This is a genomic window from Bradyrhizobium sp. in8p8, assembly GCF_000426845.1.
Classification (GTDB): Bacteria; Pseudomonadota; Alphaproteobacteria; order Rhizobiales; family Xanthobacteraceae; genus Bradyrhizobium; species Bradyrhizobium japonicum_C.
Window position 1 is genome coordinate 1 of the sequence record NZ_AUGD01000017.1, and the last position, 57,671, is coordinate 57,671.

Sequence of the window (57,671 nt, forward strand, 5' to 3'; positions counted from 1 at the left end):
ACTGGCACTTCATCGCGCCGGGCAAGCCGATCCAGAATGCCTTCGTCGAGAGCTTCAACGGGCGTATGCGTGATGAACTACTCAACGAGACCCTGTTCTTCGACCTCGACGACGCCAGGGCAAAGATCGCGGCGTGGGTTGCCGACTACAACGGCGACCGCCCGCACTCATCGCTGAAATACCTCACCCCGGCGGCCTATGCTGCCACATTCACCGCAACGGGCGATCGGCTGCGCAACCCCGACCAGCTCCGCCGATCGCCCGTTGCTCCACCTGCGCCAATCGGCGTACAAACCCCCGAGACTCTAATTGCCTCTGGATGAAAACTCAGGGGCAGGTCAACGGTTGCCGACCCGGACGGCTATTATACGCACATTGGCAGCAATCCCTGCCGAAAGGCGAGGGCCACGGCGTGGGGAAGGGTCAGTGCAGCAAGATTTCGCCTGGCATTATCAAGATGATACTTCACCCCACGAGGAGAAACTCCGAGAAGCTCCGCGATGTCCTGCATCGTCTTGCCATCAGAAATCCACTCGAGACACTGCCGCTCGCGCTGAGTGAGGGGACTTTCCTGCTTAGAGTCCGGGGGCGCGCGTCCGATTCGGGCGGCGTTAACATGCGCATGAAAGGTGAGACCCATCCTTTCAAGCATATCTTGCGAGGTCTCGATAAAACGATCGAGTCCAATGCTGCGGTCGTCTACCGCTAACGTGAACGCTGCGAACTGATTCTGTCTTGCCGGAACGCGAATCGTAAGACCGGTCCTGATCTTGAAGCTGAGCGCATCGTCAAACAGACGGCGTTCTTTCGCCGACTTTGCGCTTCGCGCTTCACGTCCATCCCACAGAAACATCCGGCTTGTGTTTCGCGGATCCTGAAGAACGGGATCGATGTTGTGATATCTTTCCCGAAAATAGTGGTTGGTCCAACTCTTCGGATAGGAAGAGATCAGCTTGGGGCCATTCGCGCGGTGGCCAAAATAGGCGAACCAGCGAAAGCCCAATGCATGCGCGGTTCGCTCCGCGACGCGTCTAAAATCATCTTCCGTATGGGCAGAGTGAAGGCAATCGACAAACTCATCGCATGCTCTTTTGACATTCTTCATTGCACCCCTTTTAGAACTTTCTCTGGTTCCCAAACGCGACAGCCGCGCAACATTCGCGCGCTGCGTGTGGGTGTGTATTGCGGCCTTGCGGCAGCTTTGCGGCAAGAACGATTCCAAACAGCCCTGTCAGAACTGACAGCGCAACGCCGTGACCGCGCCTGCTCTCTTGATCTCGAAGCTGTGATTCGTAAGCGAGAGGTTAAGAATGAAGGTCATTGCGCGCACGCGTATGGCGCTCCTGCACGACTCTGAACTAACAATGGGAATGCACCGTCTGCGGGCGCGCGTGTTCAAGGAGCGGCTCGACTGGGACGTCTCTGTCACAGGTGGCATGGAGATTGATCAGTACGACGCCTTCAGGCCGACTTATCTATTGGTGGTCGAACGGCGCGAGGTTGTCGGTTGTGTTCGCTTGCTGCCCACCACCGGGCGCAACATGCTTGCCGACACGTTCCCAGTGTTGCTGGATGGCCACGCGGCGCCCAGAGCAGCCAGTATCTGGGAGAGTTCGCGTTTTTGCGTGGATACCAAAAACGTCGCGGCTACAGCCGCCAACGGCTTGCGGGAAGCGACGTTCCTGCTCTTTGCGGCAATGATTGAATGGGGCCAGCAGTGCGGCCTGCAAGCCATCGCAACGGTTACTGATCTGCGCCTGGAGCGCATCCTGCGCCGAGCGGGATGGCATCTCGATCGCCTCGGCACGCCGCGTCAAATCGGAACCACCACGGCCGTCGCAGGACTGTTGCCAGTCACCGATGACGCCCTCCGGGCGATCCGGGCAGCCGGCAAGATTTCGAAGCCGGCGATTGAGGCTCCGTCGAGCACGGCGCTCGCGGCATAGCGTCGAGCGCTCTGCAGCTCCTGGCAATAACAAGAGGCTATCAAAATGGATCCAGCTGCATTCGCGGCTCTAGCCGAACGGTGCGCCCCGACGCCAGAACTGGTTCGGCCGCTTACGGCCATTGTGCGGAAGGCGAGCTCGTTCGAGCCGCTGCTGATCACAGTTCAGGCGCGCAAACCGGTTCCGATTCAGGCAAGTGACCGTGACGAAGCGATCCAATTCGCGACCGAAGCCATCGCCACCGGCCAGCCGGTCCGGACCGGTCTCGCTCAGCTTGATGCCGCGGACATGAAAGAGGCCGGACTGACAGCTACCACGACCTTCGACGCCTGCAAGCACATCGCGGGGCTCGGCAGATTATTCCAGGCCCGATTGCAAGCAGCGAACGTGAACGCCTCCGGCCATGATCAGGCCATTGCCAGGGTCGTCGCGAGCTTCGCGACTAACACTTCCCGAACAACGCCCGAGCCCCGAACCCCGCCCGGCGATGCCGACATTTCCACCGGCGAGACCCCGAATCTCAACGCGCCAGCTCCCGCCATCAGGGAGCGTCCGAACTGGGACGTCTATCGCTCGGGCCTTGGCACGTCAGCCTTCGTCTATGGGCGATTATGAACTCTTTTGTTTTGCCTCAATTCAAAACCGCGGTCCGGGCTGGTCCGGCTGCACTGCAATCGGAGCTCAGTCGTCATGACTTCTCGTGTTAAACAAGCCGCTACACTCGTGTGCATGGGGGCCGTTCTCAGCATCGCCTTGGTCGAGCCTGCGCTCGCGCAGACCGCGAACATCGAGGGTGTGCTGCAGAACATCGTCAACATGCTCACCGGCAACGTCGCGCGCCTGCTGGCGACGCTGGCGGTCATCATCGTCGGCATCGCCTGGATGTTCGGCTATCTCGATCTGCGCAAGGCCGCCTATGTCGTACTCGGCGTCGCCATTACGTTCGGCGCCTCCGAAGTGGTCTCGACCCTGACCGGGGGTCGTTGATGATTGAGGCCACGCGTCTCACGGAGGATACCTTATTCCTCGCCTGCACGCGGCCGGCCATGATTGCCGGAGTCACCATGGAAGCCATGGCGCTTAACGTGATGTTTTCCTGCATCCTGTTCCTGGAGGCCGGAAGCATCATCTACGGCCTGGTTGCGATCCCGATCCATGGTCTTTGCCGCGTCATCTGTCGGTATGACCCCAACATGTTCCGGATTCTGCTCGCCTGGATCGAAACCCGCGGACGCACGCGCAATGGATCATTCTGGGGCGGATCGTCCTGCACGCCGCTCAAGCTCGTTCGGCGATATCGAGCACGAGACCTTGGCTATGCGTAACGCAGCGCTCAAAACCCGGGAGATCGGGCCCGATGTCTACCTGCCGTTCGGCCGACACGTCACCGATACGGTCATCAGTCTTACAACGCGCGCTCTGCTGACGGTGATCCGGCTCGACGGCGCCTCGTTTGAGACCGCTGAGACGGCGGATCTGAACGACCTGCATGCCAAGCTCAATCTCACCATGCGCAATGTTGCAGATCCGCGGCTGGCGCTCTGGACCCATCTGGCCCGACGCCGGACGTCGGACTATCCGGACGGTGCATTCCGATCGCCATTTTCAGCTTCGCTAGACGCGCAATATCGCGACCAGCTCCGCAAGGCGGCGCTATTTCGCAACGATCTCTATCTGACGCTGGTGTGGCATCCCGGGCGCGCCCCCACCGACGCCGCGGCTGCGTTCTTCAAACGGCTTGGCTGGAGCGCTGCGGCTTCCCTCGAAGTCGACAGCGCCGGCATCAAGCGGCTCAACGATGCCACGCGCGATATGGTCGCGGCATTGGAGCGCTACGGCGCCCGTGCCCTCGGACTGATTGAGCGCGACGGCATCGTATTCTCAGAGCCAATGGAACTGCTCCATACCGTCGTCTCCGGCGAGTGGATGCCGATGCCATTGCCACAAGGACCGATTGGCCCGGCACTTTACTCAAACCGCGTCATCTTCGGCCGTGAGGCCATCGAAATCCGCAGCGCGGGCGGATCGCGCTTCGGCGGCATGTTTGGGCTTAAGGAATATCCGGCGTCGACAAGGCCTGGCCTGTTGAACGCGCTGCTTTCCGCGCCTTTCGAGGTTATCCTCACCCAATCCTTGGCGTTTTTGTCGAAAGCAGACGCCAAGACTGTCCTGACGCGCAAACAGAACCAGCTGGTCTCAGCCCAGGATCCGGCGGCCTCGCAGGTCGATGAGCTCTCTGACGCGCTCGACGATCTCGAATCCAACAGGTTCGTGCTTGGAGATCATCATCTCTCGCTGCTGATCTATGCCGAGACGCCTTCGCAGCTCCAGGATCACATGAGCGTGGCCCGGCGCGCTTTGGCCGACGCGGGCGCCGTGGTGGCCCGCGAAGATCTCGGCCTTGAGGCGGCCTATTGGGCGCAGCTCCCGGGGCTGTTCAAGTATCGGGCGCGAACCGGCGCGATCAGCTCGCGCAATTTCGCGGCATTCTCTCCGTTCCACACCTATCCGACCGGAAAGCCTGCCGGCAACCTTTGGGGACCGGCGGTTGCGATGCTCAAGACCGCGTCCGGCTCGCCGTTCTACTTCTCGTTCCATCACGGCGATCTTGGCAATACCTTCATCTGCGGCCCCTCCGGGTCTGGCAAGACCGTCGTGCAGAACTTCCTGCTGTCGCAGGCCGAGCGGCTCGGCGCGACTTACGTCTTCTTCGACAAGGACCGCGGGGCCGAGATCTTCGTCCGCGCCGCCGGCGGGACCTATCTGACGCTCCACAACGGCGTTGGGACCGGCTGTGCGCCGCTCAAGGCGCTGGAGCTGACGCCAGCCAATCTTTCCTTCCTGGGCGCACTCGTCCGAAAGCTTGTCACACCGGAAACCCGTCCGCTGACCGTCACCGAGGAGGAGCGGATCGACTCCGGCTTGCGAGCGCTTGGGCAGCTGCGGCAGGCGGAACGCTCGTTCGGGGCGCTGCGGGCTTTTCTCGGCCAACAGGATCGCGAAGGGATCGGCGCCCGGTTGGAGCGATGGTGCCGGGGCGCACCTTTCGGCTGGGTGCTGGATGGCGAGCAGGATGCGATCGGGCTAGAGGCCCGGTTCATCGGCTTCGACATGACCGATCTCTTGGATCATCCCACCGTTCGCACACCGCTCATGATGTACCTGTTCCATCGCGTTGAGCGCCTGATCGACGGACGGCGCCTGATCATCGACATCGACGAGTTCTGGAAGGCGCTTGGCGACGAGGCGTTTCGGGATCTCGCCAACAACAAGCTGAAAACCATCCGCAAGCAGAACGGCGTCATGGTGTTCGGCACGCAGTCACCACGCGATGCGCTGGCTTCCCCGATCGCACACACCATTGTCGAACAGTGTCCCACGCAAATCTTCCTGCCAAACGCGCGGGGAACACGCTCGGACTATGTCGATGGATTCCATCTGACCGACACGGAATTCCGCCTGATCAAGGAGGAGCTCGCGCCCGAAAGCCGACGGTTTCTCGTCAAGCAGGGCCACAACTCGGTGGTGGCGGAACTTGATCTCAGCGGTTTCGACGATGCGCTCGCTGTGCTGTCCGGACGCACGGAGACGGTCGAACTGCTGGACCGCATTCGGGCGGAGGTCGGCGACGATCCGGTCCGCTGGCTGCCGGTCTTTCACGCCGAACGGAGGACAGTCCGATGACGGCTCTGCGTATCCCGATGGTTCTCACATCCGTCTCAGTCCTGACCCTCGTGATGACATCACCTGCGGGAGCCGAGATTGTGTTCGATCCTAGCGTCTATGCGCGGCAATTCGAGCAGCTGACGGAACTGAAGAAGCAGGTCGATACCCTGACGTCCCAGCTCAAGGTGGCGCAGGACCAATTGAACCAGGCCAAGCAGCTCTATGACAGTTTCAACAAGCGGACCAACGCGAACGACATTGGCGCGCTCTTGAACACGCCGCAGTTCCGGAAAGTTCTGCCCCAACAGTTCTCCGATATCGAACGCCTTGTCGCGGGGCAGGGTGGCGGCAACTTCGCCGACGCGATGAACCATTATCTTTCGCAGAACCGCGCCTATGCCGGCAACAGCGGCAATTCGTATTATCAGAGCGAGCTCGACCGGATCGCACGGCAGACTGGCGCCAAGCACTCCATGGGCCAGGCTGTCTATGACACAGCATCGCAGCGTATCGAAGCACTCGAAGACTTGAGAACGCGCATCAGCTCGGCCACCGACGTCAAGGAGACGCTCGATCTGTCCGCGCGGCTGCAAGCCGAACAGGCGTTGCTGCAGAACGACGTGCTGCGGATGCAGGGTCTTGCAATGATACAGCAGGCCCGCACCGACATGGATGGCCAGCGGGAGCGCGAGAAACAACAGCAACTGATCGATGAAATGAGCGCGGCGCTGCAATGAAATTGAACACCTCCATTTTGGTACTCACTCTCGTCGCTGTTCTTGCAGGCTGTAACGAGGACAACAAGAGCGAGCGCACAAACACGGTCGGCTGGTACCTCGACCATCGGGACGAGCTTGCGGCGGTTCTCACTACGTGCGGCGACAATCCCGGAGAGTTCGCGAAGACGCCGAACTGCATCAACGCGAACGAGGCTCGCAACAAGATTACCGTCCAAGAGATGGAAGACGCCCTGAAGTAAGGATCGCCGCGATGGCCATAAACGTCTTTGATAGCTTTCTGAAGGAGTTCGAGCAGCCGATCACGGCATTCGTGTCGACCTCGGTATCGAATCTTGCCTCCTACATTGATGGTCCCCTCCGCACGGCCGTGATGCTCTATGTCATCTTCTACGGTTTTGCGGTGATGCGCGGCGCAATCTCCGAACCAATCATGGAATTTGCCTGGCGGGCGATGCGGATCGTGGTTGTGGTTCTGCTAGCGACCAACTCGAGCGCGTTCCAGCAATACGTCACGGGGCTGTTTTTCGATTCCTTGCCGAAGGAGATTGGCAATGCCTTGGCGGGTGCCGGGCTGAATACCAATTCCGGAGTTCCGTTCGATCAGCTTCTGACCAAAGGCATTGATGTCGCTAATAAGATCTACAAACAGGCCGGACTGACCAACATCGCACCAGCGCTGGTCGCCGCCATTCTCCTAGTCTTTGTGGCGGTGGGCTCCTTCTTGCAGTTTGCCATCCTGCTCTATGCCAAGGTTGGTTTGGGCGTTGTGATCGCGCTCGGCCCGATCTTCATTGCGCTTGGACTCTTTGAGGCCACGCGGCCGTTTACGGAAGCCTGGCTTCGGCAAGTCGCGAACTTCGTGATCCTCCTGGTCCTCGTGGTCGCTCTGGTCGGACTGATGCTAACGACTGTTACCGGCTTCATCGACAGGTTTGCGGCAAACGCCGGCACGGCTGGGGAGATGGTGGTGGCCGCTGTCGCCATCAGCGCGGTGCTCGGCCTGTCCGGTTACATCTCGCTTCAACTGCCGGTCATCGCAGGCGGCCTCGCCGGAGGTGGTGCGTCGCTGGCAAGCCGGCTCGTCACGAGCCCCATGATCGCCAACGCCACGACCGCAGCCGGCGGCGCTTATGCCGGTGCCCGCTGGTCGGCCAGCCGCGGTCTCGACGCACTCCGAGCGAGCCGGCAAGGCGGCAGTATGCGGCGCACGCGATCGCAGGGGTCCACGGCGGCGTAGGCAATCATCGTCGGTATCAGACGACAAAGACAAACAGGGGCATCAGAACGATGTGGCGTCGACTATTTATCATCTGCGTGATCGCGTTTCAGCTTGGCGGATGCGCGATCTGGTCAAAGGGACCACCGTCATGTGATGGCCAAGCTCGGCGGCCGCTCAATCGTTCGCTGTGGGATTGGGAGACCAACACGCCGTTGGCGGCACCCGAGCCGCCACCTGCGCCATCCGCGCCAGCACCAGTCATCCGCAAAGGTGAGACCAACCCGGCGGCACTCTCCTCGCAACTGGGTGCATCAGGCCACCAAGTCGACGTTGCAGCCTCTTACCGTTCCTGCGGCAAGGAGGCCTAAGATGGTCGGCCACGATGAGCTGAAAGCTTATTTCGACAATGCGCGGCGATGGGAACAGGATCTCCTGCTATCGGCCCATCGCTCGCGTCGAACAGCATGGGTGATTGCCGCGGTTGCCTGCGCGTTGGCGGTCGCCTCGGTTGGCGCAGTCGCAGCACTTGCGCCGCTGAAGACGGTCGAGCCGTTCGTGATCCGGGTCGATAATGCCACCGGCATTGTGGACACCGTCTCCGCCCTCAATTCAACGCCGGCGCGTTACGATGAAGCCGTTACCAAGTATTTTCTTGGTCGCTACGTCCGCGCGCGCGAAGGTTACAGTTATCCGGAGGCCGAAACCAATTTTCGCACCATTTCGCTACTCTCGGGGCAGGGCGAACAGGCACGGTTCGCGGTCTGGTACCGGGGCTCCAATCCCGAAAGCCCGCAAGTCGTTCAGGGCCGTTTCGGCGTTGCGACCGTGCGGATCAAGGCGATCTCGCTCCTGGCCGACAATGTCGCCTCGGTGCGCTTTATGAGAGAGAGCCGCAAAGGCGAGGAAACCCGCATCACCCATTGGGTCTCGACCCTGACGTTCACCTATGCCAACGCGCCAATGTCCTCCGCCGACCGTCTCATTAATCCTCTCGGCTTTCTGGTCTCGGAATATCGCGCCGATCCGGAGGTCGTGCCATGAAATCCTTCGCTCTCTTGATGATTTTCGCCCTCGGATTCGCGGGGCCGGCAATGGCCTTGCAACAGCCGTCACCAGGTCAACATGATGCCCGCGTGAGAACCGTGACCTACGATCCGGCCAACGTCGTCAAGGTCAACGGCGTGATTCGGGCATCAACACAGGTGTTGTTTGCCGACGATGAGGAGGTTGCGCATGTCGCGATTGGTGACGCGATTGCATGGGAGGTCGCACCGGCGGGCTCAATCCTGTTCCTTAAACCCCGCGAGAAACATCCACCAACCAATTTGCAGGTCGTCACCACGCGCCCTGACGGACGCAAGCGCTCGTATCAATTCGAGTTGTCAATTGCCGAGACGACGCTCGCGGAGAGTTACTTCGTCGTCCGCTTCGCCTATCCCGGCGACGAGATAGAGCGCCGGCGCACTGAGGCGGCCGCGCGCGGCGCCGAGCGGGAAGGCGCGCTGATCGACCAGACCTTCGACTTGCATCATGCCTATGGCGCGCGCAATTGGCGTTTTTCGGCGCAGGGATCGATCGACCTCGAGCCCGAAGCTGTTTTCGACGACGGCAAGGAGACCACGTTCCGCTTCGCAGGCAACCGCGAAGTCCCCGCGATCTATCTGATCAACTCCGACGGCTCGGAAAGCCTCGTGCCAAAAGACGTCCGCGGGGAGCTCGTGGTGGTTCATGCCACGGCGCGGGAGTTCAGGCTGCGCAAAGGCGACAACGTTCTCTGCATTTTCAACGAAGCATTCGACGCGGTGGGGATTAACCCGGGCACCAATACCACCAGCCCATCGATCGAGCGGCGGGCGAAGAAATCACCACTAACCCCAAGGCCGCGATAGGCGAGGGCGATATGACCGAACATCAAGATGAGACGATCGCCGGCGACCGCGGCATTACGCCAGTGGGCGGAGGGGACAATGGCCGAACGGCAATGCTCAAACGCGGCTTCGGTGCGCTGGCGCTCACCGCCTTTGCCGCTCTGATCATCTGGGGGACCTGGAAAGGCGATAAGCCGGTCAGCGATTCCGCCCGGAAGCTGGTGATCCGCCAGGCGGCGGCCTTCGAGCCCCTCCCGGAAGCGCCGGCCGTGCCTGTTACCACGGCCTCAATTGGAGGCGCTCCGGTCCCAGCCACGCCAGCGGCTCCGGCACCCGCCTCCGACCAGCTTCTGGAGAGCGCCCGGCGCGCGCCCGTGCTGGCCTATAACCGGCCAAGTTCTGCTGGGCGGGCGGCCCACGACAGCGTGACAGGAGGTGTCGTCACCGACTCTTACGGGTTTGGCCGGGGCGAGCCGCGCAATGACCTCGCCGACAAGCTGAAGCCCACGCCGATCGAGGGCGTGCGCGCGGCGCGGCTCCCCAACCGCAATCTGCTGGTCACACAAGGCACCTCGATCCCGTGCGTGCTGGAAACCGCGATGTCCTCGGACGTGGCCGGTTTCGTTTCCTGCGTCGTCGTGCGGGACGTGATGTCGGATTCCGGCAACGTGGTGCTGATGGAAAAGGGCACACAAGTGGTCGGCGAATATCGCGGCAATGTGCGGCGCGGATCAAAACGCCTGTTCGTACTGTGGACTCGCGCCAAAACGCCGACCGGCGTCATTGCAGCGCTGGCCTCGCCGGCGACCGATGCGCTGGGGCGCGCCGGCTTCGACGGCGACATTGACACCCATTTCTTTGAGCGGTTTGGCTCAGCACTGCTGCTGTCGGTCGTCAATGATGCCTCCTCGATCGGGCGCCAGCAGCTGCAGGACAGCTCCATCCAGATCAACAACACCACCGGCGCCACCAATACCGCCGCGGCAATCGCCGTTGAGCAGTCGATCAACATTCCGCCGACGCTGAACAAGAACCAGGGCGAACTGGTCAACATCTTTGTCGCTCGCGATGTTGATTTCTCCTCGGTCTATCAATTGCGGCGGGTCGAGACCCGCACGCAGATTTTGGACCGCACTGTTCCCGGAGGCCTCGCGGCCCCGGCCGTGGTGACTAAGTGAGCGCCGTACATTCCATCGAGCGCGATGGCAGCCGCCTCGTGCTGACGCGCTATCTCGAGCCGTTGGCGCCATTTCTGGCGGACAAATCCTTGACCGAAATCATCGTCAACCGTCCCGGCGAGGTTTTCGTGGAAGGACCTGACGGCTGGACCCGGCACGAAGCGCCAGCTTTGACGCATGCCTATCTCTCACACCTGGCGACCGCGGCCGCTGGCCACACCCGTCAAGACATAGGTCCGGAGCACCCCGTGGTGTCGACCACCCTGATCGGCGAGGAGCGCTGCCAGATCGTGGTCCCGCCGGCGGTGCCAGAAGGCACCGTCAGTCTTACCATCCGCAAGCCGTCAGGTTTGACGATGACATTGGAGACCTTTGAGCAGGCAAAACTGTTCGATGAGGTCCGTGTCGCCGATGACGAACTCACAACCGACGAGAATCGGCTCATGGCGCTGAAAGACGCCGGCGCCTGGCGCGAGTTCCTCCAGCTTGCCGTCGAAACTCGCCGCAACATCATCATTTCCGGGGCGACTGGTTCGGGAAAGACGACGCTATCCAAGGCGTTGATCGCGGCGATCCCGGCACAAGAGCGGCTCATCACCATTGAAGACACCGCTGAGCTAGTCATCCCTCATCAGAATTGCGTGCGGCTGCTTTACGCCAAGGACGGGCAGGGCGTTGCCAAAATAGGACCGCGCGAACTGCTCGAATCCTGCCTGCGGATGCGGCCGGATCGCATTCTGCTGCAGGAGCTGCGCGATGGTACGGCGTTCTTTTATCTGCGGAACGTGAACTCCGGCCATCCAGGATCGATTACAACGGTTCATGCCGACAGCGCCCGGCTCGCCTTCGAGCAGCTGACCTTGTTGGTCAAGGAAAGTGCGGAAGGCCGCGACCTGCATCGCGACGACATCCGCTCGCTGCTGCTGCTTCTCGTCGACGTCGTCATCCAGATGCGGAAGCGGGACGGTCGCTATCGCATTTCGGAGATCTACTATGACCCCGTTCGCAAGCGCGACCACCTCCGTTAAGGCGGCGCAGGGCCTCGCGGTCGCGCTCGCGGCCAGCGCACTGTTCCTGCTGGTCGCCTCCAACGTTTTGCTGCTGGGGCTCAGGCTTCACGATGGCGGCCTGCACTGGTCGGAGATCGCCACCGGCTGGCCCCGCTACGGTGCCGACCCTCGTTTCGACCGCTGGCTGACCCTGTCGAGCCTTGCCGGCGCGGTCGTCGTCTTTGGGCTGCTCGGTGCGATCTTCCGGCACCGTCCTCTCCCGCTGCACGGCAGCGCGCGCTTCGCGTCTGAACGCGAAATCAAGGCCGCTGGCCTGCGATCCAAAGATGGCGTGCTTCTCGGCCGCAAGGACGGCGCGCTGCTCTGCTTCGGCGGGTCGGAACACGTCCTGGTCTACGCTCCGACCCGGGCCGGGAAGGGTGTCGGCTACGTCATTCCGAACCTGCTCAATTGGCCAGATTCAGTCGTCGTTCTGGATGTGAAGAAGGAGAACTGGGACCGCTCGGCCGGATTTCGCGCAGCCCACGGGCAGGAGGTCTATCTGTTCGACCCGCTCGAGGAGAACGGTCGCACCGCGCGTTACAATCCTCTTGGCTACGTGCGCAGGGATCCTGCCGACCTCTATGACGATCTGCAACGCATCTCCGTCATGCTGTTTCCGGCCGAAAGCCGCGGTGATCCCTTCTGGTTCGAGGCCGCGCGGTCTGCGTTCGTAGCAATCGGCGGTTATGTCGCGGAGACGCCGGGTCTTCCATTGACGATCGGCGAAATCCTGCACCAGCTCTCCGTGGCCAGTGACCTCAAGGCACATTTTGAGAAACTCATCGCCACTCGCAAGTCCGGCCCTTCGCCACTGTCGCGGCATTGCGTCACGGCCTTGAACGATTTTCTCGCTGCGTCCGAAAACACCATGAACTCGGTGCGCAAAACCGTGACGGCACGGCTCGGTCTCTGGCTCAATCCCCGCATCGATGCCGCAACCTCGGCCAATGATTTCGATCTGCGAGAGCTGCGGCAACGGCTCATGTCGATCTATCTCGGCGTGACCCCTGACAATCTCGACCGCATGGCGCCGCTTCTGAACTTGTTCTTTCAGCAGGTGGTCGATCTCAATACCCGCGAGCTGCCGGAACAAAATCTCAAACTCAATCGCAAGGTGCTGCTGTTGCTCGATGAATTTCCGGCGCTGGGCAATGTCAACGTGCTCGCGAAATCGGTGGCGTTCATCGCCGGTTACGGCATCCGTCTGCTGACCGTGGTCCAGAGTCCGGCCCAGCTGCGGGCGATCTACGGGATCGATGCGGCCCGCAACTTCATGACCAACCATGCCGTCGAAGTGGTATTCGCGCCGAAAGAACAGGATGTCGCAAATGAACTCTCGGAGCGCATCGGCTATGACACGGTCAAAGCGCGCAGCCGCAGCGGACCGAAAGGGCTGGCAACGCGGTCGACCAGCGAGACCGTCTCCGAGCATCGGCGCGCCCTGATGCTGCCCCAGGAGCTGAAGCTTCTTCCAAGGTCCAAGGCCTTCATCCTGGGCACCGGCCTTCCGCCGATCGTCGCCGACAAGATCGTCTATTACGAAGACAAGGCGTTCCTCACACGCCTGCTACCCGCGCCTGTCCAGAATCTGCCGAAAGGTCGCTCGACAGCACTGCTTCACGCCGAGATCAACGAGCTTCGCTCCGAGGTTGCGGAGCTCCAGGCGGTATTGCGGTCGCGGCCGATGACCGACGAGGAGGTCGCCGATCCCTCCACAATTCCCGCCGACGCCTCCTTCGATTTTGGGGACGTGGATGTCGATCTCGAAGGCCTCTCTGAGGACGACCTGAAAGCCTGGACCCTGAACTACATCGACGCTCAGGTCATTCCGCCGACGCGGCGGACGGGCCGCAAGCAAAAGGGCGAGCAGCATGAACGGCGGGCATGACGCGAGCGAGGAATTCAGCCTGCAGCGGCAGCGTCGCGCGGGGCACGCTTCCGCCCGAGAAAAGGGGGAAGACGAGGCCGCAACTACAGCCCCCAACAAGCCTTCTTCCGCGGAGGTCACAGATAGTGCGTTTCCGGACCGCATCCGTCGGAAATATTACGTGGTGGCCAGTGAATTCCACAAGGATGGATCCGACCGCGAAGCGCGGCTCTATGCCGACGAGCGGAAAGAGTACCTCGCGTTCAAGACCACTGACGATCGCCTGGTCACCCGCATAGCTGCCGCAGAAGTGATCCGGGACATGGTCAGCGTGGCACAACATCGCCAGTGGGAGGCACTTCAGGTCCGTGGTTCTGTCGAGTTCCGACGCGAGGCCTGGTTCGAGGCTAGCGCGCGCGGGATGGATGTGAAGGGCTATCAACCAAGCGAGCTCGATCGCCAGGCGCTCGCTGACCGACGAATCCGATGGGATCGAGCCCAGGCCCACAACAACGAAGTCGGAGCCAGCACGCCTTCCGACAGGTCACTACAGGCGGATAGGCTCGATTACGACAAGGGCGTTTCCGGACGTCTGCTGGAGGTCGGTTATGGCCCCTACCGCAACCGCGCCGACGCGGAGCCATCAACCTATGTAGCCATCGAACTGGACAATGGCCGGCGACATCAGGTGTGGGGCGTCGGCATTGTAGCAGACGTCGCAGATAGTGGCGCCAAGCCTGGCGACCGTATCTCTCTGCGAAGAGATAACGTCGTACCCGTCATCAGGGCGATCAAGTCAGTAGACGACGCCACTGGACTCGCTCGTATTGAACAGCGCCAGATGTGGCGCAACATGTGGAGTGTGACGGTAGAGGAACGCCGTGCAGACCGACCGGCGGCCGCGTATGATTCCGACCTGCTCGCGGCCCAATCCCAGATGGCCGTCATCAACAAGCTTGTCGAACGCGCTCTGCCGAACGATGAGAATGCTCGTCACAACATTATGGCTTTCGCCAAGGAGCGCATTGCCCAGCATCTGGAGAACGGACATTCGTTTGCGCGGGCAACAGTCATGGAACCGGTTCGAGATCGTTATCCGTCGCAAGGAGATAAGGAGATCCGAGCTCAGACTGGTCAAAGCGCGAGAATGCGTGAGCGTGAGCGCTGAATTCACGAGGTCAATCAATGAGCCGAACTGGGCTTTTGGGAAAGTACCTCCGCTCGAGCCAACCCAACCGTCGCGACAATGCAGAACAAGAGAAGCAGAATCGTCACCCCAGCGGACGAGTGCGGATGCCGGCGATCCAGGTGATGGTTCGAACAAAGGGGGGACTCCCACGGTTGTTCTTGCTCGGGAGTCGGATGGCTGTGACTTACGATGGCACTGCCAACCAAGTCCAAACCCGATCAGTCACCCGTTCACCAGACCCGAGGGCCCTGGCCGTCTGAGGCTTTGCTGAGTTTACGCTTGAATTGCCCTGGAGCGCCCCACCCAGTCCCAGCGCGTTCCATTCCCCTTGACGAGCCGCTTGGCGTCTAAGCGCATGCTCGTTGCTGCGTTTTTTCGACCATCATTCTGTCGCGACGTCGCCATTGATGATGTCGCCGAACAGCTCCCACTTCTCGCCCTGAAACTTCATCAGCTGAAGCGAGCTGATCGGCGCGAAGTCGGCCGGACCGGTGTTGATTTTGATGCCGGGCAGAAGAGTGTCAGGGGTAAACTCCTTCAGGCTCGCTGCCTGCTTCATGACATTGGCGCGTGTCAGATCGTCGCCGCACATTTCAAGCACCTTCGCCAGGGTCTGGGCGGCCCCGTAGCCATAGACGTGGCCACTGTCCGTCTTGTCAGCTCCCGGCATGTACTTGTCGATGAATTCGGACCATTTCATCATGCCGGAGTCCTTGGCCCATTGCGGATCAGTTGCATCCTTGGCGTAGGCCGCAGATATCACGCCCTGAGCGTTGTCGAAGCCCGCGGGCTGCATAACGCTGCCGACTGAGGCTGAGACGTTGGTCATGATCTGCAACGGCTTCCAGCCGAGTTCGCCTGTTTTCTTGATGGTCTGGGCGCCGAACTTCGGCGTGGTGTAGATCAGCAGGACGTCGGGATTGGCGGCTTTGATCTTGACGATATGGGAGTCGATCGACGGCTCGGAAACTTCATAGCTTTCTTCCATGATGATGCTGGAGGCCTTGGCTCCGAAGCCGTCCCTGGTACCCTTCACGTAGTCCTTCCCGAAGTCATCGTTCTGGTAGAGAATTGCTACCTTCGCATCGGGCCTCTCCCTCATCAGCCATTTCGCATAGATCTGGGCTTCGCTCTGGTAGGATGGTTGCCAGCCCATGGTCCAGGGAAAATGCTTCGGATCGTTCCACTTGGTGGCGCCGGTGGCGACGAACAATTGCGGGATTTTCTTGGAATTGAGGTACTTTTGGATCGCAGTGTTCGAGGGCGTGCCGAGCGGATTGAAAACGAGGAGTACCTCGTCGCTTTCGACGAGCTTGCGAACCTGTTCGACGGCCTTCGGCGGGGAATAGCCGTCGTCATAGGTGACGAAATTGATCTTCCGACCATTGATGCCGCCGCGGTCGTTGACCATCCTGAAGTAAGCTTCTTCGGTCTTGCCGATCACACCGTAGGCGGATGCCGGGCCGCTATAGGGCATGATGTTGCCGACCTTGATCTCAGTGTCCGTGGCCCCGGTATCGTACCTCTTCTGCGCCAGCGCGGTGCACGTCGAGAGACCCAACAAGGTGAGCGCGATAGAAGCAGCGGCGAATTTGTCGGTAACGGCAGTCATTTTTATCTCCCTTTATTATCGATGAGTATCTTTTCTTGTGACGCGACGGTGCCGCATAACGTTCCGGTGGCCTCGGCGCTTGTCGCTGAGGCCAAGCACGTAGCAGGCATATCGTTTGTCAAGCCGCTGGGCGAGTCGAGCGTAGGACTTGAGGCCGGGATCCCGACCCGAGCACCTAAGGGTAAGTTGCTGTGGCACCGGAGCTTCTGACCGCGATCAGCTCGTCGGCACTGACGCAAAGCGAATGGCATCTTGGTCAAGCTCAAACAACGGCGAATTGCCAGCCTAGCCGCCAACATAAGCGCCTCTCCCGCTCGCCAGAAGGGCGCCGTCGCCACTGACGATTCGTGTTGCGGCAACGCTCATTTGACGCCCAATTTTGACAGGTCGGCCAATTGCGCGCAGCGCGCCGGGTGTTGCAGGTCGGTGGAAGTCCACGTGCAGATCAATGGTCGCGCGCGCTGTCCCTCCAAATGCGAGGATCGTGTACAGCCCCGTCAGGTCGATCAATGCAGAAAGAATGCCGCCATGCGCGGAAGCGATCTTGGGATTGGACACAATCTCGTCGCGCCAAGGCATTTCGAGGATCAGCTCATCCCGGGTTAGGGTAACCAGATTGATGCCCAGCCAGCGATGGAAGGGCGCGACCTGCAGGCGCTCCCGCAATTGCTCGAGATCATAAGGCTTGGTCTGCTCCGAACTCACCGGGCCACCTCAGCCCCGTGCGTACGAACCAGAAATTCAACGATGGCCTGGCCAAAGGCGTCGTTCTGATCTCCGACCACCATATGTGTGGCGTCCGCAATGTCACTATAGTGGGCGTGTGGAACCAGGCTCCTGAAATGGGCCACGGCCTCGGGCGAGACCAGATCGCTAGACCCTCCCCGGATCAGGTGCACCGGCAAGTGCAATCGTGAAGCTGCCGCGCTCAAGGCCGCACGTCGATCATCGATGAGTTCGACGTCCGTTATTCGGGCCTGCATCACGCCTTCGATGAATGCGGGATCCCAATGCCAGTAGTACCTCCCGTTTTCCCCCAGACGAAGATACCGCTGAAGCCCCGGCGAAGCCTTCCGGCTTTGCCGATGCGGCAAGTATTGAGAGATGACCTGCGCGGCCTCCTCCGGCGAGGCAAAGCCTTCGCGCGCATGCGCGGCCATAAAGCCGACCACCCTAGCCACACCTTCCGGTTCCATTTGCGGGGTTATGTCGACCAGTGTGAGCGATGCAAAGCTCTCAGGGCTAAGCTCGCCCTCGGCGATAATGCCTGCCAGCCCTCCGAGCGAGGCGCCAATCAAGGCCGGCTTTCGGATGCTTGCGTTAGCGATCGCCACAAGATCACTTGCAAAATCGTGGATATCATAGGCTCCGTCCTTAGCCCAGGAACTGTCGCCATGCCCTCGCATGTCGATTGCGATTGCGCGAAATCCATGGCTTGCCAAAAGTTTTGAAATCGCCTTCCAGGCGCGACGCGTCTGCCCTCCGCCGTGCGCCAGGACGACCGGGAAGGCCTGCTCACTCCCTTCGATCGAGGCCGCAATCGGGTGGCCCTGGTACCCGGCAAGCATCGTCGGCGTCATGTAACTACCTGGTACCAAGGAATTGTTGCTCGACTAAATGATCCGCAAAGGACCTCAACATCACTTTCCTCCATCGCCGCTTAGCCATGCCGACTTGGTTCAGCTGCCAAATCGTTCGAACGTTGCGCAACGCACTTTATCGCGATCTTTTCGGCCCAGATTGCTCGTCCTCCTGGCAAGTGGAAGCGCTTTGCGTTGATTGTAAACATCCAGCCTGGCTGAATTGCTGCGAAGCAGGAATTGGTGGAGGGTAGCATCATACAAAAAGGATACACAAAAGGCTGAGGATAGCGACGGCTATCCCGAAGGCCAACCCAGCGCCAACTAGCGCGGATATTGGTATCCAGCTTGATCCAGCTTTCTGGTTCATAAGGGCGTCCCGCATCCCTTCCGCCTATTCTTATTTGCACGATGGACGAAGCGAGCGCCGCATCCAACGCGCGACAGTTTTAAGCCGTCTCCAAAATAACAATAGAGCATTTTGCTTAAACAAGCAAGCTCATGATAGTCTTGCATACAAGACATCGCGATGCAGCGAGCCCGCGGAAGCAGTTGGCTAGATGGGTAAGGGCTCGATCATTACGGATATGGCTGATGTCAAAGACAATCCAGTATCTCATTCCTCTCCTGCCGCTCGTGGCGTGCTCGCCGTCGCAGGCGATCGTTTGGTCCGACGCAACGACGCTTCTCTTGCAGGATCAAGCTGCAGTTCAAGTCGACAAAGAGGATGCCGACAATGATGCGGCTAGACGTGAACTCGAACTCTTCCGCGAAGCCAAAGTGTCATTGCGGCGGGCGATCGCGATCGCGCAGCAACTGCACGCGGGGTCGAGAGCTGCGGATGTCACCTTCGATAGCTCGTCGGGGTCTGCCGTTTACAAGGTAAGAACGACCCGTAAAGCTCGGATCTGGGAAAATGCAATCGACGGGAAGACCGGAGAGGTTGCGGGCCATGAAACCGTCATGTCCCTCGAGAATCTGGATACTGAGGATCGGAATAACTTCGTCGCCCTGGAGAGCGTTCGGCTAAAATTGTCGGACGCCGTGCTTATCGCGGAGAAGGCCGCAGACGGAAAGGCGATTGGCGCAAGTCTTCTGAACAACGATGGTAAGCTGCAGTTCCTCGTCTTGATCGTTAGCGGCAACCACTTGAAGGAGGTTATTCTCGAATCGCCCGGAGCAAGGAGTCCATGATCGCTCTCTTGCCTTCCCTATGATCCGGCTCCGTGGTGCGGCTAAACGTCCTCATCAGTCGGCGTTAGTCGTCGACATCGCAATAACGGCGGATCCGAGGCGCGTGGCCCACTTCAGCGTCGATCAATGTCCCGTGGGCTTCACCGCGGCTTTCATTTGTGGCGGCTACAGGGAACCGCTTCCTCCCTTGACGCGTTTTTGGAATACGCGGCAATGTTCGATGGTGCCGGATCGGGGACCCCAGCCGTGGATAGCCTTAGCCATCGGATCAGAGAAATAGTTGGCCGGCATTTGAATGTTGCGCCGGAAAAGATCACCGACTCGGCGCGGTTTATCGAGGATCTGGGTGCCGATAGCCTTGACACAATTGAGCTCATCATAGCCTTCGAAGAGGCCTTCGGCTGCGAGATTCCCGACGAGGTCGCAGAGTCGATCGTCACCGTGGCAGACGCGAGGCAGTATCTTGAAGGCAAAGTAAAGACGTAGTCAGTTATGCCTACGGCGGGCGTTGCGTAGGTGGGCCGATGGGGATCGATCGCCCGCGGTCGCGTATCCTCCTTTGGTTTGCGGCAATTCGTTGCGAGGCGACGCCTTGCGAGGTTGCACTGCCATCGTTCCCTTTGCCGAACACCACCGTAGGATCGCGTATCGATCCTCCTGCTTTGCGCGCAACCAAGGGCTTCACCGCAGGCCGGCGTCCGGCAGCGGCGACCCAATCGGTCTTGGCCGAGCGCCTGACCACCGCCAGAGCGCCCATCGCGAGCCGAGAATGATCGACAAAATTGTTGCTGAGCAGACGTCTGTCACCGCCAGCGCACTATCGCTCCTGACTCCATTGGCTCTCATCCAGCCTGGACATCCTGGCATTTTGTATGGCGCCGGCGCTTGACTGCTATATATGAGCTAGCTTATAATATATTAAAGTTATGGAGATTGAACTTATGAGCCGCGGTTCTGTAGACCAGAATTTTCTGTTTACTCTCGCCGAGCTGACACGCGTCCTTCGCGTGTATGCAGACAAGGAAGCCGCGCGGTTTGGCATCACCCGGGCGCAGTGGGCGGTCCTGGCCAAGGTGGAGCGCAACGAGGGCATGAGCCAGGCGGAACTTGCCGATCAGATGGAGATGCAGCCGATCACGTTGACGCGGCTGGTTGACAAGCTGTGCGAGAGCGATTGGATCGAGCGGCGGGGGGATGCAAACGATCGTCGCATCAAACGGCTTCATCTTCGGAAAGCTGGACGTCAATTGCTCGGCAAATTGAGCGGTCTGCGATCCGAACTCACGGCGACCGCGCTCGACGGCATTCTCCCGGCGGACGCCCACCGTCTTTTGACACAACTGGAAGCGATCAAGGAAAACGTGCGCAACGCAATTCAAAATGCTGGAGCCGAGCAGGTACGCAAGGAGCCGCGCTATGGCTGATCAGGTCGTCAAATTCGCGCCTGAGCAGAAGGCCGCGCCCGACGGCAAGCCGACTAGGAAGGTCGCTGCCGAACCGCGCCGCCGCATGATGGCGGGTCTGCGCCGTTATCGCCGTCCCCTTCTGTTGGTGGTGCTGCCCATTGCTGCCACACTCGGCGGACTGGCATTTTACCTGCACGGCGGACGTTATGTCAGCACCGACGATGCCTATGTCGGCGCCCAGAAGGTGCTGGTGACGCCCGACATCTCTGGCAAGATTTTGAAGGTGATCGTGAAGGAGGGCCAATCGGTCAAGCGCGGCGACGAGCTGTTCGAGATCGACCCCGTTCCGTTCCGCCTCGCGGTGGACGAGGCCAAGGCGCAGCTCGCGCAGGCCCGCACCACTTACGACAACCTCGTCGCCAACATCAAGATCTATGGCGACATGCTCGATCTGGCCCAGCAGGGCATCGATCTGAAGAAGCGCGATGTCGAGCGCAAGCAGGCGCTGGTGAAGAGCAATTTTGGCTCGCAGCTCGACCTCGACAACGCCTCGACGGCATTGGTCACCGCCGGCGGGCAGGCGCAATACATCAAGCAGCAACTCTCCAACGCCAAGACGCAATTGCTCGGCAACCCCGAATTGCCGCTGGAGCAATTCCCCCCCTACGCGCAGGCCAAGGCCAAGCTGGACGATGCGCAGCGCAATCTCGACCACACGGTGCTGCGAGCTCCGATGGAAGGCGTGGCGACGCAGGTCGAGCAGATCCAGCTCGGACGCTACGTTGCAGCCGGCACGCCCGTCTTCTCCATCATCGATGTCGCGCACCCCTGGGTCGATGCCAATCCGAAGGAGAGCGATCTCACCCACGTCACCGAAGGGCAGTCCGTCACGCTTGAGGTCGACGCCTTCCCGAACCACGTGTTCAAGGGCACGATCGGCTCGCTCTCGCCAGGCACCGGCGCGCAGTTCGCGATCCTCCCGCCGCAGAACGCCACCGGCAATTTCGTTAAGGTGGTGCAGCGCGTTCCGGTGCGGATCTATTTCGACGAGCACGACAAATACGTCGCCAAGCTGAAGGCCGGCATGAGCGTCTACGCCACCATCGATACCGGGCATAAGCGCACGCTCGCGGGCCTGCTCGGTCTGTCGGCAACCGCCAATCAGGACAAGGACTGACCTGATGTCGGGCCCACTTCCTCCGGGTCTACGCCGGAACATGGTGACCATCTGCGCCATGACCGCAACGATCATGCAGGCGCTGGATACCACGATTGCCAATGTGGCCCTGCCCTACATGCAGGGCACGCTGTCGGCGTCGCAGGATCAGATCAACTGGGTGCTGACCTCCTATATCGTCGCTGCCGCCATCATGACGGCGCCTGTGGGGTGGATCGCCAACCGCTACGGGCGCAAGCGAATCTTCATCATATGCTCGGCCGGCTTCACCATTGCATCAGTGCTGTGCGGGCTCGCGCAGGACATCAACCAGATGGTGCTGTTCCGCCTGCTGCAGGGCGTGTTCGGCGCGGCCCTGGTGCCGCTTTCGCAGACCGTGATGCTCGATTCCTACACGCTCCAGGAACGGGCGAAGGCGATGGCGATCTGGGGCATGGGCGTGATGATGGGCCCGATCATGGGCCCGTCACTGGGCGCCTGGCTCACCGAGACCTATTCCTGGCACTGGGTGTTTTTCGTCAATCTTCCTTTTGGCGCACTGACGGTGCTCGGTCTGATAGCTTTCATGGACGAGACCAAGAAGGATCTCACGCTTCGGTTCGACTTCTTCGGCTTCGCGGCACTTGCAGTCGCCATCGGGTCCTTACAGCTAGCCCTTGACCGCGGTGAGCAGCTGGGGTGGCTCGAATCCAACGAAATCGTTGGCGAGTTCATCGTCTCGGCCGTGGGCTTCTACTACTTTTTCGCCCACTCCTTCACGACCGCGCGGCCGTTCATCCAGTTCGCGCTGTTCAAGGATCGCAATTTCGTGACGGGCTGCATCTTCATGACGGTGATGGGGTTGGTGCTGTACTCCACCATGGCGCTGGCCTCGCCCTACCTGCAGAACGTCATCGGCTATCCCATCATTACCGCCGGCATGTTGCTAGCGAGCCGCGGCCTCGGCACGTTCCTGGCCATGATGATGGTCGGTCGCCTCATGCGCTATTTCGAGGCCCGTACGTTGATCATCTCGGGACTCGCGCTGACGGCGGGCTCGCTGTTCCAGATGACCGGCTGGACCGAAATGACTCAAGTTCCGGAGATTGTCACCGTCAGCGTCTTCCAGGGTTTCGGTTTTGGCCTTGTTTTCGTGCCACTATCCACCGTTTCGTTTCTAACGCTTCCAAACCACCTGCGCACCGACGGCACCTCGATGCTGACGCTGTTGCGCAATGTCGCAAGCTCGATCGGGATCTCGATCGTGATCGCCCAACTCACCCAGGGAACGCGCCGCACTTATGCGATCCTGTCCGAACACATCAACCCGTTCAACCACGCCCTGGAGATGCCTGATGTCAGGGGCATCATCAACCTGTCCACCGATGCTGGGCGCGCCATGGCGGACAAGATGGTCGCTGTTCAGGCTCAGATCATCGCATTCTCACAAGACTATCAACTCGTCATGCTGTTCATCCTCGTCTCGATCCCGCTCGCCATCATGATTGGATCTACGAAGGCCGCTCTGCGCAAGCAGACGGCAGGGCCAGAGCACGCAGTGATGGAATGAGGACACGCTGCCGCTCCTCGGCGAGCTCGGCTGCTTTGTATTTAGCGATCCATGGCCGAACAAGGTTCCGCGAGATCTCATTTCAACCTTTGTCGAGTCAGCGTCGCAGGGCACTATCAGCGCTTTGGAACGTGGTACAACGATCAGTCCATAGTGGCCGTCGAGACAGATCAGTCAACCGCTTTCAGGGGAGCAAATGTGGGCTCCGAAAGAAGCGCGCGTCAGGCGCACGGAAGTTGGACCTATGACTGCGCGTGCGCGGTCTTGATGGCAGCTCTATCGATTTCACCCGCGTCGTTTTTCAGAAGATTATCGACGAACACCACGATCTTCGGCCGCTTGTAGCGCGCGATGAGACTGCCCGCGAAATCGACGATCTCGTCCGCGGTCGTTGTCTTCGAAGGTTGCAACACGCACACCGCCTTCACCGCTTCGCCCCATTGCGGATCGGGTACGCCGATGACGACGACTTCGGCAATGGAAGCATGCTGACGGATCGCGTTCTCGACCTCGGCCGGATAGACATTCTCACCACCGGTCTTAATCAGTTCCTTTTCCGGCGCGCGGCCCGCGTACCAGAGATAGCCGTCGGCGTCGAAATAGCCTATGTCGCCGGTGTGGTGCAAGCTGTTGCGAGACGTGTACGCGGTATCGGCTTCGAGATTCCAGTAGCCCTTGAAGACCGTCGGCCCGCGCACAACGATCTCGCCGGTTTCGCCGCTCGGCCTCGGACGATCGTCGCCATCCACGACAGCGATGCTGCGCCAGAACAGCGGACGCCCCGCGGACTTCGGCCGGTCGCGGTAGCGCGACAGCGTCGCCAGACCCGACGTCTCCGATTGACCGAAGGTGACCCAGAACGCTGCTTGGGGACACTCGCGTTCGAACCGTTCGATCGTTGCCGGTGAATCGAGCCCCGTCACTGCACGTAGCGACGATAATTGGCCCGGCTTGGCCTGATCCAGGATGCCGCCCAGCATCGGCGCGAACTCGGACATCACGGTGACCTTTTCGGCTTCGATGTCGCGCGCCGCCTGCGCGGCATCGAGCTTCGCCGAGATCACGCTGGCGCCGCCCGCCTGCTGCGTCGTCAGCATTAACCCGAGGCCCGCGACATGAAACAGTGGCAGCACGCCGAGGGTTACGTCACGCTCATTAAGTTGCCAAACGCCGACCAGCGAAGACTGCGCCATCAGCATGCCCATCTGCGACAGCAGCGCGCCGCGCGGACGGCCGCCGACGGCCGCGGTATGGATGATCATGAAGCCCGCATCGCCATCGACCGACGTGGACGGCAGCGGCGTATCGCTCTCCGAGAGTTGCGAGAACGGCGTCAGCGCGGCATGCGCGGCACCGATACCGAAATAATATCGCGCGGAGGGCAACGACCCCTGCTGGGCCACGATCGCCTCGTGATAGTCGGCGCCCGCAATGACGACCACAGGCGCACTATCGGCAAGGACATAGGCGATCTCATCCGGCTGCAGGCGATAATTGACCGGCAGCAGGATGGCTCCGAGCAGCGCCACCGCACCGATCAGTTCGACCATCTCCATGCAGTTCTGCGAGAGAATGCCGATGCGATCGCCCGGCTTCACGCCAAGGCTAGCGAGACCGCCCGCCAACCGCTCGATGCTGCGGAGATATTCCGCATGCGTCACCCGCCTGCCCTTGACGATGAAAGCAATTCGATCGGGATAAAGCTCGGCGTTGCGGCGATAGATATCGCCGAAGGTCACGCTTCTCAGGCTCATAGCACTATCCTCGCCGTAGACTTAGCCATGCATCGTCAGACCGCCAGACACACTGATGGTTTGTCCGGTGATGAAGCCGGCATCGTCACTCAGCAAAAACGCGATCATGCCCGGATAATCGTCCGGCTGGCCGAGCCGCCGCAGCGGGATCGCACGTGCGAGCCCTTCGGCGATCTTGCCGCCAGTCGGCGAGCTCTTGGTGAAGGCGTCGAATAGCGGCGTGTCGGTTGGCCCGGGGCATACGACGTTGAGGATGATGTTCTTGCGAGCGAGTTCGCGCGCCACTGTCTTGGTGAAAGAGATTAACCCACCCTTGCACGCCGAATAGACAGCTTCACCGGAAGAGCCGACCCGGCCCGCGTCGGACGCAACGTTGACCACGCGCCCGAAGCCTCGCTCGACCATCCGCCTGACCACGACGTGGTGCAGGTTAAGGGGACCATAGAGGTTGATGCCGATCACCTTGTCCCAGAACGCGCGATTGGTATCGAGAAACGGCACCGGAATATCCCAGCCGGCGACGTTGGCCAGCAATTCGGTCGGCCCCACGGCTGCCTCAAACTTGTCGGTGGCGGTTGCGACGGCGTCGCGATCGGTGATGTCGACCTGATAGGCCAGTAAGCGGCCGGGCTTGCCGGCAGCGAGCTTTACAGTGTCTTCGGCGCCCGTCAGGTTCTGATCGAATATCCCGACAACGCATCCTTCGTCGGCCAACCGCAGGGTCGTCGCCCGACCGATGCCGCTGGCGCCACCGGTCAAAATGACCCGCCGTCCGTCAAGTCCACGCATATGATCCTCCCGTTAACGTTCTTGTCGGTATTGTTATCGTCCCAGAAAGGCGCGGACTGCGCTTTTACCGAAACGCCTTGATGCCTCCTTCGCATCCGCGGTTTTCGCGATTGACGCAAGGGTCTGCGCCTCGTCCTCTAACTGGCTTTCGAAAGTCCCGCTTGGCGCCGCCAGGAACAGTCGCTTTAGATCGCCATGGACCTCGGCCGGACCCGATGCCCACTCCCACCCGATCCGTTCTACTTCCGCAAGCACCTTGTCGTCATCGACCACGACATCGACGAACCCTGCCGACAAGACGGCATCGGCATTCAGCGTCTCGGCCAGCAGAAAGAAGCGCTGGGCGCGCGCGGAGCCCATGCGTGCCGTCAACGTCATGTTTGAGCCGTATCCGGACTGAAGCCGATCTTGGTGAACGCGGCCGTGATACGCGCCGACTTCGCCATCACGACGATATCGGCCGCGGCCGCCAGCGACACGCTGCCGCCGGCGACGTGGCTGTGCACGGCGACCACGACCGGCGCGCGCATCTGCTTCATCCGGACGATCGCGGTACGGAGATCCGCGGTCCAGTGCTTGACCAGCGACGGCAGCGAATCGGACTGCCGTTCGAAGGCAGCAATATCGCCGCCGACGCTGAACATCTTGCCACGCGCCGAGATCAGCACAGCGCGCACATCTTCGCACTCCTCAGTTCGTCCATCGCAAGGCTGAATTCGCGGCAAAACGCGATTAACGGGATTGCCCCAATCCGGCCGGTTGAAAACGATGCGAGCGAGCCCGTCCACGATGTCGCAGAGGAAACTCCTCGTCGGCGTCGTCAAGTTCATCTTTAGCTCCGGCGGTTGTCTCTCATCGAGTCTAGCGGCCAGAACAACTGCCAAAGGGCGACAATCGGTCCGGCGGTTGACGAAATCTCTTGCCTGCGCCAATAATCGCGTTTATCAGTCGCTTTGACATGAACCCGGTGCGACCGTCTCCGTTGGTTTCCAAATCCCACAAGCGTATCTCCAAGCGAATCTTGGCTTCCTCAACCATTCTAAAATCAAAGTCGTTTGCCTCGCTGAAACAGCCTCCCGCCTCGCGCATTTCCAAATCGGAGAAGTCACGCGATTCGATCCTGGTTGCGGCGGCAAGGCTGTTCCGCCGCCAGGGATACGCAGCTACAACGCTGCGCCAGATCGCCGATATCGCCGACATCAAGGCCGGCAGCGTCTATTACTATTTCGACTCCAAGGAGCAGATTCTCGACGAAGTCCTCTACATCGGATTGTCGAGCGTGTTCGAAGCGGTCAAAAAAGCGCATCGTGACGCCGGCAAAGTCTCGCATCGGCGCAAGATCGGACTCGCGATCGAGGCGCATCTGGTGGCGCTGCTCGAGGCGGGCGACTTCACCTCGGCCAATATCCGGATTTACGGCCAGTTGCCGGAGACGCTGAAGAAGCCGCACCGGCCCCTGCGTCGGGCCTACGCCAAATACTGGGACAAACTTTTCCTCGACGCCCGCCGCGCCGGCGAAATCCGCGCCGACATCGAGATCGTCCCGCTGCGCATCTTCGTGCTGGGCGCACTGAACTGGACCATCGAATGGTTCAGCCTCGACAGCAAGGATGCCGTGCTGAAGCTGGCGCGACGCACCGAACTCCTGATCTTTGACGGCGTGAAGAAGTCCTGACATCTACTTTCCTTGCCAGACCGGCTTACGTTTTTCCGCAAACGCCCTCGGCCCTTCGATCGCATCCTGGCTCGCATAAGCCTCGACATGCAGCCGGTTGGCCTCGACCAAGCCCTCGGCGCAGCCAAGATCCATCGCGGCAAGAATGCTGGCCTTGGCGGCCTTCACCGACAGCGGCGCGCCTTCGACGATCGCGCGCGCCAACTGCAGCGCACGGGCGCGCACCGCATCGGGCGTGTCTTCGAGATAATTGAGGAAGCCGTGCGCGGCGAGCCGCTCGATCGGCATTGTCTCGCCCGTGATCACCAGCTCCATCAGCAGCGGCTGCGGCAGCATCCATAACAACGGGACCGCCCAGGGCGAGCCACGCCCCATCTTGACCTCGGTAATCCCGGCGCGCGTCCCGCGCAGCCCGACCCGCAGATCGGACTTGAGCGCCAGCAGCATGCCGCCTGCCATCAGCGACCCCGTCATCGCCGCGATGATCGGCTTTGAAACCTCGCGCATGGCTGTTTGCATCGGGTCGCGCATCAGGGCCAGGACATCGACGTCGTCGCGCGCCCTGATCTCGGCCGCCTGCTTGAGATCCAAGCCGGCGGAAAACACACCGCAGTCGGTCGAGGTCAGAATCACGACATTCGCTTGCTGGTCCTGCTCAACCCGCTCCCACGCATCGGTCAAACCGTTCATCGCCTCGACCGAAAGCGCGTTTTTGCGCTCGGGCCGGTCGATAGTGATGGTCGCGATGCCATCTTCGCGCGAATAGAGAACAGGCTCTTCGGACATCGTGTTCCGCTTCCGCTAATTTCTAACATCTGTTAGAATACCGATCACGCGTTTGAACACAACAGATATTCAGCCATCGGGTCGTCATGCAGCCAATGCCCGCCATGCGTTTTGCGTCGGATCTTCTGAGCGGCCGGGTCGCGCTGGTAACCGGAGGCGGCACCGGCATGGGCCGCGCCACGGCGATCGAAATGGCGCGCTGCGGCGCGGATATCGCCCTGCTCGGCCGCCGTCCCGGCCTGATCGAGGACTGCGCCGAAGTAATCCGCGGACTCGGCCGCAAGGCGGTGGCGATCTCGGCCGATATTCGAGTGCCCGAGCAGATCGAGGATGCGATGCTGCGGATCAAGAGCGAGTTCGGTCGGCTCGACATGCTCGTCAACAATGCCGGCGGACAATTTGTCACGCCGGCGCGCGAACTCAACAACAAGGGGTTCGAGACCGTCATCCGCAACAACCTGGTCGGTTCCTGGCAGATGACCAAGGCGGTCGCCGATCATTTCATGTTCGAGCACGGCGGTTCGGTCGTCTTCGTGACCGCTTGCGTCCGCTCCGGCCTCAGCGGCTTCGTGCATACGGCAGCCGCCCGCGGCGGCGTGCTGGCCATGATGAAGACGCTGGCCTTCGAATGGGCAGAATTCGGTATCCGTCTCAATTGCGTCGCGCCCGGCACCGTCCGGACCGAGGGAATGGACCACTACCCGATCGAACCCGAGCAGTGGCTGAAACTGAACCGCAACATCATGGGTCACATGGGCGACGTCAGCGACATTTCGGCTGCGATCATCTTTCTGAGTTCGTCGCTCGGCAAATTCGTCACCGGCGAGGAATGGTACATCGACGGCGGCGAGACGCTGCATCTGGCCCATGACGCACGCCAGATGATCGACATGGTGAAGTTCTCGAAACGCGAGTCGGCGGTTCCCAAATCGAAGTAACCGCTGAAGTAGCCTAGCAGTCTGCTGAAAAACCTTGAGATAGCGGGATTTTATATTCTCGCCGGTCTTTGTTGGGACGACGCGGCAGAGTTGGATGTGATTTTTTAGCCAGGCGTTGGGCTGCCCGGCACGGACGGCTAAGCGGCAAGTAGTTTGGGGATGCGGATCAGGTTGTAAGCGATCAGATTTAGCAGGAAGTCGGCGGCGACGCGAGCGATGCCACGATGCTTGGTCTTACGCATCGTGCCATGCTGTTTGCCCCATCCGAAGATGCACTCGACCATCGCCCGGCGTGATTGCGACATGCCGTACCCCGGATGCCGCGTGGTACGTTCGTCGATGGCGCTGATGCGGGTCTTGCCGGTTTTGGTAACGGCTTGGTTCTGCGTCACACGCGGCGTCACGCCGATGGCGCGAAGATTGGCGACATGATCGGCGGTATCGTACGCCTTGTCCTCACCGGCCGTGATGCGGCGACCTGCCGCCCTGCGTCTCGCCTTCAGCATAGCCTCCGAAGCCCCGCGTTCGGCGGTGCCATCGGCATGCGTGACCTTGCCGGCCACCGCCAGCCCATGACGGTTTTCCATGGTGGCGTGGCCCATATAGCAAAGCCTGGCCTCTCGTCCGGCCGCTTTGCGATAAAGCCTGCTGTCCGGGTCGCTGGTACTGGCATGGGTGTCGTTCTTGCGCTTCTGGCCATGGAAGTTGGCGCCGTCGTCGTCGCCGCTGCCGTCCTTGGGACGAAAGCTCTTCTGTGAAGCCCAGGCTTCGATCAGCGTTCCATCTACCGAGAAGTGCTCACTCGACAGCAGCGGCTTGACCCGCGGATGGTTCAGAAGCCGGCACATGAACTTCGTGAACACATCGCCGTTCTGAAGCCGTTCCCGGTTCTTGGTGAAGGTGGTCGGGTCCCAGACTGGATCGTCCGGCGACAGGCCCACGAACCAGCGGTACAAAAGATTGTTGTCCAGTTGCTCCATCAACTGGCGTTCCGAGCGGATGCCGTAGAACACCTGCAGCAGCAGGGCACTCAGCAATTGCTCCGGAGGGATCGAAGGGCGTCCCTCGCTGGCGTAGAGCTTCCCAAGGCTGCGGTTCAAATCACTCAAAACATCCCGGACAAGTTCCCGCACCTTCCGCAGCGGATGGTTCGCTCGCACACGCTTATCCGGCGCAATGTACGGAAACAGGCCGCCCTGATCCGTGAACCTGCCCCGCATGATCGTCTCCGCCGATTCGGGATGATAAGTGAATCATCAAGCCTTCGCCGTGGCGAGGGGGTTCTTCAGCAGACTGCTAGAGCGCGTAACCGACCCGCACGCCCTCGTCGACCGCCCGCATGGCGTCGAGTTCGGCGGCCTCCTTCGCGCCGCCGATGATGTGGACCTCAACGCCCGCCGACTGCAACGCATCGAACGGCCCGCGATTGGCTTCCTGCCCGGCGCAAAGCACGATGGTGTCGGCCTCGATCAGTTGCGGCTTGCCATCGACAAGGACGTGCAGTCCGCGATCATCGATCTTCTCATAGGTGACGCCGGCCATGATCTTGACGTCGCGCTTGGCGAGGCTGCTGCGCAAGATCCAGCCGGTGGAAACCCCGAGATTGACGCCCGGACGCGTGGTCTTTCGCTGCAGCATGGTGATCTCGCGCGGGCTCTGCCGCGGCGCCAGCGGATCGCCTTTCAAACCACCGGCCTCGACGAGGCTGGCGTCGATATTCCACTCGACCTGGAACTCTACCAAATCCAGCCGCCGCGCCTTCGGCGCTTCGCCGGGCTGCGAATGGCAGAGATACTCCGCAACATCGAAGCCAATGCCACCGGCGCCGATGATGACCACCCGACGCCCGGCCTTCTTCTTGCCGCTCAGGAGATCGCTGTACGAGACGACCTTTGGATGGTCGATGCCAGCAATGTCAGGCCTGCGCGGATGAACGCCGGACGCAACCACGACCGCGTCGAACGATTCCTTCTTGAGCTGATCGGCATCGGGTGCGGTGTTGAGACGCAGATCGACGCCGCCGTCGGATATCTTGCCGCTGTAGTAACGCAACATTTCGAACTCGACCTTGCCCGGCACGGCACGTGCCAGGTTGATCTGGCCGCCCACGCGATCGCTGGCCTCGAACAGCGTGACCTTGTGCCCGCGGCCGCTGGCTTCCGCTGCGGCGGCCAGCCCTGCCGCGCCGCCGCCGATCACCGCCACTTTGCGAGGCTTCGCCGCCGGCTCGTCGTCGAATTCGGTCTCACGGCATGCGCGCGGATTGACCAGGCACGTCGCGGTGCGGTTTGAAAAGATCAGATCAAGGCAGGCCTGGTTGCAGGCAATGCAGATGTTGATCTTGTCGGCGTTGCCTTCGCGCACCTTTCGGGCGAAATGCGGGTCGGCCAGCATCGGCCGCGCCATCGAGATCAGGTCGCTGTCGCCGGCCGCAAGAATCTCCTCGGCGACATCGGGCGTGTTGACGCGATTCGACGCCACCACGGGAATACCGACGACCTTCTTCAGCCGTGCAGCGGCGAAACGCCAGGCGGCACGCGGGACCGGATAGGCGATGGTGGGAACACGCGCCTCGTGCCAGCCGATGCCGGTGTTGAGGATATCGGCGCCGGCGACCTCGACCCGCTTCGCCAGCCGGTCGATTTCATCGCCGGTCGCGCCACCTTCCACCAGATCGGCGGCGGAGATGCGGTAGACGATCAGGAATTCCGGACCTGTCGCCGCACGCACGCGCTTGACCAGCTCGACCGGCAGCCGATGGCGATTTTCTTCTGCCCCGCCCCACTCGTCAGTGCGATCGTTGGTGCGCAGCACGGTGAACTCGTTGATCAGGTAGCCTTCGGAGCCCATGATCTCGACGCCGTCGAAACCGGCTTGCTTGGCCAGCATCGCGCAGCGGACATAGTCTTCGATCGTCTGCTCGATTTCAGCTGTGGTCATCGCGCGCGGCGGGAACTTGTTGATGCGCGAGCGGATGTCGGACGGGCCGAGGCATTCCGGCTGCTTCGCGTAGCGGCCGGAATGCAGGATCTGCATGCAGACCTTGCCGCCATGCTGGTGCACGGCGTCGGTCACGCGCCGCAGTTCCAAGGCCTCCGACCGTTCAGTGAGAATCGGGCCGCCAGGTTCGATCAGGCCTGCGGTATTCGGAGCGTAACCACCGGTGATGATCAGGCCGACTTCGCCCTTGGCACGCTCGGCGAGAAACATCGCCATCTTGTGCAGCCCGTTCTCCTCCATGTCGAGGCGGGTGTGCATGGAGCCCATGATGATGCGGTTGCGCAACATGGTGTGGCCCGCCTTCAGCGGCGACATCAGATTCGGATACATTCCGGTCATCGGGCGGCTCCGGGCACGATTGCGCATTTTCTAACGATTGTTAGACTGAATAAAAATCGGACCGAATGCAAGCTGCGAAGGAAACATGATGGACACCACGCTCAGCGCCGAGCAGCAGGCATTTCGTGAAATTGCCGAACGGTTTGCGCGCGAAAAGCTCGCGCCGCATTACCAGAAGCGGGCCAAACAGGATCGCATCGACCGCGCGATGCTCAAGGAAATGGGCGATCTCGGCCTGATCGGCGTCGATATTCCCGAACAATACGGCGGGCTCGGCGAGAGCAGCGCCACCGCCGGCGTCATCATCGAACAGATCGCCTATGGCGACTTCAACGCCAGTTACGTCCAGTTGCTGGCGTCGTTGATGGGCGGCATGATCGCCCAGCATGCTTCGCCCGACATTTCGCAGCAGTGGCTGCCGCGCGTGGTCAAGGGCGAAGCCGTCATCGGGCTCGGCCTCACCGAGCCGCGCGGCGGATCGGACGCGGCCAATCTCATCCTGCGCGCCGAGAAATCCGGCAACGTTACGGCCTCAACGGCGAAAAAACCTCGATGAGCTTCGGGGATCAGTGCGATGCCGCCGTGATCTTTGCCCGCACTGGTGAGGACGGCGCGCGCGGCGTCAGCGCCTTCTTCGTTGACCTCAACCAACGCGGCATCACCCGCACCCATTTCGACGACATCGGCACCAAACCCGTAGGCCGCGGCTCGGTGTTTTTCGACGACGTGTTCGTTCCCGCCGAATGCCTGATGGCAGAGGAGAACAAGGGGTTTTCCAAGATCATGGCCGGCTTCGACTACAGCCGCGCCCTGATCGGCCTCGAGTGCATCGGACCGGCGCAGGCCTCCGTCGACGAAGCCTGGCAATACACCACCGGCCGCATCGCCTTCGAGCGGCCGATAGCGCAGTATCAGGGCGTGAGTTTTCCGCTCGCCGAGGCCGAGACGCAACTCACGATGATGCGGCAGCTATGTTTTTACACGCTGTCGCTGCGCGACCGCGGCCTGCCCCATACCGCGGAGGCCGCGATGTGCAAATGGTATGTGCCGAAAGTAACGTGCGAGATCATCCACCAGTGCCTGCTGACGCATGGCCATTACGGCTACACAACGGATCTGCCGTTCCATCAGCGCTATGTCGACGTCATGGGGCTTCAAATCGGCGACGGTACGGCGCAGATCCAGAAACTCGTCATCGCGCGCGAGAAGGTCGGCCGGGTCGCGGTTCAATATGCCAAGCAACCCGAGCGCAAATGAACTCAGCGCTCGCCGTGGAACTTCATGTCACGAACCTGGACCCGGTCAACGCTGGACTGCCACAGTTTCGGATAGGTAGCGTGGAAATCCTGCAATAGCTGCCCGATCGGCGGGTCGACGAACCAGCCGCGGTCGTTGACATATTCCATGTGGCGCTGGCTATTGACGTCGAACTCGTGGAACAGCGCGTCATGTTTGCCGTCGAACACGAGTTGCTTGACGCCGAAGCGTTCGCACATCTCGGTGTTGAAGGCGGGTGTCACTTTGAACTGCTGCCCGTCGAGCCAGAGCGTGACATAGCCGTGGTAGATGAAGAGATCGGTCTCCATCAGTTCGGCGAGTTTCGGCGAATTCAGGTGATTGCGGACGTCGGCGAAACCAACCGCAGCGGGAACGCCGGCGGCACGCAAGGCGGCGGTCAGCATGATCGCCTTCGGAACGCAATAGTTCGTCGGCTGGGTTGCGATGCGGCTGGCGCGATATTCGTCCGCCGTGGTGCCGATGTTGAAGGGATTGTAGCGGATCTGGTCGCGCACGGCATCGAACAGGCGGATCGCCTTCTCGGTCGGCGACAGGTCGGCCGCGTCGGGTAGATGGCGCGCGACGAATTCGCGGATCTCGGCCGATCCGCTGTCGACATAAGGCGTCGACGCCAGCAATTCCGAAGCGGAATACATTCCATTCCCCCGTCTTTTCAGAATTTCTAACAAACGTTCGAAACAAAAGATAGCGGGCCATTGACGCAATCTCGGCCGACGCGTTAGCTTCCGCGCCATCCGGCAGGCGCGACAACACGAAGCAACAACGTCATGAGCGACACCCCGCCCTACACCTGGACGCCGCCAGCGGAACTCGTGGCGCAGAGCAACCTCACCGCGTTCCTGCGCGCGACCGGCGACAGGGACTACGATGCCCTCGCCGCGCGGGCCGAAGCCGATCCGGCCTGGCTGATGCAGCAAGTCTTCAAGTTTTGCGACGTCAGGTTCTACAAGCCCTATGAGCAGATGCTCGACGTGTCGAAGGGCGAAGCCTGGGCGCGCTGGTGTGTCGGCGGCACCACCAACATCGTGCTGAATTGCCTCGACAAGCACCGCGACACGAAGGTCTGGGACCAGACTTTCCTCGTCTGGGAAGGCGAAGACAAGAACGAGCGCCGTTCGCTCAGCTACCGCCAATTCGACGCCGAAGTGACCCGGCTGGCGCGGGGCCTGCGCGATACCGGCATCGGGCGCGGCGACGTCGTAGCCATCTACATGCCGAACCTGCCCGAGACCTTCGTTGCGTTCTTCGCGATCTTGAAAATCGGCGCGATCGTGATGCCGCTGTTCTCCGGATTCGGCCCTGCCCCGATCCAGTCGCGGCTTAATCACGGCGAGGCCAAGGTTGTCATCACCGCCAACGGCACCTGGCGCCGCGGCGCTCCGGGTGCGCTGAAATCCGTGCTGGACATCGCGCTTGAAGGCGCACCATCGGTGAAGCATGTCATCGTCGCCCGCCGCGCCGGGCTCGATATCGACACGCCGATGCGCGATGGCCGGGACCGCTGGTGGGACGATGCCATTGCCGGCCCCGACGCGGCGCTGGCGACCGAACAGATGCAGGCTGAAGATCCTGCGATCCTGCTCTACACGTCGGGCACCACGGGCGAGCCGAAGGGATGCGTCTGGACCCACATCGGTTTCATCGGCTCGATGGTCACTCGCGACATCATCATCTGCGGCGATTTCAAGTCGTCGGATCGCTTCTTCTTTTTCAGCGACGTGGGCTGGATGGTCGGCGCGATGTGCGCCTGCATTCCGAGCTTTGCCGGCGGCAGCCTGCTGATTGCGGAAGGCACGCCCGATTTTCCCGACACCGGGCGGTTCTGGCGACTGATCGCCGACCACAAGGTCACATATCTCGGCGTATCGCCGACAATCGTGCGCAGCCTGATGCGCTATGGCGAGGAAGTCGAGAACTACGACCTCTCAAGCCTGCGCATGACCGCATCCGGAGGCGAAGCCTGGACCACAGCGCCGTGGATGTGGTTCTTCGAGCACGTCTGCAAGAACAAGATCCCGATCATCAATATTTCCGGCGGCACGGAGGTCGGCGGATGCATCTTCACCGGCACGCCCAATCACCCGATGAATCCCGGCTCGTTCTCGCGGCCTGCCCTTGGCGTCGGCGCAGATATCGTCGATCTCGCCGGCACGCCGGTGCCCGATGGCACGGTCGGCGAACTGGTGCTGCGGCACTCCTCGATCGGCCTGACCAAGAGCCTGTGGAAGGCCGACGCGCGCTATCTCGATAGCTACTGGAACACGATTCCGGGAATCTGGGTGCACGGCGATTTCGCGATGCGCGGCACCGACGGGCTCTATTACATCCTCGGCCGTTCCGACGACACCATCAAGATTTCCGGCAAGCGCACGGGGCCTGCCGAACTCGAAGGAATCCTGATTGCGACCGGCAAGCTGGCCGAAGCCGCGGTGTTCGGCATCCCGCATCCGGTCAAGGGGGCGGCCATCGTCTGCGCTTGCGTGCCGATGCCGGGTGTCGAGGGAGATCCGAAACTCGCGACGCTGCTGTCGTCGGCCATCGTCACCGGCATGGGCACGTCGTACCGGCCGGAGACCGTGCTGTTCGTCGACGACCTGCCGCGCACCCGCAATCTGAAGATCATGCGCCGGGTGCTGCGCGCGGTATTCGAAAACAAGGACCCCGGCGACCTCTCCGCGCTCGCCAACCCCGAAGCCGTCGAGCGGCTGCGCGAAAAGCTCGCGGCGATGTGAGGGAAAGGCCGGAGGACCGGCCCTTCCCGCTGCCATCGATCAGATCGGGCAATCCGGCGAGAACACCGGCGTGCGCTTCTCGAGATGCGACGCCAGACCTTCCCGCGCCTCGTGGCCAGTGAAGCCCAGCATTTCCAGCGCGGTGGACGTGTCGAACAGCGGGCCGTTGACGCGGAGCCAGTTGTTCAGCGCGTATTTGGTCCAGCGGATCGCGCTCTGCGCGCCGGTCGCGAGGTCTTCGGCGGTTTCCAGCGCGATCTTCTGCAATTCGGCGTCCTCGACGCAGAGCGACACCAGACCGATGCGCTCGGCTTCGGTGCCCGACAGTGGTTTGCAGGTCAGCAGGTAGTATTTTGCCTTCGCAAGGCCGCACAGCAGCGGCCAGATGATGCAGGCGACGTCGCCCGCCGCCACGCCGAGCCTCGTGTGACCGTCGACGATCCGCGCGGATTTACCGCAGATCGAGACGTCCGCCAGAATACCGACGACGAGACCGGCGCCAACGGCGACGCCGTTGATCGCTGAAATGATCGGCTTGTTACAGTTGATGACGTTGTAGACGAGGTCCTTGGCTTCCTTCCACGTCGACATGCGCGCCTTTGGATCGTCGAGGATGCTCTTGATCAACTCGAAATCGCCGCCGGCCGAGAACGCCTTGCCGGCGCCGGTGACGATCACCGCGTTGATCTCGGAATCGTCGTTGATGTCGCGCCAGATGTGGGTGAGCTGCGTATGGGTCGCAGCATCCACCGAGTTGTAGGTTTCGGGACGGTCGAACGTGATCCGCAGGATCCGCTTCGACGGATAATCGATCTTCAGGCTGGTATAGGCGGCGTAACGGTCGGACATGGGCTCTCCCTTTTTGCTGGCAAGCCGTCCCGCGGCCGCCCCGATCGCTTGCGTGCAACCGGTCATGATGATTTCGAACAGATGTTAGAATTTAGGTTTGATCGGATATCGCTGCAAGCGTATAGTTTCGATCCGACAAAGGGGCTAATAAAGCAAGAAGATACCCCGGGAGTGAACGGAAGATGACTGCCGAATTCGACGGTGCAGCGGTAGCCGGCTCAGGTCCGACGGTCGGCGAGCTGTTCCGCAGCCGCGCCAGGATTCAACCCGCGGCCGTTGCGATCGAATATCAGGGCCGGAACATTAGCTACGGCGAGTTGCGCGGCCGCGTCGAACGCGCCGCCGCAATGCTGTCGGCGCATGGCCTGCAACGCGGCGACCGCGTCGCGCTCCTCTCGCGCAATCGGCCCGAATATATCGAGATCGAACTCGCGGCCGCCCATCTCGGCGTCATCACCGCCTGCCAGAACTGGCGCTTATCGCCGCGCGAACTCACTTATTGCCTTGAGCTGGTGTCGCCGAAACTCGTGATTGTCGAGCCGGACCTGCGCGCCAATCTCGCCTCAGGCCCTTGGAAAACGCTGGAGCTCGGGCTGGCCTACGAACAGCTTCTGCAACAGCAGCAAGATCGGGAGGCCCCGACCGCGGCGGAAGCCGAGGACGGCCTGGTGATCCTCTACACCAGCGGCACCACCGGGCTGCCGAAGGGCGCTGTGGTCTCGCACCGCGCAATGATTGCGCGGTCACTGGTGTTCAGCTCCGAATTGGGCATCTCGCATCGCGATGCCTTCGTGGCCTGGGCACCGATGTTCCACATGGCGTCGACCGACCACGCGCTCTCGACCCTGCTGCGTGGCGCCACCGTCGTGATGATCGACGGCTTCCAGATCGAATCGATGCTGGACGCGGTCGCGCGTCACGAGATCGGCTGGCTGGTGTTGATTCCCGGTATGGTCGAGGCCTTTGCCGCCGGATTGAAGCAACAAAGGACAAAGGTGAAGGGCGTGCGTGTCTGCGGCGCAATGGCCGACCTGGTGCCGCCGCATGCGATCGCCGAAGTGACCGAGCTGTTGCAGGCGCCCTATCTCAACAGTTTTGGCGCCACCGAAACCGGTCTGCCGCCCGCCACCCGCGCGCTGATCGCGCCCGGTGAAATCCCCGAGCGGCTGTCGAAACAACAGAGCGCATTCTGCCAGATCAAGCTGGTCGATCCATCCGACCGCGAGGTCGGGCAAGGCATGCCGGGCGAACTGGCGATGCGCGGACCGACGTTGTTTTCCGGATACTGGCAGGCACACGACACCAATGCCCATGATTTTCGGGGCGGCTGGTTTCACATGGGCGACGTGTTTCGCCGCAACGAAGACGGTTCGCTCGATTTCGTCGACCGCGTGAAATACCTGATCAAGTCCGGCGGCGAGAACGTTTACCCCGCCGAGATCGAGCGCGTTTTGATGAGCGATAGCCGCATCACTGAAGCCGCGGTCGTCAGGGCTACCGACCAGAAATGGGGCGAAGTTCCGATCGCCTTCGTGGCGCGGCGCGACGACAGCATCACCGAGGCCGATCTGCTGGAGTTGTGCCGGCGCGACCTCGCTTCCTACAAGCGACCCCGGCAGTTCAACTTCATCGACTTCACGGAGTTTCCGCGCTCGACCAGCGGCAAGGTCCAGCGCCACGAACTCGAAGCGCGGCTGAAAGCTTCCAACGCAGGACGCGCCTCATGAGCGCCACCACCCTGCGCGGCAAAGTCGCAGTCATCGGCATCGGCATGTCGCCGGTCGGCAAGGTACCGGGCCGCAGCCCGCTGTGGCTTGCGGCGGATGCTTCAAAGAAAGCGCTCGCAGATGCCGGTCTCGACAAGAGTGCCGTCGACGGCGTGCTGTCGTGCCACGCGTTCGCTTCGCCCTTCCATCGTTTCAGCGTGGCCTTGAGCGAATATTTCGGCATCCAGCCGACCTTTTCGAACACGTTGCAGGTGTCCGGCGCCACGGCTGCGACGATGTTCAACATCGGCGCGGCCGCAATTCAGGGTGGGCTCGCAAAGGTCGTGCTGGTCACCGCCGGCGATAGCCTGATGACCGGCCTGACGCCTGATATGGCGCTGCGCTCGCTGACCGAGAGCCGCGACCAGCAATACGAAATGCCGTTCGGCATTCCCGTCGCCAACACCTTTGCGATGACCGCGCACAGGCACATGAAGGAATTCGGCACGACTGCCGAACAACTCGCCGAAGTCGCCGTTGTGTCGCGGCGTCACGCTTCGCGCACGCCTGGTGCCCAGCAGACCAAGCCGATCACGGTCGACGACGTACTCAATTCCGGCTGGGTGACGACGCCCTACCACAAGCTCGACTGCTCGCTGATCTCGGACGGCGGCGCGGCCTTTATCCTGACCTCGGCAGAACACGCCAGGGAACTCGGCATCGCCAAGCCGATCTACATCCTTGGCGGCGGCGAGTGCTACACCCATGAGCACATCTTCCTGATGCCATCGCTAACTTCGACAGGCGCGATCACCTCCAGCCGCAACGCTTACGAGATGGCGGGCTACGGCCCGAAGGACATGGACGTCGCCGGCGTCTACGACTGCTTCACCGGCACCGTGATCATGATGCTGGAAGATCTCGGCTTTTGCCCCAAGGGCGAAGGCGGGCGTTTCGTGGCTGACGGGCAGATGACCTATGGGGGGCAGATCCCCTCGAATACTCACGGCGGGCTGCTGTCCTTTGCGCATCCAGGCATGCCCGGCTCGTTCTTCCATTTCCATGAGGTGATCGCGCAGCTGCGCGGGCAATGCGGCGAGCGTCAGGTGGCCGGCGCCGAACTCGGGCTTGTGCATAGTTTGGGTGCCGGATTTGCGACCAACGCGACCACGATCCTCGGCACGGAGAACACGCTGTGATTTCGAGCGAAGACGCCAAGCGGAAACCGGTGCCATCGCCCGACGCGGACTCCGCGGCATTGTGGCGCGGCCTGCGCGACGGCGTGCTGTTGTTGCAGCACTGCGACGATTGCCGCCACGTCCAGTACTACCAGCAAGGCATGTGCCGTAACTGCGGCAGTGAAAACTTGACGCATCGCGCGGCATCCGGCCGCGGCAAGGTTCATTCGTTCAGCGTCGTCCATCGCGCGCCCGGCCCGGCTTTCAAGGACGACGTGCCTTATGCGGTGCTGCTGGTTGACCTGGCAGAGGGCCCGCGCATGATCAGCACCTACACTGGCGGCAAGCCCGACGACGTCAGCTTCGACATGAACGTCGTGCTGGTCTGCGAAGCCATCGACGACGAGACCACGCTGCCGCGGTTCCGCCGCGCCTGATCACCAGACCCGTCTGAGCCGTCGCGCCCGTCGAGGTTAACTCGCGGCCGGCCTTCGGATTATTTTCTAACAAACGTTCGATTTCTAACAATTGTTAGATTGCAATCCCGCGCCCTTCTGCCTAAACATGACGGACATCCTCAACCGGAGCCCGATCCATGGACTTTGATCTCACGCACGAGCAGCGGCAGATCCTCGACTATGGAAATACCGTCGCCAAGAAATTCGACCGCCGCTACTGGATGGAGTGCGCGGAGAAGCGCGCGTTTCCGGAAGCGCTGTATCAGAAGATCGCCGAGGACGGCTTCGTCGGCACCATGGTGCCGGAGGAATTCGGCGGCGCCGGACAGGGCATGACCGAGATGCACCTGTTCCTCGAGGGCCTCTCGAACAACGGCATTCCACTGCTGAACCTCGTCGTCGGCGCCGCGATGAGCCTCGGCTTCATCGCCAAATACGGCACCACGGCCCAGAAGTCGCGCTACCTGCCGGATGCGTGCTCCGGCAAAACGCGCTTCTGCTTCGCGATCACCGAGCCTGATGCCGGCACCAACACGATCCGAACTTCCACCATTGCGACCAAACGCGGCAACCGCTTCTCGCTGAACGGACAAAAGACGTTCATCACCGACGCCGACGGCTCCGACTATGCTCTGGTGGTGGCCCGCACCAAGCCGCACACGGAAGTCGGCAAGAAGACCGATGGCTTCACACTGTTCATCGTCGATCTCAAGGCCAAAGGACTGCAGAAGCAATATATCCCCGTCAGCATCACCGCGCCGGAAACCCAATGGCAACTGTTCTTCGATGACGTCGATCTCGGGCCCGAAGACGTCGTCGGTGAAATCGACAAAGGCTTCGGCATCCTGTTCAAGAGCCTCAATCCCGAGCGGATCCTCGTAGGTTCGATCTGCTGCGGCCTCGGCCGCTACGCGCTGAACCGTGCGGTCGAATACGTTCGCGAGCGCAAGGTCTTCAACAATACGCCCATTGGGGCTTATCAGGGCTTGCAACATCCCCTGGCGAGTTCGCAGACCGACATCGAAATGGCCTCGCTGATGACCTTGAAGGCTGCCTGGACCTTTGATCAGGGCCGTGAAGCTGGCGAGTTCGCCAACATGGCCAAACTCGCCGCGGCGGATGCTGCGATCAAGGCGGTAGACACCGCGATCCAGTGTCACGGCGGCAACGGCTTCACCAAAGAATACGGCATCTTCGACATCTATCCGATGGTGCGTCTGCTCAAGACCGCACCGCTCAATCGCGAAATGATCCTCAATTACATCGGCGAGCACGTGATGGGCTTGCCGCGCAGCTATTAGGTCGAACGCCCATGGCCACGATGAAATCGGAGGTTTCGACCGCGAGCGAGGAATTCGTTCGTAACCGCGACGCCTATCAAGCGCGAATTACGGACCTCCACGCGCGCCGCGCCGCAGCCGCCATCGGCGGACCGGAACGCGCGCGCAAGCTGCACCAGGAACGCAAGCAACTGCTGCCGCGCGAGCGGATCACCGCTCTCCTTGATCCCGGTTCGCCATTTCTTGAGTTCTGCCAGTTGGCCGGCGAAGGCATGTATGACGGCGTGCCGCCCGGCGGCAGCATCATCACCGGCGTCGGCATGGTGGCCGGCCGCCCCTGCATGGTCATCGCCAACGACGCCACGGTGAAGGGCGGCACCTACTACGGCATCACCTGCAAGAAGCATGTTCGCGCGCAGCGCTTCGCCTGGCAGCATCGCCTGCCCTGCATCACCCTGGTGCAATCCGGCGGCGCCAACCTGCCCGACCAGCCGAATATCTTTCCGGACGAAGGCCAGTTCGGGTCGATCTTCTACAACCAGATCCGGATGTCTGCCGAAGGCATCCCACAGATTGCAGTCGTGCACGGCCCGTCAACGGCCGGCGGCGCCTACATGCCGGCGCTGTGCGACGAGACCGTGATCGTTCGCAACCAGGGCGCCATGTTCCTAGGCGGTCCGCAGCTCGTTTACGCAGCCACCAACGAGGAAGTTGGCGTCGAAGCGCTCGGCGGTGGCGAAATGCACAGCCGCATCAGCGGCGTCACCGATCACCTCGCCGAAAGCGATGGCCACGCTATCGCCATCACCCGCGACATCGTCGCCCATCTCGGCGAAGTGCCCGAGCAACGCTGGACTGTAGCCACGCCACGTCCGCCGCGCGCGAATCCGGCTGACATCTATGGCCTGATCAGCGCCGATCCGCGGGTGCCGACCGACAACCGCGGCATCATCGCCCGCCTGGTCGACGACAGCGAATTCCACGAATTCAAGCCGCTCTACGGCGACACGCTGATCACCGGCTTTGCCCGCATCATGGGGTTCGAGATCGGCATCCTCTGCAACAACGGCGTGCTGTTCTCCGAGAGTCTCAAGGCGACGCACTTCATCGACCTCTGCTGCAAGCGCAACATTCCCCTCCTCTTCATGGCCGACGTCACCGGTTTCATGGTCGGCCGCGAGGCCGAAGAAGGCGGCATTTCCAAAGACGGCGCCAAGATGATCACGGCGATGGCAAGCGCCAACGTGCCGAAATACACGTTGATCATCGGCAATGCCTACGGCGCCGGATATTTGTCGATGTGCGGCCGCGCCTTCCGCCCGAACGCCATGATGATGTGGCCGAACGGCCGCTCGGCAATCATGGGCCCCGATCAGGCCGCCAATACGCTCGCGATGGTTCGCGACGAGGCCCACAAGCGCGAAGGCACGAGCTGGACCGACGAGGAGCGCGAGGCCTATCGCGCGCCGGTGCGCAAGGAGTTCGAGGACTTCGCCAACGCCTATAACTTCGCCCGCAATACCTGGTGCGACATGGTGATCGACCCGCTTGAGACCCGGAACGTGATGGCGCTGCTGCTCGACCTCGCCGGCCGCCTGCCGCAGCAGCGCACCGACTTCGGCGTACTCCGGATGTGACGACGGGAGATAGCCGGTGTTCAAGAAAATCCTGATTGCGAACCGTGGCGAGATCGCCTGCCGCATCGCGCGGACCTGCCGCAAGCTCGGCGTCGCTGTAGCCGGCGTTCACTCGTCGGTCGATGCTGACTCATTGCACGTCAAGACCATCGGTGAATCCTACTTGATCGGCGGCGGCGCTGCCTCCGACAGCTATTTGCGCATCGATGCCGTGATCGCCGCGGCCAAGACCGCAGGCGCGGAAGCTATTCATCCCGGCTTCGGCTTCCTGGCCGAGAATGCGGAATTCGCGCGCGCGGTCGAAGCCGCAGGCCTCGTCTTCATCGGACCGACACCTGAGGTGATTGAACGCTTGGGCGACAAGGCTTCCGCCAAGCGCGAAGCCGAAGCGGCTGGCGTGCCGACCGTTCCCGGCAGTCAGACGCCGAGCGAGGACGTTACGGCCGTGGCCGGCATCGTGAAGCAACTCGGCCTGCCCGCGATGCTGAAAGCGGCAGCCGGCGGCGGCGGGAAAGGTATGCGCGCGGTGTCCAAAGCCGGCGGGCTGGAGGGCGAAATCGAAGCCGCGATGCGCGAGGCGAAAAACTCGTTCGGGAGTGCCGGACTGATCGTCGAAAAGCTGATCGAGCACGGCCGTCATATCGAGGTGCAGATCGCCGGCGACGGCACGGGCAACGTGATCCACTTGTTCGAACGCGAATGCTCGCTGCAACGCCGGCACCAGAAGCTGATCGAGGAAGCACCGGCCGCAAACCTCCCCGCCGCTCTGCGCGAACGCATGACTGATGATGCGACGCGGCTCGGCAAGCGCCTCAATTACCGCGGCGTCGGCACCGTTGAATTCATCGTCGGCGGCGGCGACTACTACTTCCTAGAGGTCAATCCGCGGCTCCAGGTCGAGCATCCCGTCACCGAAATGGTGACCGGTATCGATATTGTCGAACTGATGCTGCGGATTGCAGCCGGCGAAGGCTTGCCGTTCGAACAGGACGACATCGCCTGCGCAGGCCACGCGGTCGAGGCGCGGATTTGCGCGGAGGATGCCGCCGACAATTTCATGCCCTGCACGGGCGATCTGGCCTATGTCAACTTCCCCACAGCCGACGTACGGGTCGAGACCGGCGTCGAGAGCGGATCGAGTGTTTCGCCCTATTACGACTCCATGCTGGCCAAGCTGATCACCAATGCGGAGACCCGGAACGAAGCGCTCGACCAGCTCAGCCACGCGCTCGGCGCGACCTCGATCTTCGGCATTACGACCAACCAGGATTTCCTGGCGCGTCTGATTGCGCTACCGGAAGCGCGCAACGCGACTTTCCATACGCGCTTGATCGACGAGCAGATCGACCAGCTTGTCGAAAGGACCAGGGGACCTGACGTCGAGGCATCGGCGCTAGGCGCGTACTTCTGGCTGATGCAGCAACGTCCGCGCGCGGCGAGCAACCCGTGGCAAACGCGCGAAACCACAGCGTGGCAGATGGCAACCGGCGGCGACGGATTATCGCCGATCCCGGTGCTGCATCTCGAAGCCGCCGGCGCCAGCGCGGAGATCCGGTTTGCGCCGCAGCAAGCCGACGGCCACATGATCGTCGGCGTCAATAACGACAAGGTTTCTGTCAATCTTCTGCCCGCTGATGATGGCGCCTTCGTCGCTATTATTGCCGGCCGTCGCGAATCCGTTCGCATTCTTCAGCACGATCGAACCCTGTTCGTGCATGATCGCCGCGGCGTGCATACGCTGACCGCCATTCCCTACCTGACCTATATAAGTGCAACGACGGAAGCGAGCGGAGAGCTGCGCGCCCCGATGATGGGCATGATCCGCAAGGTCAACGTCGCCATCGGCGACAAGGTCAGGGTTGGCGATGTCGTCGCGATCCTTGAATCGATGAAGATGGAATTGCGTATCAGCAGCCAGATCGACGGCACGGTATCAGCGGTGAATTGCTGCGCCAACGAGATCATCGAACGCAATGCGATTGTCGTCGTCGTCGAAGCCGCCGGGCAGGCCTGACATACCAGCAACAAGACGAGGGAGTGGGACATGCGATTTGGATCGGTCAATTACGAAACCAGAGGCAAGGTCGCGCTCCTGACGCTCGACGAACCGCAGAAGCTCAACGCGCTGAGCCCAGGCATTCGCCAAGGCATCCTCGAAGGGCTGAAGCAGGCGGATGCGGATGACAATATCCGTGTCGCCGTCATCACCGGCAACGGCGACAAGGCGTTCTGCGCCGGAGCCAATATCGGCGAATTCGACTTCGATCCGGAAAGGGCGCGCAGCTTCCTGATCGACGCGATGGAAGTGCTGGCAGCGCCGGAGAACACCCGCAAGATCGTGATTTCTGCCGTCAACGGCATCGCCTATGGCGGCGGCTTCGAACTCGCGATTGCCTCCGATTTCATCATCGCCTCCGACCGCGCCAAATTCGCCGTTCCAGAGATCAAGCTGGGCCTGCTGCCGGGCTTTGCGATCGTTCGCCTGCAAGGGATCGTCGGCCGCGCCAAGGCCAAGGAGCTGAGCGTTCTCGGCGATCCGATCTCGGCCGAAGAAGCCTGCCGGCTCGGCATTGCGCTCCGCGTGGCGCCGCATGCCGAACTGCTCGCCAATGCTCTCGCCTTTGCCGAACAGATCGCCGCCAAGCCGCGGCTCGCAGTGCGGATGGCGAAGTCGTTCTACAATCGCGGGTTGGGCGGCGACGACATGCGTCATGTCATCGACGGTTTCCCGTTCCTGTTCATGCACGAGGATGCGCGCGAAGGAATCGCCGCATTCCGGGAAAAGCGTCAGCCCAGATTTAGAGAAAAGTAGTAGACGGCTTTTGCGGGCGGAATCGACAAGCTGCCGTACCCTCGCCGCCTTGCCTTGAAATCGAACGTTCGTTAGCTTCGCCAGACAAGAAATCGGCGGGGTCTCGAACCCACTAAGCCAAAAATAACAACGCGTTGGAGAGACAGTTTGTCGTTTGCTGGCGGGACATCCGGTCCGGTATTGCAATGCCAATCCGTCGAGCGACGGTTTGGCGGGATCGTCGCGCTCAACGGTATCGACATGCATATCGAACGCGGCGAGATCTTCGGCCTGGTCGGCCCGAACGGGTGCGGCAAGACCACCCTCACCAACGCCGATCACGGGCTTCTATCCGCCGCAGCGCGGCCGCATCCTGCTCAACGGCCGCGACATCACCGGTCTTGCGCCGCATTACATCGCAACGCTCGGTGTCGCCCGCACCTTCCAGAATCTCGCGCTGTTCAACGGCATGAGCGTACTCGACAATATCCTGCTCGGCCGTCACATCCACATGAAGCCGAGCGTGGCGCGCACCGCGCTGTACTGGTGGCTCGGCCGCCGTGACGAGACCGCGAACCGCGCCGCAGTGGAAGAAGTCATCGAATTCCTGCAGCTTGAAGGCGTGCGCGACGAACTCGTCGACGTCATCCCGATCGGCCTCAAGAAGCGCGTCGAACTGGCGCGCGCGCTGGCCGCGGAGCCGAGTTTCCTGGTGCTGGACGAGCCGATGGCCGGCATGAACCAAGAAGAAAAGGAATACATGGCGCGGTTTATCCTCGATGCCCGCGACGAGCGCGGCGTCACCGTGCTGTTGATCGAACATCATATGGACGTCATCACCGGCATCTGCGACCGGATGCTGGCGCTGAATTACGGAGCGATGATCGGCAGCGGTATTCCTGCCGACGTCATCGCCGACCCGCGGGTGGTCGAGGCCTATATCGGGGGCGCCCATGGCGCGCACTGACCAGACCGCGGCCTGGAATTTCGAGACAAATACCACGCTAATCCGCGTGCTAGCTCGCAATGCCGAAGTTTTTCCGGATCGCGTAGCGGTTCGAGAAAAAAGTAGGGGTATCTGGCAGGAGATGACGTGGTGCGAGTTTTGCGACATCGTGCTGCGCTATGCCGCGGGACTGGAAGCACTCGGCTTCAAGGCCGGCGAAGTCATGCTGGTGCTCGGCGATAACCGCCCTCGCCTCTACGCCGGCATGCTGGCCGCGGGCGCGCTCGGCGGCTACGCGATGCCGGCCTATCCCGATGCCACGCTCGAGGAGATCAAACATTTCGTCCATGAAGGCGGCGCGCGGTTCGTGCTCGCCGAAGACCAGGAGCAGGTCGACAAGACGCTGGAGCTGCGCGAGCAAGGCTCCGCGATCGACCACATCGTCTATGACGACCCACGCGGCCTCGCCTCCTATTCCAACCCGGGGCTGATCTCATGGGATGGGGTTCAGGCCAAGGGCGCAGAGCGTCTTGCAGCCTCGAATGACGCACGGGCAGAGCTGATCGCGCGCGCGGGCCCTAATGGCCCCGCTGTGTTCGTGCATTCGTCGGGGAGCACCGGCAAGCCGAAGGGCGTGGTACTCTCGCATCGCAATCTGCTGTCCGGCGTCCGCAACGCCTATCAGGGCAAGGCGTTCGATTTTGGTGAAGATATCCTCGCCTATCTACCGATGGCCTGGATCGGCGACTTCGCAATGACGATGGGCGGCGGCATTCCGCTGCACTTCACCATCAATATTCCCGAGCGGCAGGAAACCGTGCTGCAGAACCTGCGAGAGATCGCGCCGACATTCTATCTCGCCGCTCCCCGCAGCTGGGACAACCTGCTAACGACCATTCAGGTGCGCGTCGAGGATTCCTCTTGGCTCAAGCGTCGCATCTACGACGCGCTGATCACGTCCGCCATCAATGCCGAGAAACGCAAGCTCGGGGGCAAGGAGCCGACACTGAAGCAGAAACTGCTCGCCCCGTTGTGCGAGTTGCTGGTGTCCGGCCCAATCAAGGACCAGTTCGGCCTCACCCGGCTGCGTGGCGCCTTCACCGGCGGCGAAGCGATGGGCGAAGACACGTTCATCTTCTACCGCGCGCTCGGCATTAAGCTGCGCCAGCTCTACGGCCAGACCGAGAGCAGCGCGTACAACGCGATCCAGGGACTGGACGAAGTCCGGCTCCACACGGTCGGGCGGCCGCTACCCGGTGTCGACGTCAAGATCAGCGAGTCCGGCGAGATCATGATCCGCTCCGGCAGCGTGTTCAGCGGCTACTTCAAGCAGGAACAGGCGACACGCGAGAGCCTCGAGGATGGCCGGCTGCATACCGGCGACGCCGGCTATGTCGAGCCGGACGGTCACCTCGTCGTGCTCGGCCGCCTGTCTGATGTCGTGCATACCGCCAAGGGCGAGCGATACATTCCGAATTACATCGAGAACCGCCTGAAGTTCAGCCCTTACATCAAGGATGCAGCGGTACTCGGCCGCGACCGCGATACGCTGGCAACGCTGGTGTGTATCGACAAGGACGCGGTCGGCCTGTGGGCCGAACTGCGCGGCATCTCCTATATGTCTTGCGCTGATCTCTCGCAGAAGCCGGAGGTGATCAAGCTGATCGGCTCTGCCGTCAAGCACGTCAACGGCACCCTGCCGGAGGGATTGCAGCTCAAGCAGTTCGTCTGCCTGCATAAGGAATTCGACCCGGATGATGGCGAAGTGACCCGCACCCGCAAGATCCGCCGCAACGTCGTCGAGGAGCGTTACAAACCGATCATCGATGCGATCTACGATCGAAAGACGAGCGTCCTGATGAAGGCGCAGGTCAGCTACGAGTCCGGCGAAGTCGGCGTCATCGAGCGCACGCTTTCGGTGCAGGAGGCCTGACGATGGATTGGGCGCTACTGGCCGAGTCGGCCGTCAACGGAAGCTTGGTCGGCCTGATGTATTCGCTGGTCGCAATGGGCATCGTGCTGATCTACAAATCGTCGTCGGTGCCGAACCTGGCGCAGGGATCGATGACGATGCTCGGCGCCTATATCGTGCTCGCCTATGCGAGCCGGTTCGGCGCGCCCATCTGGCTTTCGATCATTTTCGCCATCGTCACCATGTTCGGCGTCGGCATCGCCATCGAGCGGGTCGCGTTGCGGCGCCTCGCCGGCCGGCCGATCGTGATGATCCTGATGATGACGCTCGGGCTCGAGATTTTGCTCCGAGCCGGCTCGATGACGATCTGGGGGGGCACCGGGCGGCCGATGCCGATCGGCATCAGCGACGATCCGCTGTTCCTTGGGCCAATGCTGATCAACCGCGCCTATGCCGTCGGCGCCGCTGTTGCCGTCGTGATGTTTGGCGCGTTCGCCTTGTTCTTCCGGACCCGGATGGGCGTGGTGCTCCGCGCGATCTCGGACGACTACACGGCTGCCTGGTCGGTCGGCATCTCCGTCGAACGCGGCGTGGCGCTGTCATGGGCGATGTCCGCCGTGGTGGCCACGATCGCCGGCGTGCTGTGGGCCTCGGTGCAAGGCGTCGACCAGTCGCTGGCGCAACTGCTGCTGAAAGGCGTGACGGTCGCGTGCTCGGCGGACTAGACAGCATCGGCGGCGCGATGCTCGCAGGCCTGCTGTTCGGCATCGTCGAGGGCGTGACCAGCAGTTTCCTCGATCCGATACTGGGCGGCGCTAGTCGCGACCTCGTCGACGCCGCGATGCTGATCCTCACCATCATGCTGCGCCCGCACGGCCTCTACGGCCGCCACGACATCGAGAGGATCTGAATCGATGTTGTTCAGGCAAGCCGGCGTCTTCCACACCAATTATGCCGCCGACCGCGCGCTGTTTCCGATTGCGGCCGACCGCTGGATGATCGGCATCCTGCTGATTATCGGCCTTGCCGCCCCGTTCGTCGTGAACTCGCTCTATCTCAGCAGCTATCTGCTGCCCTTGCTGGTGTGGACTGCCGGCGCGCTCGGCCTCAATCTCATCCTCGGCTGGGCCGGGCAGTTTCATCTCGGATACGCCGCCGTGATGGGCATCGGCGCCTATGCGACGGTTCACGCCAACAAGGCCGGCATCCCCTGGGAGATCGCGATCCTGATCGGCGGCGCGACCGCCTCTATCATCGGCATCGGCTTTGCGTTTGCCGCGCTGCGCGTCAAGGGACTGTATCTGGCGCTCAGCACCCTCGCCCTCCAGTTCGTGATGGACTGGACCATTTCGCATGTTCCGGCCATCAGCGGCGGCACGCAGGCGACGCTGCAAGCGCCGGACATCCGCCTGCTCGGCCAACCCATAACCTCGGACGCCGGGCTCTATTACGTCGCGTTCGTCTGGTGCATCCTGGTGACGTCGTTCATGCTGAACCTGCGACGCACCGCGCTCGGCCGCGCGTTGGTCGCGGTTCGGGAGAAGGACTTCGCGGCGGCTGTCATCGGCGTCAACAGCTTCTATTTCAAGCTGGTCGCCTTTGCAACGTCCTCATTCATCGGCGGCGTCACCGGCGCGATCTTGATCGGCACATTCTATCACGCCGTTACGCCCGAACAGTTCTCTGTCGACGTCTCGATCCAGGCGCTGGCCATGGTGATCGTCGGCGGGCTCGGCAGCATCATCGGCAGCTATTTCGGCGCTGCCTTCATTCTGCTGATGCCGGGCGCTATGAACAGCCTGATCTCGTGGGCGGCGATCCGTTTCGGCTTTTCGCTCAGCATCGAGACGCTGGCGCATCTGCCGCAGGCTCTCTACGGCGCGCTGATCATCGGCTTCTTGCTGGTCGAACCGCTGGGCCTCGGCAAGATCTACAAGAACGTGCGCGACTATCTGCTGGTCTGGCCGTTCGGCTACGTGAAGAAATAGGGCCACCATGAGCGCATCGAGCCCAACCCCAACTGCTTCGAAGGTGCTTTCGCTCAACAATATCGAGGTTGTCTACGACTACGTGTCGCTGGCGATCAAGGGCGTGTCGCTCGACGTGCCCCAGGGCGGCATGGTGGCGCTCCTCGGCGCCAACGGCGCCGGCAAAAGCACTACGCTGAAGGCCATCAGCGGATTGTTGGTCGCCGAGCGCGGCGAGGTCCGCCGCGGCGAAGTCCAGTTTCACGACCGCAATATCGGCACGCTGTCGCCGCAGCAACGCGTCCAACTCGGCATCGCCCACGTGCTCGAGGGACGGCGGGTGTTCGAGCATCTGACACCCGAGGAAAACCTGATCGCGGCTTCCGCGATCCGGAGCCGGGCCGACATGGCCCGCAACAAGGAGATGGTCTACAGCTATTTCCCGCGGCTTCACGAGCGGCGATCCAGCGCCGCCGGTTACCTATCGGGTGGCGAGCAGCAGATGCTGGCGATCGGGCGAGCGCTGATGACGCAGCCGAAACTGCTGATGCTGGACGAACCCAGCCTCGGGTTGGCGCCGTTTTTGGTTGCGGAAATCTTCCAAATCATCAGCCGCATCAACCGCGAGGAAGGTCTCTCGGTGCTGCTGGTCGAACAGAATGCGGTGGCAGCCCTCGAAATCGTCTCGCACGGCTACTTGATCGAGAGCGGTCGTGTCGTCATGCACGACACGGCGGAAGCGCTGAAGAGCAATCCGGATTCAGGAGTTCTATCTCGGCGGCGCAAAGGGAAAGAGTTTCCACGCCATCAAGCACTACAGCCGGCGGAAACGCTGGCTGACCTGATTACGACCAGCGAATAAGACAACAAACGACCAAAGGGAGAACCCAGATGAAATATCTATCGATTGCGGCCGGTGTCGCCTTGAGCGCGATCTCGATCCTATCGGCGAAAGCCGCCGACGCCGTGCGTTTTGGGCTCTGTTACGACCTTACCAAGGCATACACCTTCGTGACGCCGCAGGTGGCGCAGGCCGCCAAGGATTATGCGGATATCCTCAACGCACAAGGCGGCATCGAGGGTCACCCGGTGGAGATGGTGGTACAGGACCACGGCAACGAGCCGCAGCGCGGCATCGAATGCTACGAAAAGCTGAAGCGCGATGGCGTGATGGTGTTCGATACGCTGTCGACACCGGTCTCCGATCGGCCCGACCTATTGGGGCCAAGCCGCCAACGACATCGAGTACATCAAGCAGAAATCCGGCGGCAACCTGAAGGGAGTCAAAATCGCGTTCCTCTACGTCGATTATCCGTTCGGACAAGAACCAATCGGTATCATCAAGACGCTGGCGGCTAAGGAAGGCTTCGATCTGCAACTGTTCCCCTATCCTTTGCCAGGCAATGACCAAGCCTCAGCATGGACCCAAATGCGCCGGTTTGCACCCGACTGGATCGTCAGTTGGAGCCTGTCAAACATGCACGTGATCGCCTCGCGTGAAATGAAGCGTAACGGCATTGCGCTCGACAAGTACGTCGCCGTCAACTGGATGAACGAGGTCGACATCAACAATATCGGCGCAGAGGCCGCTAAGGGAATTAAGCGCGGCACCAACGTCGCCGGCGGCTCCAACCATCCCTTGGTGCAGAAGATCATTAAGGAAGTCTACGATAGGGGCAAAGGCAACGGCGACCGCAAAAATCTCGACGACGTCTACTACAACACCGGCCTGGCGCTCTGGTCGATCGCGGTTGAAGGCGCGCGTCTTGCTATTAAGAAGCACGGCTGGCCGCTGACGCCGGAGAAGATAAAGGACGGCCTTGAAAGTATCAAGGATTACGACGCGAACGGCATGATCGCGCCGGTGACCGTGACCGCCAAGGATCATGGCGGCGGCGGCAAGACCCGCATAGAGATGTGGAACGGCAGCAAGTGGGTGCCGCAGACAGACTGGATTGCAGCCTATACTGACGACGTTTGGAACGTGGTGAAGACTCAGTCGGCTGACTACGCGAAGTCGGACGCAGTCAAGTAAGCCAAGATAGTCCCAAGAAAATGCGGTGTTGCGATGAAATCTCATCGCACCACTCCCTGGTCCACTGCTGGAAAGCTGAACCAAAGCGATCGCCCTACTGGAGCGTGGGCTCATTGCCGGGACGGCCAGCCGGCGCCTGTCTTCAGGTGTCTTGGCAAGATGCCATAAGCAAGCCCCGATCCCACTCCTGTAGTGTCAATGCCAGCAATGAGGAGCAGGCGTAGCGTTCCTAGAATGTGATTGTCCGTAAGAGGTTGCCCGTCGACACGAGCAGCAACAAGATAGCTGATGAGATCTTCGGATGGCGCGCATCGCCGCCGTTGCACCACGATGGCTGCCGGAGCGAAAGGCGGCAGCAATACAATCCGCGCCAGGCGATGGTGTGGGGGATCGGAGGTGATGGGCGGTGCCGGCGATTTTATGGGCGGCGGGGTCGCGCGTACTTGCAGACGGCGCGAGGAGAAAGCTTGCGTGTCATGTGCGACCTCCCGAATGTCCTTGTAGCGCGTAGGCAAGTATACCCCCTGAAACCGATTGGTATGCGCAACGGGACAAGAGCTGCGCAACTCGGCCCAGATCGGAAAGGGGTCTTCGATCCATCGTTGATCGAGGTGATCGAAGTCTGTTGCCCAATCCTCGACAGGCGGACGGATACTCAATTCTGCCCCCCAACAAGCGTTCAAAGATGACTTGCGGCCTAGCGAGCGACGCCGGAGCAGTCGCCGCATTCCCATTCACGCGATCAGCCAACCCTGCACGGCCGCAGCCTCCTGCCGACAATACTCGGGCGATCCCAGTATCTGACGGTTAAACGCTATGCGCTTGAACCAATAATGCAAGCCAAGCAGGTCAGCGAAGCCCATTCCTCCATGCACTTCTGTTGTCAGGCGTGCGACCTCTCTGAAGACCTCGCCCACATGGGCTTTCGCCTGCAAGGCCATAATCCGTGCTTCCTCGGGCTGTGCATCTTGCGCATGTGCCGCGTACCAAACCAATGCTCGACAGGGCTCCATAGTGTCGCCAGATCCGCGAACGTATGCTTGACAGCCTGAAAAAAACCGATGGCGCGATTAAACTGAACCCTCGCTTTCGAGTACTCGAGCGCTCGATCTAACATGGACTGCGCTGCTCCCAGCGAATCTGCCGCGAGGAAAACTCTTCCCGCATCAATCACGCCAGACATTGCTCGGCAGGCGTCGGCAGCGGCATCCAGAATGATCACTCTGGCCTCATTGAGTGCGTAATTCGTAATGGGCCGGGTGCGATCGAGGCTTGCGCGTACATCAACGGTCACTCCCGTCTCTCCAGCATCAACAAGAGCTGCCCGACCGTCGGGTAGAAACACGATGACGTGAGATGCGCTCCCGCGTCGAGTACTCCGGTCAAACGGCCACTGACCCTATTGCCGTCGAGCTCCGCTACGGCAATCGCGCCGGCGCAGCTCTATGCCTCGATGGCTCGGCGGCACATGGAACTCTATGACAAGCCGCCAACTTGGGGAGATCGCCGTCTCGACCGCCACAACGCAGTCCTGAATGCCAACGCGATGATGACGAAACCTATCACCATTGAGGAGCGCTGACGACGATCGCAGCGCCGCCGTCGCCCTCGATGCAGCACACCGGCTTGCGTTCCTGCAAATGGAATTCAACGTCAAGGGTCCGGTGATCGCAGGCGACACGATCCACGTCGAATGCGAGGTGATCGAGGCTCGGCGCAGCAAGAACCGGCCGAACCGCGGCCTGGTGCGGACTAGGAACATGAGGAAGGTCGGCCCGGTACCGAGCGAAGGAATGGGCGGGTTCTTCCTGAACATGAACTGTAACAAGCGGTCCATCGTGCTCGATCTGAAGAAGTCGGCGGATCGCGCAACCCTGATGAGCCTAGTCATGACGGCGGACGTGTTCGTTCACTCGATGCGTCCGAGCGCCGCGGAACGGCTAGGCATCAGCTATCAAGAGCTTGGCAAGGAAAATCCGCGGCTGGTCTATGCGTCCGCCGGGGGTTATCGCAACGACAGCTCGCGGCGAGATTGGCCGGCGTTCGACGACGTGATCCAGGCTGCCTCCGGAATCGCCGCGATGAACGTCGTGGATGGCATGCCGCGCTATTTCCCGACGATCATCTGCGACAAGCTCTGCGGCTACATTCTCGCCTCCAGCATCGGCGTGGCGTTGTTTGCACGCGAGCGCACAGGCGTCGGCCAGGAAGTCCATGTTGCCGTGATGGACGCCATGGTCGGCTTTAACATGATCGAACATCTTTGGGGCGGCGTGATCGACCGGCCCGACCTCGGCCTCGGCTACAGTCGCATGCTGACGCCTCACCGTCGACCCTACAAGACGTCGGACGGCTATATATCGCTTCTCGCTGTCACCGACGACCAATGGTCACGGTTGTTTGCGGCCATAGAGCGGCCGGAACTCGCAAAGGATCCTCGCTTCCTTCACCTGGAAGATCGTGTGCGAAACATCGACGAATTGTACGGTATTGTTGTCGAGCCGATAAAGACTCGAACCACGGCTGAATGGCAGGAGCAGCTAAATATCGCCGACATTCCAAACGGGCCGGTGAACGATTTCCAGTCCATCTTCACAAACGGAGATCTCGCGGAGGGACACTTCTTCCGGCGGCTGGATCATCCGGCCGCGGGACGAACGGTATCGATGGCTCCGCTGGCAAGCTTCTCTCGAACCGCGGCGTCGCTTCATCGCAAGCCACCCCGCCTCGGAGAACACACCGAGGAAATTCTCAACGAATTAACGACGCAGACCGGAGCGTAATCGCTCCTTATCTCCTGAGGAGCACATCTGCTTTGATCAGGGGCCCGCAATATCAGCGCGACATCAAGACCAACTGCTCAGACACGCGCGGCTTCGGCGATTTTACTTGCACGCCGTCCGATCTTCGTCCATTGCGTGCATCCTATGTGCGAGCACCCGCACAGGCGGCTCGGAGAAATTGAAGTGGTCCAGCTGCAGTCGAGGATCACTGGTGCTGAAACGTCCGACGGAAGCCACAGAAATGCGGGGTACCGTTGTGCGTGATAAAGCGGCGAGCGCCGGACCGAGATCGCTGAAGTGCATGCTCGCGATTTTTGACGCGGTCGCACATTCCCACGACGGATTGTCGCTCGCCGAGCTTTCAAGCCGTCTCGGTTCGCCCAAGAGCATTTTGTTGACGTTGTTGCGTCCGATGGTGGCCGACAACTTCCTGACCCATACCAATGGCCGCTACACGCTCGGCAACGAGAGCTTCGCCCTAGCCACCAGCATTTTGTCGACCCGAAAGTTCGGGACCGTAGTTCGCGGCTTGATGGTGGAGTTGCAGCAGCATTGCCCGGAGACCATCATCCTCGCTGTCAGGTCTCCCAACGCCAAAAGACGTCGCTCCGCTCGCGGTACTCCTTTCGAGCCCGTATGCTTCGAAAATCACCGGACAAGCAGTGAGCGTGAACGGTGGGATTTCCGCGGCCTAGTCCGGCGCGTCGACACATTGATCAGCATCAGGTTCATCGCCCAGCGACCGACTCAGTCCTCCTGCGCCGCCGTTTCCCAACTCGGGATCGTGACCTCGCGGCCCTCCATGCTCCGGACCCGCGGGCGCTCGACCTCGATCTTGCCGCCGTGGAAACCGATCCGGTCCCACGTTCGGCCCCAACGGTGCGCCCGCCGCGCCGCATCGCGCCCGCGGCGACGGCCTGCAGGCCGCCGTCACTTCCGCCTCCATCATCGTGCCGAACACTCGATCCCTGCCGCAAGACAGAACCGATCGACGCTCGCCCGCACTTCCCCAAACGCTTCGTCCACAGCCCCGGCGCCGGCGAACCAGCCGGGGTGATATCCCTTGTCATGGCGTTGCCCGAATCAGCGCCCCGAGCCTACCGGCTCAAGGTGGGCAACGCCGACCTCTTCAGAAACTCAACAGAACCCGGGACATCCCCCAATTCCAGATGTCTTGTTCGAAGATGCAACGAATGTCACTTGGGCCTCTGTTGGTCATCAATTCGTGAGAAGATCACTTTTTGACGTAACGGCCGTGCTAAGAAGACTGTTTTCCAGCGCCTCCGGCATCACTTGCGACATCTAGCTTGACGACACGCGCGTTCTGACCTGGCTCACCAACAACCAAAAATTCTTCCGCGCCATAGCCTGCCTCAATTGGAATTCGAAGTATCCTACCTCCTGGAGATGTTTGCACTTCAGGCCTGACTGTCACGACGGTTTCATCCCGGGCAGCTGCAAGTGCCTGCATCACCGAGTCATGACGTCCCAACTTCTCGAGATTCAATAGTGTCGGGAAAAGTACCGTTCGCCTTTGTGCGTCGGCGTCGTTGCGTGCTTGAGCTGGGGTGATC

At 61.4% G+C, this 57,671-nt stretch carries 54 protein-coding genes and 4 pseudogenes (1 of these 58 running past the window's edge); 41 read left to right on the forward strand and 17 right to left on the reverse strand.

Features of this window, described 5'->3' with window-relative positions; translation table 11 throughout:
* Positions 1-323, forward strand: a 323-nt coding sequence (locus K408_RS0130040; protein WP_155251395.1) for an integrase core domain-containing protein, incomplete at its 5' end; no start/stop codon positions are given.
* 41 nt (positions 324-364) lie between these two features.
* Here the strand turns inward: K408_RS0130040 and K408_RS0130045 are convergent.
* Positions 365-1,105: a helix-turn-helix transcriptional regulator gene (locus K408_RS0130045; protein WP_024343423.1), complete on the reverse strand. Its 741-nt coding sequence runs from the start codon at positions 1,103-1,105 to the stop codon at positions 365-367.
* 205 nt (positions 1,106-1,310) lie between these two features.
* Here K408_RS0130045 and K408_RS0130050 point away from each other — a divergent pair, with 205 nt between their 5' ends.
* The 14 genes from K408_RS0130050 (at position 1,311) to K408_RS0130115 (ending at position 14,704) form a co-directional block, all read left to right on the forward strand.
* Positions 1,311-1,946 (forward strand): acyl-homoserine-lactone synthase, encoded by a 636-nt coding sequence (locus K408_RS0130050; RefSeq protein ID WP_024343422.1) that lies wholly within the window; start codon positions 1,311-1,313, stop codon positions 1,944-1,946.
* Positions 1,947-1,991: 45 nt separating this feature from the next.
* Positions 1,992-2,561, forward strand: coding sequence for a lysozyme family protein (locus tag K408_RS0130055; RefSeq protein ID WP_024343421.1), 570 nt, complete (start codon positions 1,992-1,994; stop codon positions 2,559-2,561).
* Positions 2,562-2,636: 75 nt separating this feature from the next.
* Complete coding sequence (locus K408_RS0130060; protein WP_024343420.1) at positions 2,637-2,933, forward strand: TrbC/VirB2 family protein; 297 nt, start codon at positions 2,637-2,639, stop codon at positions 2,931-2,933.
* Positions 2,933-3,271, forward strand: a complete 339-nt coding sequence (locus tag K408_RS0130065) for a VirB3 family type IV secretion system protein (protein ID WP_024343419.1) — start codon at positions 2,933-2,935, stop codon at positions 3,269-3,271. The genes K408_RS0130060 and K408_RS0130065 overlap by 1 nt, the downstream gene beginning before the upstream one ends.
* Entirely contained in the window at positions 3,264-5,630 is a 2,367-nt protein-coding gene (locus K408_RS0130070; RefSeq protein ID WP_024343418.1) for a VirB4 family type IV secretion/conjugal transfer ATPase, read from the forward strand. Before K408_RS0130065 ends, K408_RS0130070 begins: the two co-directional genes overlap by 8 nt.
* Complete coding sequence (gene virB5 / locus K408_RS0130075; protein ID WP_024343417.1) at positions 5,627-6,349, forward strand: P-type DNA transfer protein VirB5; 723 nt, start codon at positions 5,627-5,629, stop codon at positions 6,347-6,349. Before K408_RS0130070 ends, virB5 begins: the two co-directional genes overlap by 4 nt.
* Positions 6,346-6,591 carry an EexN family lipoprotein gene (locus tag K408_RS0130080; protein WP_024343416.1) on the forward strand — a complete coding sequence of 82 codons (246 nt, stop codon included), beginning with the start codon at positions 6,346-6,348 and terminating at the stop codon, positions 6,589-6,591. Before virB5 ends, K408_RS0130080 begins: the two co-directional genes overlap by 4 nt.
* A gap of 11 nt (positions 6,592-6,602) precedes the next feature.
* Positions 6,603-7,589, forward strand: coding sequence for a TrbL/VirB6 family protein (locus K408_RS0130085; RefSeq protein ID WP_024343415.1), 987 nt, complete (start codon positions 6,603-6,605; stop codon positions 7,587-7,589).
* A 351-nt stretch (positions 7,590-7,940) separates the two neighbouring features.
* Complete coding sequence (locus K408_RS0130090; RefSeq protein ID WP_024343414.1) at positions 7,941-8,612, forward strand: VirB8 family type IV secretion system protein; 672 nt, start codon at positions 7,941-7,943, stop codon at positions 8,610-8,612.
* Complete coding sequence (virB9, locus tag K408_RS0130095) at positions 8,609-9,460, forward strand: P-type conjugative transfer protein VirB9 (RefSeq protein WP_024343413.1); 852 nt, start codon at positions 8,609-8,611, stop codon at positions 9,458-9,460. The genes K408_RS0130090 and virB9 overlap by 4 nt, the downstream gene beginning before the upstream one ends.
* A gap of 11 nt (positions 9,461-9,471) precedes the next feature.
* Positions 9,472-10,617, forward strand: coding sequence for a type IV secretion system protein VirB10 (virB10, locus tag K408_RS0130100; protein ID WP_024343412.1), 1,146 nt, complete (start codon positions 9,472-9,474; stop codon positions 10,615-10,617).
* Positions 10,614-11,645: a P-type DNA transfer ATPase VirB11 gene (gene virB11 / locus K408_RS0130105; protein WP_024343411.1), complete on the forward strand. Its 1,032-nt coding sequence runs from the start codon at positions 10,614-10,616 to the stop codon at positions 11,643-11,645. The genes virB10 and virB11 overlap by 4 nt, the downstream gene beginning before the upstream one ends.
* Positions 11,611-13,557 (forward strand): type IV secretory system conjugative DNA transfer family protein, encoded by a 1,947-nt coding sequence (locus K408_RS0130110; RefSeq protein WP_024343410.1) that lies wholly within the window; start codon positions 11,611-11,613, stop codon positions 13,555-13,557. The genes virB11 and K408_RS0130110 overlap by 35 nt, the downstream gene beginning before the upstream one ends.
* Positions 13,541-14,704, forward strand: coding sequence for an LPD7 domain-containing protein (locus K408_RS0130115; protein ID WP_024343409.1), 1,164 nt, complete (start codon positions 13,541-13,543; stop codon positions 14,702-14,704). The genes K408_RS0130110 and K408_RS0130115 overlap by 17 nt, the downstream gene beginning before the upstream one ends.
* Positions 14,705-15,107: 403 nt before the next feature.
* On the opposite strand, the gene K408_RS0130120 is transcribed toward K408_RS0130115, so the two are convergent.
* The 3 genes from K408_RS0130120 to K408_RS0130130 form a co-directional block, all read right to left on the reverse strand.
* Positions 15,108-16,337 (reverse strand): ABC transporter substrate-binding protein, encoded by a 1,230-nt coding sequence (locus K408_RS0130120; protein WP_024343408.1) that lies wholly within the window; start codon positions 16,335-16,337, stop codon positions 15,108-15,110.
* Between the two features lie 285 nt (positions 16,338-16,622).
* Positions 16,623-17,042, reverse strand: a complete 420-nt coding sequence (locus K408_RS0130125) for a hotdog fold thioesterase (protein ID WP_024343407.1) — start codon at positions 17,040-17,042, stop codon at positions 16,623-16,625.
* On the reverse strand, positions 17,039-17,917 hold the full coding sequence (locus K408_RS0130130; protein ID WP_024343406.1) for an alpha/beta fold hydrolase: 879 nt from the start codon (positions 17,915-17,917) through the stop codon (positions 17,039-17,041). Before K408_RS0130130 ends, K408_RS0130125 begins: the two co-directional genes overlap by 4 nt.
* Positions 17,918-18,511: 594 nt before the next feature.
* On the opposite strand from K408_RS0130130, the gene K408_RS0130135 reads away from it, so the two are divergent.
* The 5 genes from K408_RS0130135 (at position 18,512) to K408_RS0130155 (ending at position 23,243) form a co-directional block, all read left to right on the forward strand.
* Positions 18,512-19,111 (forward strand): PepSY domain-containing protein, encoded by a 600-nt coding sequence (locus K408_RS0130135; RefSeq protein WP_024343405.1) that lies wholly within the window; start codon positions 18,512-18,514, stop codon positions 19,109-19,111.
* A 246-nt stretch (positions 19,112-19,357) separates the two neighbouring features.
* Positions 19,358-19,597 carry an acyl carrier protein gene (locus K408_RS0130140; RefSeq protein WP_028139161.1) on the forward strand — a complete coding sequence of 80 codons (240 nt, stop codon included), beginning with the start codon at positions 19,358-19,360 and terminating at the stop codon, positions 19,595-19,597.
* 455 nt (positions 19,598-20,052) lie between these two features.
* Positions 20,053-20,535, forward strand: a complete 483-nt coding sequence (locus K408_RS0130145) for a MarR family winged helix-turn-helix transcriptional regulator (protein WP_024343403.1) — start codon at positions 20,053-20,055, stop codon at positions 20,533-20,535.
* Entirely contained in the window at positions 20,528-21,694 is a 1,167-nt protein-coding gene (locus K408_RS0130150; protein WP_024343402.1) for an HlyD family secretion protein, read from the forward strand. The genes K408_RS0130145 and K408_RS0130150 overlap by 8 nt, the downstream gene beginning before the upstream one ends.
* A gap of 4 nt (positions 21,695-21,698) precedes the next feature.
* Positions 21,699-23,243, forward strand: a complete 1,545-nt coding sequence (locus K408_RS0130155; RefSeq protein WP_028146067.1) for an MDR family MFS transporter — start codon at positions 21,699-21,701, stop codon at positions 23,241-23,243.
* Positions 23,244-23,485: 242 nt separating this feature from the next.
* Here the strand turns inward: K408_RS0130155 and K408_RS0130160 are convergent, their stop codons facing one another.
* The 3 genes and pseudogenes from K408_RS0130160 to K408_RS44410 all read right to left on the reverse strand — a co-directional run bounded on the left by K408_RS0130160 (position 23,486) and on the right by K408_RS44410 (position 26,616).
* Complete coding sequence (locus K408_RS0130160) at positions 23,486-24,997, reverse strand: AMP-binding protein (protein WP_024342826.1); 1,512 nt, start codon at positions 24,995-24,997, stop codon at positions 23,486-23,488.
* Positions 24,998-25,018: 21 nt separating this feature from the next.
* Positions 25,019-25,756 (reverse strand): SDR family oxidoreductase, encoded by a 738-nt coding sequence (locus tag K408_RS0130165; protein WP_245265970.1) that lies wholly within the window; start codon positions 25,754-25,756, stop codon positions 25,019-25,021.
* A gap of 63 nt (positions 25,757-25,819) precedes the next feature.
* Positions 25,820-26,616 (reverse strand): annotated as a pseudogene (locus K408_RS44410) (enoyl-CoA hydratase/isomerase family protein).
* A 191-nt stretch (positions 26,617-26,807) separates the two neighbouring features.
* Here K408_RS44410 and K408_RS0130180 point away from each other — a divergent pair.
* On the forward strand, positions 26,808-27,461 hold the full coding sequence (locus tag K408_RS0130180; protein ID WP_024342824.1) for a TetR/AcrR family transcriptional regulator: 654 nt from the start codon (positions 26,808-26,810) through the stop codon (positions 27,459-27,461).
* 3 nt (positions 27,462-27,464) lie between these two features.
* Here K408_RS0130180 and K408_RS0130185 read toward each other — a convergent pair whose 3' ends face one another.
* Positions 27,465-28,247 carry an enoyl-CoA hydratase/isomerase family protein gene (locus K408_RS0130185; protein ID WP_024342823.1) on the reverse strand — a complete coding sequence of 261 codons (783 nt, stop codon included), beginning with the start codon at positions 28,245-28,247 and terminating at the stop codon, positions 27,465-27,467.
* 104 nt (positions 28,248-28,351) lie between these two features.
* Here K408_RS0130185 and K408_RS0130190 point away from each other — a divergent pair, with 104 nt between their 5' ends.
* Positions 28,352-29,185 carry an SDR family oxidoreductase gene (locus K408_RS0130190; protein WP_245265969.1) on the forward strand — a complete coding sequence of 278 codons (834 nt, stop codon included), beginning with the start codon at positions 28,352-28,354 and terminating at the stop codon, positions 29,183-29,185.
* Between the two features lie 137 nt (positions 29,186-29,322).
* Here the strand turns inward: K408_RS0130190 and K408_RS0130195 are convergent, their stop codons facing one another.
* A complete protein-coding gene (locus K408_RS0130195) occupies positions 29,323-30,405 on the reverse strand; it encodes an IS5 family transposase (RefSeq protein ID WP_024342821.1) in 1,083 nt (360 codons plus the stop codon).
* 76 nt (positions 30,406-30,481) lie between these two features.
* Positions 30,482-32,524, reverse strand: a complete 2,043-nt coding sequence (locus K408_RS0130200; protein WP_024342820.1) for an NADPH-dependent 2,4-dienoyl-CoA reductase — start codon at positions 32,522-32,524, stop codon at positions 30,482-30,484.
* 85 nt (positions 32,525-32,609) lie between these two features.
* Between K408_RS0130200 and K408_RS43615 the strand changes: the two genes are divergently transcribed.
* Together K408_RS43615 and K408_RS43620 are read left to right on the forward strand one after the other, a co-directional pair.
* The gene (locus K408_RS43615; RefSeq protein WP_245269083.1) at positions 32,610-33,080 is read left to right on the forward strand and encodes an acyl-CoA dehydrogenase family protein; all 471 of its coding nucleotides are present in this window, start codon (positions 32,610-32,612) and stop codon (positions 33,078-33,080) included.
* Complete coding sequence (locus K408_RS43620; protein WP_245265967.1) at positions 33,077-33,781, forward strand: acyl-CoA dehydrogenase family protein; 705 nt, start codon at positions 33,077-33,079, stop codon at positions 33,779-33,781. Before K408_RS43615 ends, K408_RS43620 begins: the two co-directional genes overlap by 4 nt.
* 2 nt (positions 33,782-33,783) lie before the next feature.
* Here the strand turns inward: K408_RS43620 and K408_RS0130210 are convergent, their stop codons facing one another.
* A complete protein-coding gene (locus K408_RS0130210; RefSeq protein ID WP_024342819.1) occupies positions 33,784-34,458 on the reverse strand; it encodes a transglutaminase-like domain-containing protein in 675 nt (224 codons plus the stop codon).
* Between the two features lie 132 nt (positions 34,459-34,590).
* Here K408_RS0130210 and K408_RS0130215 point away from each other — a divergent pair, with 132 nt between their 5' ends.
* Complete coding sequence (locus K408_RS0130215; RefSeq protein ID WP_024342818.1) at positions 34,591-36,555, forward strand: AMP-binding protein; 1,965 nt, start codon at positions 34,591-34,593, stop codon at positions 36,553-36,555.
* 39 nt (positions 36,556-36,594) lie between these two features.
* On the opposite strand, the gene K408_RS0130220 is transcribed toward K408_RS0130215, so the two are convergent.
* Positions 36,595-37,404, reverse strand: coding sequence for an enoyl-CoA hydratase/isomerase family protein (locus K408_RS0130220; protein ID WP_024342817.1), 810 nt, complete (start codon positions 37,402-37,404; stop codon positions 36,595-36,597).
* A gap of 182 nt (positions 37,405-37,586) precedes the next feature.
* On the opposite strand from K408_RS0130220, the gene K408_RS0130225 reads away from it, so the two are divergent.
* The 15 genes and pseudogenes from K408_RS0130225 to K408_RS39200 all read left to right on the forward strand — a co-directional run bounded on the left by K408_RS0130225 (position 37,587) and on the right by K408_RS39200 (position 53,314).
* Entirely contained in the window at positions 37,587-39,131 is a 1,545-nt protein-coding gene (locus K408_RS0130225; protein ID WP_024342816.1) for a class I adenylate-forming enzyme family protein, read from the forward strand.
* Positions 39,128-40,309, forward strand: coding sequence for a thiolase C-terminal domain-containing protein (locus tag K408_RS0130230; protein WP_024342815.1), 1,182 nt, complete (start codon positions 39,128-39,130; stop codon positions 40,307-40,309). The genes K408_RS0130225 and K408_RS0130230 overlap by 4 nt, the downstream gene beginning before the upstream one ends.
* Positions 40,306-40,725 (forward strand): Zn-ribbon domain-containing OB-fold protein, encoded by a 420-nt coding sequence (locus tag K408_RS0130235; RefSeq protein WP_196232424.1) that lies wholly within the window; start codon positions 40,306-40,308, stop codon positions 40,723-40,725. The genes K408_RS0130230 and K408_RS0130235 overlap by 4 nt, the downstream gene beginning before the upstream one ends.
* A 158-nt stretch (positions 40,726-40,883) precedes the next feature.
* Positions 40,884-42,047, forward strand: a complete 1,164-nt coding sequence (locus tag K408_RS0130240) for an acyl-CoA dehydrogenase family protein (RefSeq protein WP_024342813.1) — start codon at positions 40,884-40,886, stop codon at positions 42,045-42,047.
* A gap of 11 nt (positions 42,048-42,058) precedes the next feature.
* On the forward strand, positions 42,059-43,663 hold the full coding sequence (locus K408_RS0130245; protein ID WP_024342812.1) for a carboxyl transferase domain-containing protein: 1,605 nt from the start codon (positions 42,059-42,061) through the stop codon (positions 43,661-43,663).
* 16 nt (positions 43,664-43,679) lie between these two features.
* Entirely contained in the window at positions 43,680-45,677 is a 1,998-nt protein-coding gene (locus K408_RS0130250) for an ATP-binding protein (protein WP_024342811.1), read from the forward strand.
* 30 nt (positions 45,678-45,707) lie between these two features.
* On the forward strand, positions 45,708-46,475 hold the full coding sequence (locus tag K408_RS0130255) for an enoyl-CoA hydratase/isomerase family protein (RefSeq protein WP_024342810.1): 768 nt from the start codon (positions 45,708-45,710) through the stop codon (positions 46,473-46,475).
* A gap of 370 nt (positions 46,476-46,845) precedes the next feature.
* A complete protein-coding gene (locus K408_RS43995; RefSeq protein ID WP_283806492.1) occupies positions 46,846-47,421 on the forward strand; it encodes an ABC transporter ATP-binding protein in 576 nt (191 codons plus the stop codon).
* Complete coding sequence (locus tag K408_RS0130265; protein ID WP_024342809.1) at positions 47,408-49,333, forward strand: AMP-dependent synthetase/ligase; 1,926 nt, start codon at positions 47,408-47,410, stop codon at positions 49,331-49,333. The genes K408_RS43995 and K408_RS0130265 overlap by 14 nt, the downstream gene beginning before the upstream one ends.
* Before the next feature lie 2 nt (positions 49,334-49,335).
* A complete protein-coding gene (locus tag K408_RS39190) occupies positions 49,336-50,037 on the forward strand; it encodes a branched-chain amino acid ABC transporter permease (RefSeq protein ID WP_245265965.1) in 702 nt (233 codons plus the stop codon).
* Positions 50,022-50,222, forward strand: coding sequence for an ABC transporter permease (locus tag K408_RS43635; RefSeq protein ID WP_245265964.1), 201 nt, complete (start codon positions 50,022-50,024; stop codon positions 50,220-50,222). The genes K408_RS39190 and K408_RS43635 overlap by 16 nt, the downstream gene beginning before the upstream one ends.
* 4 nt (positions 50,223-50,226) lie before the next feature.
* Complete coding sequence (locus K408_RS0130275; RefSeq protein WP_024342808.1) at positions 50,227-51,300, forward strand: branched-chain amino acid ABC transporter permease; 1,074 nt, start codon at positions 50,227-50,229, stop codon at positions 51,298-51,300.
* Positions 51,301-51,307: 7 nt separating this feature from the next.
* Positions 51,308-52,124: pseudogene (locus K408_RS39195) on the forward strand (ABC transporter ATP-binding protein).
* 46 nt (positions 52,125-52,170) lie between these two features.
* Positions 52,171-52,638 (forward strand): ABC transporter substrate-binding protein, encoded by a 468-nt coding sequence (locus tag K408_RS44170; protein ID WP_210163725.1) that lies wholly within the window; start codon positions 52,171-52,173, stop codon positions 52,636-52,638.
* Complete coding sequence (locus K408_RS39200) at positions 52,529-53,314, forward strand: ABC transporter substrate-binding protein (protein WP_349509774.1); 786 nt, start codon at positions 52,529-52,531, stop codon at positions 53,312-53,314. Before K408_RS44170 ends, K408_RS39200 begins: the two co-directional genes overlap by 110 nt.
* A 105-nt stretch (positions 53,315-53,419) precedes the next feature.
* On the opposite strand, the pseudogene K408_RS44415 reads toward K408_RS39200, so the two are convergent.
* The 3 genes and pseudogenes from K408_RS44415 to K408_RS41390 all read right to left on the reverse strand — a co-directional run.
* Positions 53,420-53,973, reverse strand: a pseudogene (locus K408_RS44415) (cytochrome P450); the annotation flags it as partial.
* A 75-nt stretch (positions 53,974-54,048) separates the two neighbouring features.
* Positions 54,049-54,309, reverse strand: a complete 261-nt coding sequence (locus K408_RS44000) for an acyl-CoA dehydrogenase family protein (RefSeq protein WP_283805294.1) — start codon at positions 54,307-54,309, stop codon at positions 54,049-54,051.
* Positions 54,198-54,497, reverse strand: a complete 300-nt coding sequence (locus tag K408_RS41390; protein WP_283805298.1) for an acyl-CoA dehydrogenase family protein — start codon at positions 54,495-54,497, stop codon at positions 54,198-54,200. Before K408_RS41390 ends, K408_RS44000 begins: the two co-directional genes overlap by 112 nt.
* A gap of 577 nt (positions 54,498-55,074) precedes the next feature.
* On the opposite strand from K408_RS41390, the gene K408_RS39210 reads away from it, so the two are divergent.
* Positions 55,075-56,097, forward strand: coding sequence for a CaiB/BaiF CoA transferase family protein (locus tag K408_RS39210; protein WP_283805297.1), 1,023 nt, complete (start codon positions 55,075-55,077; stop codon positions 56,095-56,097).
* A 750-nt stretch (positions 56,098-56,847) separates the two neighbouring features.
* Here the strand turns inward: K408_RS39210 and K408_RS41395 are convergent.
* A pseudogene (locus tag K408_RS41395) lies at positions 56,848-57,167 on the reverse strand (IS256 family transposase); the annotation flags it as partial.
* Between the two features lie 188 nt (positions 57,168-57,355).
* Positions 57,356-57,671, reverse strand: partial view of an NUDIX hydrolase gene (locus K408_RS41400; protein WP_245265963.1) — the end only. It continues 545 nt past the right edge of the window; only the last 316 of its 861 coding nucleotides appear in the window; the start codon falls outside the window, past its right edge; its stop codon occupies positions 57,356-57,358.

Bases quoted from the DNA above. Each gene is read 5' to 3' on its own strand.
- K408_RS0130230 (WP_024342815.1), top strand. From the start codon at position 39,128: ATGAGCGCCACCACCCTGCGCGGCAAAGTCGCAGTCATCGGCATCGGC.
- virB10 (WP_024343412.1), top strand. From the start codon at position 9,472: ATGACCGAACATCAAGATGAGACGATCGCCGGCGACCGCGGCATTACG.
- K408_RS0130080 (WP_024343416.1), top strand. From the start codon at position 6,346: ATGAAATTGAACACCTCCATTTTGGTACTCACTCTCGTCGCTGTTCTT.
- K408_RS0130225 (WP_024342816.1), top strand. From the start codon at position 37,587: ATGACTGCCGAATTCGACGGTGCAGCGGTAGCCGGCTCAGGTCCGACG.
- K408_RS0130065 (WP_024343419.1), top strand. From the start codon at position 2,933: ATGATTGAGGCCACGCGTCTCACGGAGGATACCTTATTCCTCGCCTGC.
- K408_RS0130050 (WP_024343422.1), top strand. From the start codon at position 1,311: ATGAAGGTCATTGCGCGCACGCGTATGGCGCTCCTGCACGACTCTGAA.
- K408_RS0130155 (WP_028146067.1), top strand. From the start codon at position 21,699: ATGTCGGGCCCACTTCCTCCGGGTCTACGCCGGAACATGGTGACCATC.
- K408_RS43620 (WP_245265967.1), top strand. From the start codon at position 33,077: ATGAGCTTCGGGGATCAGTGCGATGCCGCCGTGATCTTTGCCCGCACT.
- K408_RS0130055 (WP_024343421.1), top strand. From the start codon at position 1,992: ATGGATCCAGCTGCATTCGCGGCTCTAGCCGAACGGTGCGCCCCGACG.
- K408_RS44170 (WP_210163725.1), top strand. From the start codon at position 52,171: ATGAAATATCTATCGATTGCGGCCGGTGTCGCCTTGAGCGCGATCTCG.
- K408_RS0130145 (WP_024343403.1), top strand. From the start codon at position 20,053: ATGAGCCGCGGTTCTGTAGACCAGAATTTTCTGTTTACTCTCGCCGAG.
- K408_RS0130190 (WP_245265969.1), top strand. From the start codon at position 28,352: ATGCGTTTTGCGTCGGATCTTCTGAGCGGCCGGGTCGCGCTGGTAACC.
- K408_RS0130265 (WP_024342809.1), top strand. From the start codon at position 47,408: ATGGCGCGCACTGACCAGACCGCGGCCTGGAATTTCGAGACAAATACC.
- K408_RS39210 (WP_283805297.1), top strand. From the start codon at position 55,075: ATGAGGAAGGTCGGCCCGGTACCGAGCGAAGGAATGGGCGGGTTCTTC.
- K408_RS0130090 (WP_024343414.1), top strand. From the start codon at position 7,941: ATGGTCGGCCACGATGAGCTGAAAGCTTATTTCGACAATGCGCGGCGA.
- K408_RS0130215 (WP_024342818.1), top strand. From the start codon at position 34,591: ATGAGCGACACCCCGCCCTACACCTGGACGCCGCCAGCGGAACTCGTG.
- K408_RS0130070 (WP_024343418.1), top strand. From the start codon at position 3,264: ATGCGTAACGCAGCGCTCAAAACCCGGGAGATCGGGCCCGATGTCTAC.
- K408_RS0130115 (WP_024343409.1), top strand. From the start codon at position 13,541: ATGAACGGCGGGCATGACGCGAGCGAGGAATTCAGCCTGCAGCGGCAG.
- K408_RS41390 (WP_283805298.1), bottom strand. From the start codon at position 54,497: ATGTCTGGCGTGATTGATGCGGGAAGAGTTTTCCTCGCGGCAGATTCG.
- K408_RS0130210 (WP_024342819.1), bottom strand. From the start codon at position 34,458: ATGTATTCCGCTTCGGAATTGCTGGCGTCGACGCCTTATGTCGACAGC.
- K408_RS0130240 (WP_024342813.1), top strand. From the start codon at position 40,884: ATGGACTTTGATCTCACGCACGAGCAGCGGCAGATCCTCGACTATGGA.
- K408_RS0130185 (WP_024342823.1), bottom strand. From the start codon at position 28,247: ATGTCCGAAGAGCCTGTTCTCTATTCGCGCGAAGATGGCATCGCGACC.
- K408_RS0130275 (WP_024342808.1), top strand. From the start codon at position 50,227: ATGTTGTTCAGGCAAGCCGGCGTCTTCCACACCAATTATGCCGCCGAC.
- K408_RS0130110 (WP_024343410.1), top strand. From the start codon at position 11,611: ATGACCCCGTTCGCAAGCGCGACCACCTCCGTTAAGGCGGCGCAGGGC.
- K408_RS0130200 (WP_024342820.1), bottom strand. From the start codon at position 32,524: ATGACCGGAATGTATCCGAATCTGATGTCGCCGCTGAAGGCGGGCCAC.
- K408_RS0130160 (WP_024342826.1), bottom strand. From the start codon at position 24,997: ATGAGCCTGAGAAGCGTGACCTTCGGCGATATCTATCGCCGCAACGCC.
- K408_RS0130150 (WP_024343402.1), top strand. From the start codon at position 20,528: ATGGCTGATCAGGTCGTCAAATTCGCGCCTGAGCAGAAGGCCGCGCCC.
- K408_RS0130245 (WP_024342812.1), top strand. From the start codon at position 42,059: ATGGCCACGATGAAATCGGAGGTTTCGACCGCGAGCGAGGAATTCGTT.
- virB5 (WP_024343417.1), top strand. From the start codon at position 5,627: ATGACGGCTCTGCGTATCCCGATGGTTCTCACATCCGTCTCAGTCCTG.
- K408_RS0130045 (WP_024343423.1), bottom strand. From the start codon at position 1,105: ATGAAGAATGTCAAAAGAGCATGCGATGAGTTTGTCGATTGCCTTCAC.
- K408_RS0130135 (WP_024343405.1), top strand. From the start codon at position 18,512: ATGTCAAAGACAATCCAGTATCTCATTCCTCTCCTGCCGCTCGTGGCG.
- K408_RS0130195 (WP_024342821.1), bottom strand. From the start codon at position 30,405: ATGCGGGGCAGGTTCACGGATCAGGGCGGCCTGTTTCCGTACATTGCG.
- K408_RS43615 (WP_245269083.1), top strand. From the start codon at position 32,610: ATGATGGACACCACGCTCAGCGCCGAGCAGCAGGCATTTCGTGAAATT.
- K408_RS0130220 (WP_024342817.1), bottom strand. From the start codon at position 37,404: ATGTCCGACCGTTACGCCGCCTATACCAGCCTGAAGATCGATTATCCG.
- virB9 (WP_024343413.1), top strand. From the start codon at position 8,609: ATGAAATCCTTCGCTCTCTTGATGATTTTCGCCCTCGGATTCGCGGGG.
- K408_RS0130085 (WP_024343415.1), top strand. From the start codon at position 6,603: ATGGCCATAAACGTCTTTGATAGCTTTCTGAAGGAGTTCGAGCAGCCG.
- K408_RS0130060 (WP_024343420.1), top strand. From the start codon at position 2,637: ATGACTTCTCGTGTTAAACAAGCCGCTACACTCGTGTGCATGGGGGCC.
- K408_RS0130255 (WP_024342810.1), top strand. From the start codon at position 45,708: ATGCGATTTGGATCGGTCAATTACGAAACCAGAGGCAAGGTCGCGCTC.
- K408_RS39190 (WP_245265965.1), top strand. From the start codon at position 49,336: ATGGATTGGGCGCTACTGGCCGAGTCGGCCGTCAACGGAAGCTTGGTC.
- K408_RS0130120 (WP_024343408.1), bottom strand. From the start codon at position 16,337: ATGACTGCCGTTACCGACAAATTCGCCGCTGCTTCTATCGCGCTCACC.
- K408_RS0130130 (WP_024343406.1), bottom strand. From the start codon at position 17,917: ATGACGCCGACGATGCTTGCCGGGTACCAGGGCCACCCGATTGCGGCC.